Source organism: Methanomicrobium sp. (assembly GCF_055145805.1).
In genome coordinates this window covers 1-40,552 of the sequence record NZ_JBSREC010000101.1, presented here as the reverse complement: position 1 = coordinate 40,552, position 40,552 = coordinate 1, and the positions used below count along the sequence as shown (strand labels likewise).

39 protein-coding genes, 1 tRNA gene and 1 riboswitch are annotated in these 40,552 nt (G+C 41.0%); of the genes, 23 read left to right on the top strand and 17 right to left on the bottom strand.

The genetic code is table 11. The features are described from left to right. Positions 1-907: nitrogenase component 1 (locus ACTB1O_RS09485; RefSeq protein WP_462994894.1), on the top strand; the 907-nt coding region annotated here is incomplete at its 5' end. A 42-nt stretch (positions 908-949) separates the two neighbouring features. Here the strand turns inward: ACTB1O_RS09485 and ACTB1O_RS09480 are convergent. The 9 genes from ACTB1O_RS09480 to ACTB1O_RS09440 form a co-directional block, all read right to left on the bottom strand. After that, positions 950-1,474 carry a NifB/NifX family molybdenum-iron cluster-binding protein gene (locus ACTB1O_RS09480; RefSeq protein ID WP_462994893.1) on the bottom strand — a complete coding sequence of 175 codons (525 nt, stop codon included), beginning with the start codon at positions 1,472-1,474 and terminating at the stop codon, positions 950-952. 36 nt (positions 1,475-1,510) lie between these two features. Continuing rightward, entirely contained in the window at positions 1,511-2,110 is a 600-nt protein-coding gene (locus ACTB1O_RS09475) for a CDP-alcohol phosphatidyltransferase family protein (protein WP_462994892.1), read from the bottom strand. Continuing rightward, a complete protein-coding gene (locus ACTB1O_RS09470; protein ID WP_462994891.1) occupies positions 2,107-2,619 on the bottom strand; it encodes an adenylate kinase family protein in 513 nt (170 codons plus the stop codon). The genes ACTB1O_RS09475 and ACTB1O_RS09470 overlap by 4 nt, the downstream gene beginning before the upstream one ends. A gap of 4 nt (positions 2,620-2,623) precedes the next feature. Further along, positions 2,624-3,679 (bottom strand): pyridoxal phosphate-dependent aminotransferase, encoded by a 1,056-nt coding sequence (locus tag ACTB1O_RS09465; protein WP_462994890.1) that lies wholly within the window; start codon positions 3,677-3,679, stop codon positions 2,624-2,626. Next, positions 3,663-4,787 (bottom strand): aspartate aminotransferase family protein, encoded by a 1,125-nt coding sequence (locus ACTB1O_RS09460; RefSeq protein WP_462994889.1) that lies wholly within the window; start codon positions 4,785-4,787, stop codon positions 3,663-3,665. The genes ACTB1O_RS09465 and ACTB1O_RS09460 overlap by 17 nt, the downstream gene beginning before the upstream one ends. Positions 4,788-4,809: 22 nt before the next feature. Continuing rightward, the gene (locus ACTB1O_RS09455) at positions 4,810-5,958 is read right to left on the bottom strand and encodes an aspartate aminotransferase family protein (protein WP_462994888.1); all 1,149 of its coding nucleotides are present in this window, start codon (positions 5,956-5,958) and stop codon (positions 4,810-4,812) included. A 178-nt stretch (positions 5,959-6,136) separates the two neighbouring features. Next, positions 6,137-7,054 carry a glutamine-hydrolyzing GMP synthase gene (guaA, locus tag ACTB1O_RS09450; protein WP_462994887.1) on the bottom strand — a complete coding sequence of 306 codons (918 nt, stop codon included), beginning with the start codon at positions 7,052-7,054 and terminating at the stop codon, positions 6,137-6,139. A gap of 48 nt (positions 7,055-7,102) precedes the next feature. Continuing rightward, positions 7,103-8,686, bottom strand: coding sequence for a CTP synthase (locus ACTB1O_RS09445; protein WP_462994886.1), 1,584 nt, complete (start codon positions 8,684-8,686; stop codon positions 7,103-7,105). A gap of 95 nt (positions 8,687-8,781) precedes the next feature. Beyond that, complete coding sequence (locus ACTB1O_RS09440; RefSeq protein ID WP_462994885.1) at positions 8,782-9,189, bottom strand: PaaI family thioesterase; 408 nt, start codon at positions 9,187-9,189, stop codon at positions 8,782-8,784. Between the two features lie 195 nt (positions 9,190-9,384). Between ACTB1O_RS09440 and ACTB1O_RS09435 the strand changes: the two genes are divergently transcribed. The 7 genes from ACTB1O_RS09435 to ACTB1O_RS09405 all read left to right on the top strand — a co-directional run bounded on the left by ACTB1O_RS09435 (position 9,385) and on the right by ACTB1O_RS09405 (position 16,430). After that, the gene (locus ACTB1O_RS09435) at positions 9,385-9,900 is read left to right on the top strand and encodes a DJ-1/PfpI family protein (protein WP_462994884.1); all 516 of its coding nucleotides are present in this window, start codon (positions 9,385-9,387) and stop codon (positions 9,898-9,900) included. A 19-nt stretch (positions 9,901-9,919) separates the two neighbouring features. Further along, a complete protein-coding gene (locus ACTB1O_RS09430) occupies positions 9,920-10,618 on the top strand; it encodes a glycosyltransferase (protein ID WP_462994883.1) in 699 nt (232 codons plus the stop codon). Positions 10,619-10,630: 12 nt separating this feature from the next. Beyond that, positions 10,631-11,668 (top strand): HD domain-containing protein, encoded by a 1,038-nt coding sequence (locus ACTB1O_RS09425; protein ID WP_462994882.1) that lies wholly within the window; start codon positions 10,631-10,633, stop codon positions 11,666-11,668. 208 nt (positions 11,669-11,876) lie between these two features. After that, on the top strand, positions 11,877-13,871 hold the full coding sequence (locus tag ACTB1O_RS09420; protein ID WP_462994881.1) for a beta-propeller domain-containing protein: 1,995 nt from the start codon (positions 11,877-11,879) through the stop codon (positions 13,869-13,871). A 112-nt stretch (positions 13,872-13,983) separates the two neighbouring features. Continuing rightward, positions 13,984-14,106: riboswitch (TPP riboswitch) on the top strand. A gap of 40 nt (positions 14,107-14,146) precedes the next feature. Next, the gene (locus ACTB1O_RS09415; RefSeq protein ID WP_462994880.1) at positions 14,147-14,914 is read left to right on the top strand and encodes a sulfide-dependent adenosine diphosphate thiazole synthase; all 768 of its coding nucleotides are present in this window, start codon (positions 14,147-14,149) and stop codon (positions 14,912-14,914) included. After that, on the top strand, positions 14,911-15,549 hold the full coding sequence (gene thiE, locus ACTB1O_RS09410) for a thiamine phosphate synthase (RefSeq protein WP_462994879.1): 639 nt from the start codon (positions 14,911-14,913) through the stop codon (positions 15,547-15,549). Before ACTB1O_RS09415 ends, thiE begins: the two co-directional genes overlap by 4 nt. A gap of 104 nt (positions 15,550-15,653) precedes the next feature. Then, positions 15,654-16,430, top strand: a complete 777-nt coding sequence (locus ACTB1O_RS09405) for a hypothetical protein (protein WP_462994878.1) — start codon at positions 15,654-15,656, stop codon at positions 16,428-16,430. A 36-nt stretch (positions 16,431-16,466) separates the two neighbouring features. Here the strand turns inward: ACTB1O_RS09405 and hisD are convergent, their stop codons facing one another. Next, positions 16,467-17,714: a histidinol dehydrogenase gene (gene hisD, locus ACTB1O_RS09400; RefSeq protein ID WP_462994877.1), complete on the bottom strand. Its 1,248-nt coding sequence runs from the start codon at positions 17,712-17,714 to the stop codon at positions 16,467-16,469. Between the two features lie 178 nt (positions 17,715-17,892). After that, positions 17,893-18,432 (bottom strand): response regulator, encoded by a 540-nt coding sequence (locus tag ACTB1O_RS09395; RefSeq protein ID WP_462994876.1) that lies wholly within the window; start codon positions 18,430-18,432, stop codon positions 17,893-17,895. Between the two features lie 226 nt (positions 18,433-18,658). Between ACTB1O_RS09395 and modA the strand changes: the two genes are divergently transcribed. From modA to ACTB1O_RS09350, 9 genes are all read left to right on the top strand, one after another. Then, positions 18,659-19,474 carry a molybdate ABC transporter substrate-binding protein gene (gene modA / locus ACTB1O_RS09390; protein WP_462994875.1) on the top strand — a complete coding sequence of 272 codons (816 nt, stop codon included), beginning with the start codon at positions 18,659-18,661 and terminating at the stop codon, positions 19,472-19,474. Between the two features lie 142 nt (positions 19,475-19,616). Next, a complete protein-coding gene (tsaA, locus tag ACTB1O_RS09385) occupies positions 19,617-20,162 on the top strand; it encodes a tRNA (N6-threonylcarbamoyladenosine(37)-N6)-methyltransferase TrmO (RefSeq protein ID WP_462994874.1) in 546 nt (181 codons plus the stop codon). Beyond that, complete coding sequence (locus ACTB1O_RS09380; RefSeq protein WP_462994873.1) at positions 20,155-20,949, top strand: ABC transporter permease; 795 nt, start codon at positions 20,155-20,157, stop codon at positions 20,947-20,949. Before tsaA ends, ACTB1O_RS09380 begins: the two co-directional genes overlap by 8 nt. 13 nt (positions 20,950-20,962) lie before the next feature. Then, on the top strand, positions 20,963-22,012 hold the full coding sequence (gene wtpC / locus ACTB1O_RS09375) for a tungstate ABC transporter ATP-binding protein WtpC (protein WP_462994872.1): 1,050 nt from the start codon (positions 20,963-20,965) through the stop codon (positions 22,010-22,012). Positions 22,013-22,127: 115 nt separating this feature from the next. Next, entirely contained in the window at positions 22,128-22,304 is a 177-nt protein-coding gene (locus ACTB1O_RS09370) for a hypothetical protein (RefSeq protein ID WP_462994871.1), read from the top strand. A 21-nt stretch (positions 22,305-22,325) separates the two neighbouring features. Beyond that, positions 22,326-22,508: a hypothetical protein gene (locus ACTB1O_RS09365; protein ID WP_462994870.1), complete on the top strand. Its 183-nt coding sequence runs from the start codon at positions 22,326-22,328 to the stop codon at positions 22,506-22,508. Positions 22,509-22,697: 189 nt separating this feature from the next. Beyond that, entirely contained in the window at positions 22,698-23,474 is a 777-nt protein-coding gene (locus ACTB1O_RS09360) for an MBL fold metallo-hydrolase (protein ID WP_462994869.1), read from the top strand. A gap of 26 nt (positions 23,475-23,500) precedes the next feature. Further along, on the top strand, positions 23,501-25,141 hold the full coding sequence (locus ACTB1O_RS09355; RefSeq protein WP_462994868.1) for an ATP-dependent DNA ligase: 1,641 nt from the start codon (positions 23,501-23,503) through the stop codon (positions 25,139-25,141). 122 nt (positions 25,142-25,263) lie between these two features. Beyond that, positions 25,264-26,097 (top strand): hypothetical protein, encoded by an 834-nt coding sequence (locus ACTB1O_RS09350; protein WP_462994867.1) that lies wholly within the window; start codon positions 25,264-25,266, stop codon positions 26,095-26,097. 49 nt (positions 26,098-26,146) lie between these two features. On the opposite strand, the gene ACTB1O_RS09345 is transcribed toward ACTB1O_RS09350, so the two are convergent. The 5 genes from ACTB1O_RS09345 to ACTB1O_RS09325 all read right to left on the bottom strand — a co-directional run bounded on the left by ACTB1O_RS09345 (position 26,147) and on the right by ACTB1O_RS09325 (position 31,089). Continuing rightward, entirely contained in the window at positions 26,147-27,322 is a 1,176-nt protein-coding gene (locus tag ACTB1O_RS09345) for a hypothetical protein (RefSeq protein ID WP_462994866.1), read from the bottom strand. A gap of 57 nt (positions 27,323-27,379) precedes the next feature. Beyond that, complete coding sequence (locus ACTB1O_RS09340; RefSeq protein WP_462994865.1) at positions 27,380-28,150, bottom strand: hypothetical protein; 771 nt, start codon at positions 28,148-28,150, stop codon at positions 27,380-27,382. Positions 28,151-28,286: 136 nt separating this feature from the next. Beyond that, positions 28,287-29,381 carry a glycosyltransferase gene (locus ACTB1O_RS09335; protein ID WP_462994864.1) on the bottom strand — a complete coding sequence of 365 codons (1,095 nt, stop codon included), beginning with the start codon at positions 29,379-29,381 and terminating at the stop codon, positions 28,287-28,289. A gap of 312 nt (positions 29,382-29,693) precedes the next feature. Further along, positions 29,694-29,768, bottom strand: a tRNA-Val gene (locus ACTB1O_RS09330). Positions 29,769-29,889: 121 nt separating this feature from the next. Next, positions 29,890-31,089, bottom strand: a complete 1,200-nt coding sequence (locus ACTB1O_RS09325; RefSeq protein WP_462994863.1) for a TolB family protein — start codon at positions 31,087-31,089, stop codon at positions 29,890-29,892. A 168-nt stretch (positions 31,090-31,257) separates the two neighbouring features. Between ACTB1O_RS09325 and ACTB1O_RS09320 the strand changes: the two genes are divergently transcribed. Beyond that, a complete protein-coding gene (locus ACTB1O_RS09320) occupies positions 31,258-33,588 on the top strand; it encodes a response regulator (protein WP_462994862.1) in 2,331 nt (776 codons plus the stop codon). 133 nt (positions 33,589-33,721) lie between these two features. Here ACTB1O_RS09320 and ACTB1O_RS09315 read toward each other — a convergent pair whose 3' ends face one another. Further along, positions 33,722-34,564 (bottom strand): winged helix-turn-helix transcriptional regulator, encoded by an 843-nt coding sequence (locus ACTB1O_RS09315; protein WP_462994861.1) that lies wholly within the window; start codon positions 34,562-34,564, stop codon positions 33,722-33,724. Between the two features lie 1,001 nt (positions 34,565-35,565). Between ACTB1O_RS09315 and ACTB1O_RS09310 the strand changes: the two genes are divergently transcribed. From ACTB1O_RS09310 to ACTB1O_RS09290, 5 genes are all read left to right on the top strand, one after another. Next, positions 35,566-36,738, top strand: coding sequence for a hypothetical protein (locus ACTB1O_RS09310; protein WP_462994860.1), 1,173 nt, complete (start codon positions 35,566-35,568; stop codon positions 36,736-36,738). Next, positions 36,739-37,908: a hypothetical protein gene (locus tag ACTB1O_RS09305; protein WP_462994859.1), complete on the top strand. Its 1,170-nt coding sequence runs from the start codon at positions 36,739-36,741 to the stop codon at positions 37,906-37,908. Next, a complete protein-coding gene (locus tag ACTB1O_RS09300) occupies positions 37,909-39,285 on the top strand; it encodes a hypothetical protein (protein WP_462994858.1) in 1,377 nt (458 codons plus the stop codon). It begins immediately after the preceding gene. 39 nt (positions 39,286-39,324) lie between these two features. Further along, positions 39,325-40,173: a hypothetical protein gene (locus ACTB1O_RS09295; protein ID WP_462994857.1), complete on the top strand. Its 849-nt coding sequence runs from the start codon at positions 39,325-39,327 to the stop codon at positions 40,171-40,173. 138 nt (positions 40,174-40,311) lie between these two features. Next, positions 40,312-40,552 (top strand): pentapeptide repeat-containing protein (locus tag ACTB1O_RS09290; RefSeq protein ID WP_462994856.1); only part of this gene is annotated, 241 nt, incomplete at its 3' end.

Sequence of the window (40,552 nt, the reverse complement as noted above, 5' to 3'; positions counted from 1 at the left end):
GCAGCTTTACACAAAAATCGCTGTTATAAATACATGTGTCCCGTCTGTTATGGGGGAGGATATATCTGAGATTCTTTCGGATTACGATGTAATTGCAGTTGATGTCGCAGGGTTTCGCGGCGACTTTGACTGTGGGTGGAAATCCGCAATAAAAGCTCTTAACCCCGTATGCGATAATGCAAAAGAGACTGTAAATATAGAAGGCATCTGCTCTCTTGACCCTTTTTACAGGGGAAACTTAAACGAGGCAATGAGACTTCTAAACCTTGCAAAAATTTCTGTGGGAACCACATTTTTCCATGACAAATATGATGCCGCAACGAACCCTTCAAAATATTCCATATCCGTAAATCCTGACTACAACACTGACATTGCAGAAGAGACATTTGGAATTTTAGGTCTTTCTGCAACTGAATCCACATTTTCAGAACTTTTGAAAATATTTCCGGATGCGGATTTGGATGCGGTTTTGAGTCTTACAGAGGAGGCAGATGAGATTATCACAAAAGCGGGCGATAAATTCCTGCGAAAATATGATCCCCCGCGTGCCGCCGTATTCTCAACCGGAAGCTACACAGAATTTGCGTGCGATATGCTTGAAAAATACATGGACGCAGACATTGTCTGTGCAGGTGCAAGGAACAGGGATATAAAGACAGAAACAGGTCTGTCAGCAGAGATTACAAACAATATCAGACCGATTAAATCGGCAATTGATAACGAAAATCCGGACATTATCATAGGCTCGTCATTTGAATATGCAAAATTCCCAAAAATTCCTTTTGTCGGCCTCACATTCCCGATAAGGCACATAAAGATGCTCTCTCACATGCCGGTTGCAGGAGTTGAGGGGAGCCTTTATTTTATGGAATCTGTAATAAACAGCTTAAGGCCAAAAAAAGACTGAGATAATTTAAAATCTGTTTTTTCTTTTTGTTTTTTAAATTTATTATTCCATCATCGTTTTGCAGTTTGGACACATCATCTGCTTTGTGCCTTCCTTTCTGGGCATCGTGCATCCGCAGGTTTTACATTTATATGAATCATTTATTCCGGAATTTTTTGGTTTGGGAGCGAAATTTCTTCCCATACCAAATCTTTTGGATGATATGATGCTCTCACAGTCAACACACTCTCCCCCGCCTGATAACATCTTATCAACAGCCTGTTTTATTGTGGTGTCTTTAACAATGTACTGCTTAATCCCGGATTTATAGAATACCTGCGTAGAAGCAGTACCAAAGTCGCCTGCGACAACAGCATCGGCACCGAGATCCACAACCGAGTCAGCCGCAACAATCCCTGCACTTCCGGGAAGATCCACTGCCGAGTTTGATATGACTCTGCTTGACATTGCACCGTCCTCACCGAAATCCACCACACAAAATGCACTGCATCTGGCAAAGACCGGCGATACATAATCATCAGGACTTCCGTTTCCCCTTCCTGCTATAACAAGCCTCTTTAACGACACACAAATTCCCCCTAAAAAATATCTGGTTATTTGTTTTTAATTTTTGAGTTCTTTCCATACATGCACAAAGCGCTGGGCCGCTGTAAAATGACCCAGTATCCCGAATATTACAAGAATCCATCCGAGAATGCTCATGCCATATAGTCCCGCGGGCAGGATTACTGTGAAGATTCCGGCTGCAATCAGAAGAACAAGCCTGTCAGCACGCCCTAAAATCCCGCCGTAAAACCTCTTTGCACCCACTGCCTGTGCCTGTGTACCGAGGTATGAAGCCATTAATACTCCTGTAAGGGCAAAAACACCCACAGGCCACGGGGCAAGACTGCCTGCAAATATACCGCAGATTATGAAAATATCAGCATACCTGTCAATGACATGGTCCAAAAAGTCTCCATGCATACTTGCAATATTCATCTCTCTGGCAATTGAGCCGTCGATTGCATCAAAAAATGCATTTAAAAACACCAGAACAACAGCATAAAAAACCCAGGACTTATAAAATGCAAAACCTGCCGCAATTGCGGCGATAAATGACAGTATTGTGCAGGCGTTCGGTGTGAGACCTATCTTTATGCATGCCCGTGCAACAGGAGTTATTATTCCCTTAACATGCGGGCGGTAATTGTCAAGTGTCATATATCAGTCCCCAAAAATTCCGACCAGTCGGTGTTTCCATAAGAAGGCGGTATCTTTCCCAGCATAAAATCCTCAATCTCCTTTGCAGTCTCCTCTACATTAATATCGGTTGTGTCAGTCTCAAAAATTCTATCATCCGCATGACATTGAAGAGTTTCTATTAACACAGTATCAAGAGCCTCTGCCATTGCATTTTCAGATGCTTTCCCGGGCGAATATCCTCTCTTTAGAAGACGTTTTTTTAATACATCAGGTCTGCACCTTAGGATTACAACACGGTCGCACGGCAGAATATGAGTTATATGTCCTTCTATTATGCCGTCAACGGGCTTAAACTCCTCTGCCCACAAGTCCTCATCAATTACCGCAGTATCCCTTTTGGTATCCTCAGAGAGAATGTAGTCCTTTGCAGTATCATTCTGGCTGGCCACATTATACCCTTTCTCCCTTAAAATATCAGAAACAGCGGATTTTCCTGTGCCGGGAGTTCCGGTAATGCAGACCATCATGATTTCATATCTCTTTTATTGCCTTTAGGAAGAGTTCATTCTCCCATGATTCCCCTATACTCACTCTGATATAGTTATCACCGAGTATTGGAAAACTTGCACATGAACGGACAATCACTCCTCTCTCTGCAAGCTTTATTACAGCATCATCACTCTTCATTGGCGATACATCCATCATTACAAAGTTTGCACCTGTGGGATAAACAGGGTATTTAGATTCATTCTCAAAACGGCTGCGCCACATTTTTACATGTGATATATAACCGGACACATATTCCTCATCTGACAATGCACCTGTTGCCGCTGCGAGTGATACAGAATTCAGGGCAAACGGAGTCTGTGCACGAAGATAATACGGCTCATACCAATCAGGAACAAAACCATATCCCACTCTCATTCCGGCAAGTCCGAATGCCTTTGACATCGTCCTTCCGATTATTAGATTGTCATAATTTTCCATGAGAATCCTGTAGTCGGTATCGCAGAAATCTACATATGCATTGTCCAAAAAGAGCATGCAGTCTATATTCTCAAGGATATACTCAATATCTGATACAGGTGTCACTGTTCCGGTAGGATTGTTGGGTGTGCATAAAAATGCAAGTTTTGCATCTTTGCACCCTTTTACAAAACTCACGGGATCAACAGAGAAATCATCGTTTCGTCTTAGGTTTATGACCTTCCCCCCCTGGGCCGATACTGCAAGGTTATAGAATGAAAATGTCGGGGTGCTTATACATACCTTGTCGTTACAGCCTACAAATGTCCGGATGACGTTTTCAATAACGCCGTCCATACCGACGCCTGTCACAATATTAAAATCACCGTGATACTTTTTCAGCGCGATTTTCAGAGACCCTGCAGTCTCGTCAGGATAGCGGTTTAAATTCTCTGCTGCCACCTTTGCATTTTCTATTGCCTTCGGGGAAGGAGGGTTGGGATTTTCATTGCTTGCAAGACGGGCGGGATTTTTAAATCCTGCCTCTTTTGCAATATCAGCCGCCTTTGTTGCAAATACATAGCCCTCTTTCTCAAAGATCTCTCTAATCAGATGCTTCATTTATAACACCATTTAGAATCCTGCATGCAGTCTCTATCTCCTTTTTTTCTATTGTAAGCGGAGGAAGAAGACGGATGGTATGTTTTCCGGTGGCATTCACTAAAACACCCTTTTTCATGCACTCATCCCTTACATCAGTATTTGAGCCTTCGACATCAAGTCCAACCATAAGGCCGCAAATCCTTGGATCTTTATCAGAAAGGCACTTCTTAAAGAGTTCTGACTTTTCACTTACCTGCGGAATAAGATCTTCTAAGACCTCAACAGTCGCAAGACCTGCCGCACACACAAGGGGACTTCCGGAAAAAGTACTCCCGTGCTCGCTTTTTTTAAAGAATAATTTTTCACGTGCAACAATTGCACCCATTGGAAGACCACTTGCAATTGCCTTTGCCATAGAGACAATATCAGGCATAACACTCGTATTCTGATAGTAGAACCACTTACCGGTCCTCCCAAAACCGGTCTGAATCTCATCGCAGATAAGAAGAGCGCCTGTGTCATCACAGATCTCCCTGATACCTTCATAAAATCCTGAAGGTGCGGGAAGAATACCTGCTTCGCCCTGAACACCTTCAACAATAACGGCTGCCGTCTCATCTGTCACAGTCTTTCTAAGACCGTCAAGATCGCCGTAATCCACAAATGAACATTTCGGGCCGAAATCCGCAAACGGTTCCCTTATCTCAGGCTTGTATGTTGCCGAAAGAGGTGTACTGATTCTCCCGTGAAAAGCATTTTTAAAGGCTACAAACTCTGTTCTGTCGGTTTTTAACCTTGCAAGCTTAAGTGCCGCCTCATTGGCCTCCGCACCGGAGTTGCACATGAAAACATTGCCATTATTTATGCCCGAGATTTCAACAAGCTTTTGTGAAAACTCCTCCTGAAGGACAGGATAATAAAGATTAGAGGTATGAATCAGCTTTTTTGCCTGACTGCATACTGCATCGGTAACAACCGGATGACAGTGTCCTGTGTTGCATACCGCAATTCCCGCAACACAGTCGAGATACTTCTTTCCCGAGTCATCCCAGACATAATTTCCCTGTCCTTTGACAAGTCTCAGACTTCTCTCGGTAACAGGCATAAAACTTTTTTTTGCTTCCATAATAACCCCCGTTGTTCCCGGATTATGCAGTCTCTTCAAACGCTTTTTTAATGACTGCAACACCCTCTTTTATCTCATCCTTTGAGATGATCAGAGGCGGTACAATACGGATTGTTCCATGCGATGCACAGTTAACCAAAACCCCGTTCTTTCTGCAGATTGCGGCAATGTCCTGACAGCGCTCTTCACCAGCAGGAATTCCTATCATAAGACCCATACCTCTTGGGGATAATCCAGCCAGACCTTCCATAAACAGTCTGCTCTTCTCAGGAATATCTGCAATATTCTCCTCTATTATTTTTATTGTTGCAAGTGCCGCTGCACAGGCCAGAGGGCCGCCGGCAAACGTGCTTCCGTGCTCACCGGAAAAAAATGAAAGCCCGTCACGTGCAACTATTGCACCCATTGGAAATCCGCTTGCAATACCCTTTGCCATAGATACAATGTCGGGCAGGATCTTCGTATTCTGATAATAGAACCATTTTCCTGTCCTTCCCATACCGGTCTGGACCTCATCACAGATCATAAGAGCGCCTTTCTCATCGCAGATCTTCCTGATACCTTCATAGAAGCCTTCTGGTGCAGGCACAATACCTGCCTCGCCCTGGATTCCCTCAACGAAGACTGCCGCAGTGTTCTCATCAACTGCTTCTGAAAGTGCTTTTAGATCCCCGAATTCTACGAATTTGCATTTAGGTTCAAGAGGTTCAAATGGCTCTCTCAAAGAGGATTTGTGGGTAACAGCCACTGTTGCCATCGTCCTTCCGTGGAATGCATCCACAAATGCCACAAAATTTTTCCGGCCTGTCCTGACCCTTGCAAGTTTTATAGCGCCTTCATTTGCTTCTGCACCGGAATTTGAAAGAAAAGCACGTCCTCCCGGCAGACCTGACATTTCAACAAGCTTCTTTGCAAGCTCTCCCTGGTGCGGGACATGATAGAGATTTGATATGTGGATCAGCTCTCTTGCCTGACCACATATTGCGTCAACCACTTTGGGATGACAGTGACCTGTGCTGCATACCGCAATACCTGCAACCAAATCAAGGTATTTATTTCCGTCTTCGTCCCATACAGAGCAGCCGCTGCCCTTTACAATCTTTAGATCGCGCCCGAAGGCCTTCATGAAATACAGGTCTTCAAGCTCCTGTGAACTTAATTTCTCTTCCATTTTGATTTCACTTCTGAAAATTTCAGTTATTTTTTTTGTTTTTTCCGGCATTTGCCGGAGAAATATTCACTAATTTATCTTTTTTATTTATGCAGATGAATTTATGGTTTGATACTAAGAAAAATAATATTTTTTTGCCCGGATATGCCCGGATTTTTTATTTTATTATTTTCCGTAATCACTCATACTCGATTGTTGCCGGAGGTTTTGGAGTTATATCATATACAACCCTTGAAACACCGGGAATTTCTGCTGTAATTCTTGATGCAATCTTATGCATGGTCTCCCACGGAAGCTCAACAGGCTCTGCTGTCATTGCATCACGGGAAGATACTGCACGGACTGCAACTATCCAGCCGTGAAGGCGGACATCGCCCTTAACACCTGTGCCAAGACCGATTACAGCTGCAAGGCACTGCCAGGGCAGGAACTTTTCAACAATTTCCTCCTCTGCAATTGCATTTGCCTCACGCACAATCCCAACCTTCTCCTCTGTGACCTCACCTATACAGCGGACTGCAAGACCGGGACCCGGAAAAGGCATTCTGTGCTGAATCTCAAGAGGCATCTTGAGGGCTCCCGCAACATCGCGGACTTCATCCTTGTAGAGATCGACTAAAGGCTCAATCAATCCCTCAAATCCGATATCGTACGGTAAACCACCGACATTGTGATGACTTTTTATTCCGCCCTCACTCTCAATTATGTCAGGGTAGATTGTTCCCTGAAGAAGATAGAGAGCACCTGTCTTTTTGGCCTCACGCTCGAAAATTCTGATGAATTTTTCGCCGATTATCTTTCTCTTCTCTTCAGGATCAATAACACCCTTTAAAGCGTCTAAAAATTCGCTTCCCGCATCAACGGTCAGGAGATTTAAGTCTGAGAACATCTCCTTAATTCTCTCTGTCTCTCCCTTTCTCATAAGTCCGGTGTCGACATAGATAGGCATTAAGTTATCACCAATTGCACGCTTTGCAAGCTCGGCGCAGACAGATGAGTCAACACCACCTGAAAGTGCCATTACAACCTTTTTGCCATTAGATTTCTCTTTTATTTCCTCAATTGCCTTTGCGATGAATTTTTCTGTATTTACCATGTATAAACCTCTTTTTTATATATTATCAGGATTTTATAGAGATAATTTTCACTTACCCATTCTCTTATTTGCACACGCTTCCACAAACCCGAGATACGGGGGTGACGGATGTGTCGGGGTCGATTTAAACTCTGGGTGGAACTGTGTCGCCAAAAAGAAATTTTTGTCAGGCATCTCACAGGATTCCATTCTGTTTCCACATGAACCTGAAAATATGAGTCCTGCCTCTTCTATATTAGGTACATATTCAGGATTTACCTCATATCTGTGACGGTGGCGTTCGACAACCTGGGTTGTGCCATAAAGTTTCCCGATAATTGTGCCGGGTTTAATATCCAGGGTGCAGTTGCCAAGCCTCATTGTACCTCCAAGGTCTGAAACATCCTCCTGTTCGGGAAGGATTGCAATTACATGCCTGCCTTCGCCCATCTCTTCCGAGAGTGCATCTTCCCAGCCAAGCACATTACGACAGAACTCAACAACAGCGAGCTGGAATCCGAGACAAAGACCAAGGAGCGGGATGTTATTCTCACGTGCATATTTTATTGCACGAATCTTACCCTCAATTCCACGTTTTCCAAATCCACCGGGGATTAATATACCGTCAACTTCTGCAAGAACGCTGTCCTCATAATTCTCGGCATCCACCCATTTGATGTCAACCTCGGTAAAAAGACTCCTTCCGGCATGCTTTAACGATTCTTTTATTGATATATAGACATCCTCTACACCGTATTTGGATATGATTGCAACAGATGCCCTCTTTGTATATTCCCGGCTGACAATCCTGTACCAGTCGTTGTTTACCGGCCTTTCCTCAAGATGGAGGAGGTTTCTTACAGCATCTGCAAGACCTTCCTTTTCCATCTCCATTGGAACTTCATAAATGTCTTTTGCAGTTGCGGCGGATATTACAGCCTTCTGCTGAACGCCGCAGAAGTCAGAGATCTTTTTCTTTGTGGATGCATTCATCACAGTCTCGCTTCTTCCGACTATGACATCAGGATGCAGACCAAGTTCGCGCAGAACTTTTACAGAATGCTGCGTCGGCTTTGTCTTATGATCACCCATGTTGTCCTCGGGAACAAGTGTCACATGCACAAGAATAATGTCCTCCTTTGGCATTTCACCGACCATCTGACGAACAGCCTCCAAAAACGGCATGCTCTCAATATCGCCAACTGTTCCGCCGACTTCAACCAGGCAGATTTCAACATTTTTGCCGTCTTCTTTCTGGTAATTTTCAGCCGCGTTTCGAATGAATTCCTTAATCTGGTTTGTTATATGCGGAATTATCTGAACAGTTGCGCCGAGATAGTCACCGTGCCTCTCCTTTTCGATGACTGTCTGGTAAACCTTGCCTGTTGTGATATTGTGATCAGACGTCAGACATATATCCAGAAAACGCTCATAATTTCCAAGATCGAGGTCAACCTCTCCGCCGTCTTTTAAAACAAAGACCTCACCATGCTGGGCAGGATTCATTGTTCCCGCATCAATATTCAGGTACGGATCAATTTTTACAGCAGTAACCCCATATCCTCTGTTTTTCAGGATTCTGCCAATGGACGCAGTTGTGATGCCTTTCCCAAGACCGCTCATCACACCGCCTGTAACAACTATATACTTCAAGACACCCTCTCCAAAGATAAATATACTAAATACTATGTTTTTGAAAGGAAATAAAATGACGGATAGCTGATAAAAAAATGTGGATGACAGCAGGATTATAATACCGCAAACGATGCAGTCGTCCTTGCAAGGATATTTGATTCGCTGCCATCAGAATAACAGAATCCTTCAACAAAAATAATTTTCCTGCCGCGTCTTATGACTTCTGCCTTTGCAAATATCTTCCCGTCACGAATTCCCTTATAAAAATTTGTGTTCTCGGATATTGTTGCAATCCCCTCATCCGGATTTAGAAGAGTGCAGACAGAAAGTGCCATCGCCTCATCTATTAAGGAGACATAAACTCCTCCCTGAAGCCAGCCAACGCCGTTTAGCATATCAGGCCTCACCTGCATTGAAAGAACTGCTTTTCCGTCTCCAAAACTTTCTGCGTCAATCCCCATCAGGCAGAAGAACGGATTTGCCTCCCTTCCCCTCTTTTTAATCTCTTCGGGATATGTCATCTTAGTTATAAAATTTATTCTGACAGTAAAAATACACTCCTGAAATTATCATAATTCGCGGCACTTTTCAAAGATATCAGACAAAAGAGACCACCCCGGCAAAACTACATCAATAATATTATGGTAAATACAAATCCACTATTTAAAATCAAAGAGAGATAAAAGAATAATTAGATTTTTAAAATGGTGAATATTATGAAAGTTCTGATGGTTATTGCTCCTAAAAGATATCGTGAAGAAGAATTTGAAACCCTTGCAAAAATTTTTGAGGAAGCAGGCGTTGCATACGATGTGGCATCGACACAGACCGGCCCTTGTGAGGGAATGATAGGCGGAGATCAGGCTGCCTCACTTTTAATTTCCGATGCAAAGGAAGAGGATTACGACGGAATCGTAATCATCGGCGGTCTTGGTGCAAGCGACTTTTTGTACAAGGAAGACTCCCTCATGGAACTTATAAGGAATTTTAACGCTAAAAATAAAGTTGTCTCAGCAATATGCCTTGCACCGGCTGTTCTTGCAAGAGCAGGTGTATTAAAAGACCGGCAGGCAACAATATTTGCAAGCCGTGCAGGTCTTGAACTTTTCAAACAGGCCGGCGTCAGCTATGTTGACATCCCAATTGTCTCAGACTTAAATATTGTAACTGCAAACCACCCGACAGTAGCAAAAGGTTTTGCAGAGACAATTTTAGAAAAACTCGGCTGCTAAAAAATCCACCGACACTTAAATGGACTCAAATCAGGATTTTAAATGTACTCTAGTAGTACCGGCATACAACGAAGAGAGAAGGATAGATAAATTTCTCTCTGATATTTTATCATACAGAGGCCCTGTAATCTTTGTGTGCGATGGCAGTGACAAAACGGCTGAAATAGCTCTGGCTTTTGCACAAAATAATCCGGATCTAAATCTTAAAATTCTAAAATTTTCAGAAAGACTGGGTAAAGGCGGAGGTATAATTGAGGGAATTAAAGCCTGTGAGACTGAATATGTCGGTTTTACCGATGCCGACGGCTCAACCCCTCTCCCGGAATTAAGAAAACTCTTCTCATACCTCAGGGTTTTTGACTGCACAATAGGATCCAGATGGCTCAGAGATTCCAAAATCGGGAAGAAACAGAAATTTTTCAGACGCCTTGAGAGCAGACTTTTTAATCTCTCAGTAAGATTACTTTTCCGGATGCCCTTTTCAGATACACAGTGCGGCGCAAAAGTCTTCAGGAAAAAATCCGTCGATAGAATTTTACCGGATGTCAGATCAAAAGGATTTGAGTTTGATGTGGAGATTTTGTATCTGCTCTTAAGGGGCGGTTTTTCCATAAAAGAGATCCCGATATCCTGGAATGACATGGAAGAGTCCCACGTCGGAAGTTCTGACGGTGTGGGAATGCTCATAAACCTTTTAAAAATCAGGTTCAACAGATGACAGGTATTTAGCATGAACAAAAAAGTTTTTGTAACTTCCATAAAGCCGGATACAGCAGTCGATTCACTTTTTGTAATTGAAAATCCTTCGCTGAGAACAGGCAAAAAAGGAAAATATATTGCATGCAGCATATCGGATAATACAGGAAAGATTTCATGCAAAATATGGGGCGGATACAATTCAGGAGTCTCGGAAATAGAGAAAATTCACAAAAATATCCTTGAATATGAAGGTCTTGTATTCAGAATTTCCGGAAAGGCTGACAGATACAATAATGAACTCAATATTAATGTAAACGACGGGATTGAGCACCTTAAATCTCCGGCAGATATCAAAAATATGGATGAGGGTGATTACATCTACTCACCTGCCGATATCGGAGGCAATAAGAAAAAGATCACAGCTCTTGTCGAATCCATACAAAATCAGGGACTAAAAGACCTTGTATCAACAGTCCTGAAAAAATCAGACGGTTTTTTCCAAAAGCCTGCCGCAAAGACAAAGCACCACAACTATACCGGAGGCCTTGCCGAGCACTCACTTGAGGTAGCAAAGATTGCAGAGTCTTTGGGAGATAATCTTGCAGGTGTCAGGCTTAACCGGGATATTCTTCTGGCAGGTGCAATTCTTCACGATATAGGAAAGTGCGACTCATTTGAGAAGAAGGGTCTTTATTACGCTCCAAATCCTGCCTACTCACTTCTGGGACATATCACTCCTGCAATGCAGACTCTTTCAAGATACACATCGTTTGTTGATTCCGACACATACCAGGACCTTCTTCACATCATCCAGTCGCATCACGGAGAATATGGTGATACGAGGCCGCAGACGCCTGAGGCATGGGCGGTTCATTTTGCAGACAATATCAGCGCAACCATGCATGAGATATCAGAGGATTTAAAGTCCGCAGAGTCAGGGGAGCTTTTATGGGGAAAAAGAATGGACGGATTTGTATTCAGGTCCAAAAACAGCGAAGAAGACTCTCCTGATGATAACACTGACACAGAAAAACAAAAAAAGCAGAAGACTATCTCAGACTGCTTTTAATTTTTTAAAAATATTTATTACCATTAAAATTTATTTTTCGCCTGATAATGTCTTTACTTCTCCCGGGCATGAACCACGACTTTTTCTTAATTTATTATCACCTGAAAAAACGCATTAACTTCAAAAATATTCGCAGTCAAAGCCAGATTCTTAAACATTCAGGATAAAGATGAATTCTGATAAATAATAATCAGGGGATGTAAAAAAGATGGCTGAAAACAACAAAATGAAAATTCTTACAGTGCTTCTTGCGGCAGGAGTCGTGGCGGTTGCAGGGATATTTGCATACACCCTGCTGCCGGGCCTTATGGGGGATGTATCCGCTCCGGATGATATAATTAAAGTGACATCCGAAGAGGAATTAAAGGTATTTCTCTCTGAATATCAGAAGACATACGAGCAGTCTCCGGTGGATTACTTAATTGGCGGTTTTGTCGGCAATCAGAAAACTTCAGTTGACGGGGTTATATATGAAGAGTCTGCCATGAGAGATCAGGGGATTATGCCTCCGGTACCTGCTCCTATATCATCAGGCTCAGAAACAAACTCCGCCTCTGACTACTCAGAGACAAATGTTCAGGTAAAAGGTGTTGACGAACCGGATTTTGTTAAAAACGACGGGAAATACATATACATTTTAAGCGGCGGAAAACTTGTAATTGCGGACTCCTATCCTCCAAAAACCGCATCAGTCGTTTATGAGGGAGAGACCGAAGGATACCAGGCTGATTCGCTGTTCCTAAACGGAGACAATCTGGTCATATTTACACAGGATAACGTTGAAAACTGGATTACACCTAAGGGCAGTTCAGCGCCGGTTCCCGTTTCAAAGCAGGTAACAAAAGCAACAATCTATGATATCTCTGATCGGAAAAACCCGGAGATCATCAGAACCATCGAACTTCCCGGAACATATGAAAACGCAAGGATGACCGGCGACTACATCTATGCAGTAAGCAGGGGTCAGATTTCCGGATATGATAATATTGAAATGCCGGTTGTCCGCCAAAACGGCGTTGTTGTATCAGAGCCTGCAATCTGGTGTCCGCCTGTCTATGACTATAACTTCATAACGCACACAGTAACCTCGTTTAACATAAAAAATAATGATGATCCAAAATCCGAGGCATTTCTGACAGGATATGACAATACACTGTATGTCTCACCTGACAACATCTACATGGCATACTCAAGGTACCTGCCACAAACCCGCGGCACTTTTGTTATGGAGGAGGAGGACTCTTTCTCAGCAGGTGATGAAAAGCAGAATACCGTAATTCATCGCTTCTCAATTGACAAAGGAGATGTAAAATACAGGGCAACAGGTGTTGTTCCCGGGACACTTCTTAATCAGTGGTCACTTGATGAATATAACAAAAATCTCAGGGTTGCAACAACTGTAAGCGGATACGGGAAGGGACAGTCCTATATGTATAACAATGTCTATGTTTTAGACAGCAGTCTTGATATTACAGGCAGACTTGAGCATATTGCGCCGGATGAGAGAATATATTCGGCACGCTTCATGGGAGACCTTCTCTACCTTGTCACATTCAAACAGATTGACCCGTTCTTTGTAATTGATCTCTCTGACCCAAAACAGCCGGGAATTTTAGGTGAGTTAAAGATTCCGGGATACTCCGACTACCTTCACCCGTATGATGAAAATCACATAATTGGAATCGGAAAATCAACCGATGAGAACGAATGGGGGGGCGTCACTGCAGGAGGGCTTAAAATTGCACTCTTTGATGTAACAGACTTAAACAACCCGAAACTTGTGGATGATGTAATAATCGGAGCATCAGGAACAGATTCTGAGATTCTTCGTGATCACAGGGCGTTTTTGTTCGACAGAGAGAAGAACATACTTGTAATACCTGTCTTTGAGATTACAAAAATACCTGTTGAGGACAGCCGTTATGAGAATTCATACTCAAGAGGCAGCTGGAACGGTGTTTATGTATTCGGAATAAGCCCTGATTCAGGTTTTAGTCTGAAAGGTAAGGTTGAACAGAGCGAAACTGATAACGACAGATACTGGTACGGTGGCGATTCTGTTAAACGCTCAATATTCATGGACGATTATCTCTACACAATATCGGATGACAAAATTGCGATGTCTGATTTAAACCACCTCGGGGAAAAGATAAATGAGATAGAGCTTCCTTTTGAGGATTATTACTATCCATATTATGGATGAAATACATTGAATCAAACCCTTTTTTTGAATGATTTTATCTAATCTCCAGCAAATAAAGAAAATTTTAGCATACAATTTTATATTTTCATAAACTGCTTATGCCATAAAAACAGAGAATCTAACGGGGTGCTGTTGCAGGCATACTTGTAAATTCTTTGAGACTGCAGCGGCTGAGATTATACCCGTATAACCTGATCCGGATAATGCCGGCGTAGGAAGTCAATTTTAGCTCTCAGCCTGCGCATTATCCGCCTTTATTCAGGGAGGATAATAACATGGACTTAGAAGTTACAAAAGCAATAACAGACAGCTGGTTTTTAAGACTTAAAGAAAATCTTGACGTTGATGTGGCCATTACAGGAACAGGCCCGTCAGGACTCATTGCCGCATTAAGACTTGCAGAAGCGGGGTATAAGGTCTCAATGTTTGAGAGTAAACTCTCCCCCGGCGGAGGCATGTGGGGCGGGGCCATGCTTTTTACATCGGTTGCAATCCAAAATGAGGCCGTATATCTTCTTGATGAGCTTGATATCCCGCATAAGAAATACAATGAAAATCTAGTCATATGCGACAGTATCCTTGCAACATCTGCACTGATATATCAGACATCAAAAGCAGGAGTTGTAATTCACAACGGCATGAGTGTCGAGGATGTTGTGTTTAATGAGAACAGAATATCAGGAGTTGTTGTCAACTGGGGCCCGGTTTTAAGAGAAGGACTTCATGTCGACCCCCTTTCGTTCAGGGCAAAAATTGTCGTTGATGCAACAGGCCACCCGTGCGAGATCTCGGAGACAGTTGCAAAAAAGAATGATATCAGACTTAACACTCCGACAGGAAAGGTCTCGGGCGAGCGTTCTATGAATGTCTGCGAAGGTGAGGCAGAGACTGTTCTAAATACAAAAGAGATATATCCCGGACTTTATGTCTGCGGCATGGCAGCAAACGGGGTATTTGGATCACCCCGGATGGGACCTATATTTGGCGGGATGCTGCTTTCCGGAGAGAAGGTCGCAAAACTTATAATTGAGGATTTAAAGTGAAAAAATCTGATTTTGGACTTTACCTGACAATCACAAACCCTTCCCTTACCTATACAGAAATTGCGGAGATTGCTGTCAGATATAAAGTAAAATATCTCCAGTTAAGGGAAAAAGAGCTCAGTGACAGGGATATTCTTCTTGCAGCAGAAGAGATTATGAATGTTACAGACGGCACAGAAACACGGTTTGTGATAAATGACAGGGCAGACCTTGCATATTTATGTGGTGCAGACTGCCTCCATCTCGGTCAGGATGACATCAGTCTTTTGGATGCCAAACAGATCTGTGTGGATAAGGTCAGGGAATTCGGACTCTCAACCCATAATCTGTCACAGGTAAAGGAGGCAGTCCTGCAAAAACCGGACTATATCGGATTCGGGCCGGTTTTTAAGACCACGACAAAGAAAAAACCGGACCCTGTTACAGGAACAGAACTGATAAAAGAGGCAACAGAGATTGCAGGCGGTATTCCGGTTGTTGCAATCGGAGGTATAAATTCAGAAAATTTATACGATGTTCTCAGTGCCGGTGCAAAAAATGTGTGCATGGTCAGACATATGATGGAAAGCAACTTTCTGGAAAAAAGAACGGCTGAAATTGTTGAAATTATAAACAGGAGAGGATTTTTAAATTAATCAAAAATTTCCGGTTATTTCCACTATTTTTTTTGTAGTACCCTTCTTTCACAATACTGTTTAGAACAATTTATACTTCCGGCGGACAGAGAGATTTCTTAACAATGCCATCTGTTTCGGATTATATCAAACTGGCCGCTGAAGAGAGTATTATAAAGGAATATAAGGATTTTGAGATGAAAAAACCGCAGAAAGCGGTTTTAAACATCGCGGTTACATCAAAACGCCTGATACTTTACGGTATGACAAAAGCGGCTATGAAAATGAACAGACCTTCCCTTACTCAGGAGATGAGAATAGAAGATGTAAGAGGTCTTGAGATATGCGAAAAAAAGCCGCAGAATATTCTGGTAGCGATATTGGGAGGATTAATATTTTTAACAGGACTATATGGATTATACAGCCCGACGACATCTTTCTTCTTCCCGCTCAATGCCGCATTAAAAAACCAGGTTGACGGGGGAATTCTTGTCGCGGTACTTGGAATTATTGTCTTTTTAATATCGTTTGTCGCAGGCTCAAAGGAGACTGTAATTATTCTTAAGGGTAAGAATGATAACTTAAACTCCGGAATTTTTAATGAGAAGACAAAAATTAAATGGGGAAGCGAATCCCAGAAAATTCTCTGCGAACTGGGTTCCGTAATTCTCGGGGTCCAGCAGAAAACAGATGATGAGACCGAAGGGACATATGAGGCTGACTCATCAAATTACGGAGATTATGATGATGTTTTTGAGGGGTCCGAAGATTTCCGCGATGATGACACAACTGAGGATTCAATAAAAGAAGAAAAAAAACAGGAATACACAGACACATCTGATTTTCCCGAATATTACGGCGAAGAGGAAAAAGAAGAGAAAAGAGACGATTATCTCTTTTGATATTATCACTTTTTTTAAGCTTACAAAAATATTATTTTATTTTCGTCTGATTCTTACAGAATCCGCGTGCGCAACAAGCCCTTCCGCATCGGCAAGAGTCTCCACGACATCGCCAATCTCCTCAAGTCCTTCCCTTTCAATTATCTGAACTGTTGATGTCTTGCAGAAGTGGCTCACATTAAGCCCGGAATAAACTTTAGAGTATCCTGCGGTTGGTAAAACATGGTTTGTGCCGGATGCATAGTCCCCGCATGCAACCGCTGCATACGGCCCTACAAATATAGAGCCTGCATTTCTGACTTTGTTAAGTACTGAAAGTGAGTCTGTTACCTGAATTGAAAGGTGCTCGGGTGCAATCTCATCCATTAATTTAATGGCGTCGTTTATTGAATCCGCAATTACATATCCTGAATTTTTAAGAGCGGATTCCATTATCTCCCTTCGGGGTGCGGCGTAAATCTGCCTTAAAACCTCTTTTGAGACACTCTTTGCGATTTTCACATCAGTTGTCACAAGAACGCATGCCGCATTTGGATCATGTTCTGCCTGTGCAAGGATATCTGCCGCAATAAACGACGGATTTGCAGAGGAGTCTGCTATTATTCCAATCTCTGAAGGGCCTGCCGGAAAATCAATCTCGGCATGGTCGCGAAGCTGCATTTTTGCCGCCGTCACATAAACATTCCCGGGGCCGACAATCTTGTCAACAGGCCTGATTGTATCTGTCCCGAGTGCCATCGCCGCAACTGCCTGTGCTCCTCCGGTGCGGTATATCTCGGATACTCCCGCAATATCAAATGCAACAAGTGTAAGCGGATTTACAGGCGGAGGTGTGCATGCACAGATCTCCTTTACACCGGCAACCCTCGCAGGGACTGCGGTCATAAGGGCAGTTGAGGGATATGAAGCGCGGCCGCCGGGGACATAGCATCCGACCCTCTCAAGAGGAGTTGTCTTAACCCCGAGTGTTACTCCCGGACATATCTCACGAAGCCAGAGGTCATCTTTTTTCTGATACTCATGAAACTCGGAGATTCTCGCTTCTGCCTCGATTAAACTCTCAACCAGTCGTGTTTCAACCTCATCATATGCAGCTTCTATTTCCTCTTCTGTAACACGAAGTGAATCAAGTTCAATATTGTCAAACTTTTTTGCATACTCAAAAAGCGCCTCATCCCCTCTTTCTTTAACATTGCCGATTATTTCAGAGACACTGTCCTGTACACCTAAAAGATCCTTTCTTCTGCCACCAACCCAAGTCCTGACATCCAGCTCATTAAACATATAAACCTGTACAGGTTTTTGAGCCATACCGGAATTAAAGTTTGCAAAACCGGATTGAAAAAAATAATTTTATTACAAAAAAAGTTCAGGATTTTTCAGCCTTTCGAAAAAAATTACAGGAATTCTCAGCTCAATTCAGCATCCCCGATGATCTGACGATATATATTTATCCCCGGAGTTAATGCAAATCCCCTTCTTTTAACGCAATATAAATTGCCTCTCTGAGTTCCTTAACTTTAAAAGGCTTTTTTAGATAAGCTGACGCGTTTATGTTCATACATTTTTCAAGAGTCTCATCATTGCTATATGCAGATATAAAAATAACAGATGAACTACATTTATCCTTTATTTCCCGGGCAGTCTCTATACCATCCTTATTTCCATTTATTTTAATATCGGCAAGAATTATATCAGGAAAACTTTTTTCTGCAATCTTTATTGAATCAGAAAAATTAGAGGTTATTCCTGCAACTTCATAACCAAACGATAAAACAAGCATTTTAAGAGACATCGCCACGATGGCTTCATCTTCAATGATTAGGATTTTTGCTCTTTTTGAGGACATGAATAATCTTTTTTCCTGAGAATTAATACAATAACACAATTTCTCTTTTTTATTTTCCTGTCGATATTTTTTTCTTTTCAAATTCTTATTTTTAAAAGAATATATACTATTTGAATAGAGGGGGGGGGAGAGGGAAGTTTCATTCTGTGGCATTATCTTTTAGAAATGAGATTTTTAAAATTTTTATTTAAAAATAAAAAAATATATTACTTTTTTGTTTTTTTATTTGAATAATTTTTATTTGAATAAGTATCAAACATTTTATCGCGCAAAATATGAGATCTTTTTAATTTTGTAAACCTAATATGATTTACAAATAGTACGAAACAAATGAATAAATCAAAATGGTTTAATTGCAATAATTTGTTAATATAAATATATGATAAAGAAATCTTTCTTTGCAATTCTAATCTCACTTGTTATATTTGCAGTGCTTTTCTCGGGGTGCACTGCACAGAGCAGTCCGGCCGGGTCGGATGCATCGCAAACCACACAGGCGGTTTCTGAAAAAGAAGCTCTTCTGGTTTACTGCGGTGCAGGTATGAGAGTCCCGATGGAGGAAATAGGAACAGCATTTGAGCTAAAAACAGACATTCCTGTGACATACAATTTTGCAGGCTCAGGCCAGCTTCTTGCACAGATGGAACTTACACAAAAAGGCGATATCTACATGCCCGGTGCAACATTTGACTTTGAAAATGCAAAAAATAAGGGATTTATTCAGGATGAAGCCCTTATCGCATACCACATACCTGTAATTGCAACACCTAAGGGAAATCCTTCAGACATACAGTCTCTTGATGACTTTACAAAAACGGGAGTCAGGGTTGCACTCGGCGAAATGAATACCATGGCTCTCGGTAAAATTGCAAAAAGCATACTCAATAAAAGTGGTCTGGAAGAGGGCGTAATGCCCAATATTGTTGTGGAGAGAGCAACAGTGAATGAACTTGTAACTGATGTTACACTGGGAAATGCTGATGTGACAATTATCTGGGAAGATCTCTACAAACCTGAAAACATGGAAATTATCTACATACCTGAAGATAAAAACGTAATCAAAATAGTACCTGTAGGCTCCCTTACATTCTCAAAGCAGCCGGAATCTGCAAAAGAATTTGTTGATTTTGTGGCATCAGAAACCGGGGGAAAAGCCATATTTGAAAAACACGGATTTACAGCCTATACCGATTGAAAATATGACAACTAACATCCATTTTTTTGTCAGAAGTTTCAAAACTACAAATAGTGCTGTAGATATTGAGGCAGAAATCAGACCATGAAAACTCTTCCGGCACAAAAATCAAATTTATTCAGATTTTTCAGGTGAAATAAAAATGGCATCAGATAATAAACTCAATGAATGGAAAGGAAAAGAGATTGTATACCGCCCTATAGGGATTATACACTCCAAACATACAGAACAGGAGAACACACCAATACAGGGAATATTCAATCCTTCCGAAGGAGAAATAGAAGTTTACCCGGAATTTAAGGACGGACTTAGGGATATTGAGAAGTTTTCACATCTTATTCTTCTGTACCACTTTGACAGAGCTGACGGCCTTAAACTAATAAGGGAACCTTTCCTGGACGGTGAAAACCCAAAAGGTATATTTGCAATACGCCACTTCAACCGCCCGAATCCTATCGGCTTTTCAATTGTAAGTCTTCTCGGCGTTGAGGAAAACCGCCTCAGAATAGGTGCTGTGGATATTCTTGACGGCACACCACTTCTTGACATCAAGCCTTATGTATTCAGATTTGATAACAGAGAGGAAGTTAAAAGCGGATGGGTTGATGAAAAGCACATCGATGATATTGAAGAGTGGAATGCAACCCCCAAAGAGTTAAGGGAGAGGGAGAGAACAAAAATTGAGTGATACAGGACATTCATGGTTAAAGCGGCTCTCAATAGGAACAGGGGCCTTTCTGACCGCATTTATCCTGATAGTCCTTATTCTTATTGTTACATATCCCGGCCCGCAAAATCTTTTTGCATCCGTTTTATCAGAAGAGATCCTTTTTGCAGTACATCTGTCTCTTCTTACATCTGTAATCTCAACAATTTTCTGCATATTATTCGCAGTGCCTGCGGCATATGCACTTGCAAGATATAAATTCCACGGAAAAAACCTGATGAATACGGCAATTGACATGCCGCTTGCACTTCCCCCACTTGTTGCAGGTGTCGGCCTTTTATTATTCTTCGGAAAAACTCCGGTGGGAGAGGGACTTGCAGCCGCAGGAATCGAGTTTATATTTACTCCGCTCGGAATTATCGTTGCACAGTTCTTTGTAAATCTGCCCTTTATGGTGAGAATTTTAAGATCTTCTTTCATGTCAATAAACCCGAGATATGAATATGTTGCAAGAACTCTCGGATGCAGCGAATTCCAGGCATTCAGAAGAGTTGCTCTCCCCATGGCAAGAAACGGCTTTATTGCAGGCACTGTTATCACATGGTCAAGGGCGATAGGAGAATTTGGTGCGGCACTGATGATTGCAGGTGCCACAAGGATGAAGACTGAATCACTGCCTGTTGCAGTTTATCTCAATATGTCAACAGGAAACCTTGATATGGCAACATCCGCCGCTGCAATCCTCATTGTAATTGCACTGATATCCCTTTACGTATTTGAGAAATTCGGAGAGAACACACAGATTTAACAGGAGTTGCCAGATGCTTGAGATAAAAAATATGTCAATAGAACTCGGAGAATTTTTCCTAAAAGACATAAACCTGCAGATAGAAGACGGCGAGTACATGGTCATACTCGGGCCCACCGGTGCAGGAAAAACAATACTTTTGGAGGCAATTGCAGGAATTATTCGTCCGGATTTTGGCAGTATCATACTAAACGAAAAGGACATAACATCAGAAGATCCAAAGGACAGAAAAATTGCGATGGTCTATCAGGATTTTGTCCTTTTCCCCCACCTCTCTGTTTATGACAATATCGCATTCGGACTTAAATCACAGAGAATGAAATCCGAAGATATTGAAAAGAAAGTTTTTGAGGCATCAGAACTTCTCGGGATCACACATCTCCTAAAAAGAGACCCTGTGAACCTTAGTGGCGGTGAGAAACAGAGAACATCACTTGCAAGAGCACTTGTAATGGAGCCTGACGTTCTTCTGCTGGACGAACCCTTAAGTGCACTTGACGGGAATACAAGGGAGATGATGCGAAAGGAGCTTAAAAAACTCCACAAAACTTACAATACGACAATAGTTCATGTAACACATAATTTTGAGGAGGTATTCTCGCTTGCAGAACGTGTTGCAGTCATCAACAACGGGGAAATAGTCCAGACAGGCATTCCTGACGAAGTCTTCTCAAAACCCAACTGCCGCTTTATTGCGGGATTTGTGGGTGTTGAAAATATATTTAAGGGAAGTATATCCTCAGGAAAGGGGAGTTCAATAATATCTGTTGACGGACTTAAAATATCCTCATATGTTACAAACCTTACAGGTGAGGTCTATGCATCAGTACGGCCTGAGGACATCATGATATCAAAGGCACCTCTGAAAACTCCGGCCAGAAACTCGTTTGAAGGAAAAGTCGTAAACATTACAAACCACGGAACAATGGTGCAGGTAAAAGTGGATGTGGGCATTCCTTTTGTAACTGTTCTTACAAGGAGAGGCTTTTTTGATGTTGAAATTAAGGAAAATGACACAGTGTTTTTAACATTTAAATCAGCGGCAGTCCATGTATTCAGCTGAATTTAAGAGTGTTTTTACCGGCTGCACTTAAATTTGCACCCTATTTACAATTTTTTTTGCTGAACGTATCACAAAAAGCTATTTATGAATATATGCCATATTTTCAGTCAGGAATATGATAGATATACTTCTTGGAATCGGGATTGTAATTGTCTTTTTTATTCTGGGAATTGTCTCAGGATACTTCATAATGAATGTTTATTTTAAAAAGAGATTTAGGGTCGCAGCTGAAAAATGCCTGGATGAGGATTCTTTTGAGCCGTTTATAGTGGAGATGGAGGAAGTCTCCTAAATTAAAAAGGTGATTTAAAAAATGTTTGATATTACAGGACTTATATTGCTTGCCATTGTTACAATCTGTTTTGGATTTTTGACAGGGTTTCAGATGGCGCATATAAATTACACAAAGAGACTTGCAAAATATGTAAGAAGGTGCATACACTCAGGAACTATTGCACCGATTCTTGTAGAGCTTGAAAAGATGAAAAAAGAATGAAAAAAAGATTTTCCCTTTTTTTTCCGGGCATCCCGCCCGATAAAACCATAGTTATAATGTATTATTTAAAAAATGGATTCAAATCACTTTCAAATACTGATTCCGTCGGGACAAATAAAACATTTTCAGCGGGAATCTGCAGACTCTTATACTAAACAAATTTAGAGATTAAAACCAAACATAAATGCAATGAAAGTCACCGTCCTTGCAAGCGGGAGCAAGGGAAACTGCACATACGTCGAGGGCGATTCCGGGGCAATACTGATAGATGCAGGTTTAAGTGCAAAAGAAACCTTAAAAAGACTTGAACTTGCCGGAGGAAAAAGTGATCTCATCAAAGGTATTTTTATAACCCATGAACACTCCGATCACATAAAAGGGCTTGATGTTCTTGCAAGAAAACTGGATGTTCCTGTAATTGCAACACAGGGGACACTCTGGGAATTTGAAGACAAAAGGAAGTCTGATAAAAATATTGAAATGCAGGCCATTAAAACAGAAGAAAAAATTGAGATTGACGGATTTTTTGCAGAGGCTTTTTCCACCTACCATGATGCATGCGACCCGTGTGGATTCGTAATATCTGAAAATGGCTCAAAATTTGGTTTCTGCACAGATACCGGACATCTGACTGACAGAATTACAAATTATCTGAAAAAATGTGATGCTGTTGTACTTGAAAGCAACCACTGTCCTGTTATGCTTGAAAACGGCCCTTACCCGGTATTCCTAAAGAAACGAATAGGAGATGAAAAGAGAGGCCATCTTTCCAACACTGCCGCATCAGAATGCATTCAAAAGATGGGAGGGGATGTCGGAACAATTGTTCTTGCACATTTAAGCCAGGAGAATAATACACCTGAAAAAGCACTTCTGACCGCAAAATCCGGCGCAGGGCTTTTTGAATCGGAAATAGAGATACAGGTTTCGCTGCAGGATCAGATCTGCAGTTCATTTGAGATATAACTAACAAAAACGGGGATTTTAATCAGATGCTGTTTAGTGAATTTTCAGAGATATGCGAAAAAATAGAGGAGACATCAGGAAGACTTGACTCAATTGATATTGTGGCAGGAGTTCTGCCAGAACTTACTGATGAGGAACTGCCTGTATTTGTCAGATTTTTAATGGGCAGAATATTTCCGGACTGGAGCCCTGAAAAGACAGGTGTCGGCCCGAATCTCATCTATGAGTCTGTCGCATATGTGGCAGGAAGAAACAAAAACTCAGTTATAGGTGAGATTAATAAAGGGGGCGATGCAGGACGTGCAATAGAACTACTGCTTGCAAACAAAGAGCAGACCTCATTTTTTTCAGACTCCCTTGACTTTCTGGAAGTTCACAGGGATTTCTATTACATATCAGGTGTCGGCGGAAACAGATCACAGAAGGAAAAATTAAAAGTATTAAGACGTCTTTTTGGAAATGCAAACCCTAAAGAGGCAAGATACATATCAAGGCTGATTTTGGGTGAGCTTAGAATCGGTGTCGGCGAGGGCAACATAAGGGACGCTATAGCAAAGGGATTTTCAGTTTCCCCCGCATCTGTCGAGCACGCCTATCAGGCCTCAAATGATCTCGGAGAGGTTGCACTTTTGGCGAAATCAGGCGAGGGTGCGTTAAACGAAGTCCGGGTTGAACTCTTCCGGCCTGTTAAGATGATGCTTGCAAAACAGGGGACAATTGCAGCGATGACAGAAGAGCAGGGCAAAATTGCGGCAGAATACAAATATGACGGAACAAGATTTCAGTTTCATAAAAAAGGGGATAAATGCAGGATTTACTCAAGAAAGCTTGAGGAGGTTACAGACGCAATACCCGATGTTGCTGAAATGCTCCTCTCGTCAACAGAGCACGATATAATCCTTGACGGAGAGGTGATAGCAGTTGATGACGGCAAACCTCTTCCTTTCCAGTATGTATTGAGGCGATTCAGAAGAAAGCACGATATCGCCGATCACATGGAGAGCATTAAGCTCGTCCCGAATATTTTTGATATAATATACCTTGACGGAAAGACACTGATTGACAGACCGTTCTCAGAGAGAAGGGAAATTCTTGATGCATCTGTCAAAAATTATGTCGCACCACAGGTTGTATCAGATGATATTGAATACCTCGAATCCTTCTACAGATCAGCTCTGGATGACGGTCACGAAGGAATTATGATAAAATCACTATCTGCCCATTACACTCCAGGTGTTCGCGGAAAGGAATGGATTAAGATAAAACCTGCTGTTGATACGATAGATCTTGCAGTAATCGGTGCGGAATGGGGCGAGGGGAAACGTGCACACTTTTTCGGATCATTCCTTCTTGCATGCCAGGATGAAACAGGCAGTCTGATTCCGGTTTCAAAAGTCGCAACAGGCATTTCAGACGAGATGCTTTCAGAGATTTATGATCTCCTGAAAGACTCGGTCATCTCGGAGTCCAAAAACAGCGTGAAATTTGAACCTGAAGTTGTATTTGAAGTAGGATATGCAGAGATTCAGAAAAGTGCCAACTACAATGCAGGTTATGCACTTCGTTTCCCGAGATTTATACGGCTCAGGGATGATAAGGGAACAGACGAGATAGAGACCATATCCTCAATAGAAGAGAGATTTAAAAACCAGTCAGGCAGCAGGTAAAGAATTATTAACAGTTCTCCCGGAGCCTGTATCTTTTTTTAAGCCACAGTGTTTTTCAGGGAATATTCATTTTTGGAGAATTATATATACTACTTTCTCCTTTTTTAATCTGGAGAATTATTATGAATTTTAAAGGAGAAATTCTGGTTTTCGCCGCCATCATAACTGTGGCAGCCCTGTTTTTCATACCGGCATCAGCAGTGATTGCAGAGGTAAACGGCATGGGAACCATAACATCGGTTGATATGGATCAGAAGACGATAACAATTACAACAGATTATCAGTTTTCAACATCCTATTCAGAATCAGAACCGATCAGCGAGTGGACAGCATCTGATGCAGGAATGAGTGTTACAGGCACAGTGCCTGACGACTCGGCATTTGAGACATTTAATGTGGGAGAACCTGCCAGATACATTATTCTCGGTGGAGACGGAGGAACATATCTTGGAATTGCAAAGATGACAGAAGTGTCAGCAACAGCACTTGTAACAGACATCATAGGAGATCCTGACCGGCTGATATTCAAACCGCTTCAGGGAGAATACATCCTTACAACAGAGACTGTACCAAACTGTGCGGAATGTTCGGGAACAACATGCACTGCAAGTTCGGCAGACATAAAGGTCGTTAAATCCAAGGAGACCCTTACTGAAAAGAGTCTTCTTCCGGGCGCTGTATATTCCTATTCTACAGAAGATCCACTGGAATATGATATCTCCGTTAAATTTGTGAACGGTGAGGCCCCATCAGATCTCTGCCAGTCTTCATCATTTGGCATGATGACAGGCCCGCAGGCAGTATCAGTATATGAGATTCATATAACAGAGGGTGTTCTTCCACTGGGGCCGGGACCCGAGATACCCCCCACATCAACACCCGCATCTCCGGGATTTGAATTTATTACAGGTATTATCGCAGTCTTTTGTGTCTTACTTCTGGTAAGAAGACGATAAACCAAAAACCTTTTTTTTAGATTAAATTAATGAATTTAATATCACAAAATTAAAAATCAAAGAGACTCTTCTGAAACTTTAAATCTTTAAGAAGACTGCTTTGTGAGAGCCATTTATCGCTTCCGGCAATTTTTGAGACATATGCAGAACCCTCATTTATATCAGCACATATCATGGATGGATTTTTCATTGCACGACGTGTCGCCTCTCTTATCACCCATGTGCCTAAAGGTGCCCAGTAATCTCCTGTGATTCTTCTTACAGCAATAACCCCTGCACACCTGCGGATATCAGATAAATATTCCAGAATTCCAAGTCTTGCGGAATAATATGCACCGGATATCTGCGAATATTCATTCTTGTTCTTTTTTGTTTCACCATCTGATACAATAACCTCACTTTCACCTGCCCAGAGACTGTTCTTCTCCCAGATTTCGACCATCTCATACTTCCAGTCGCCGGGGACAAGCAGGCATATGATATGATTTGCATGCAAAATTCCGGAAAATACCATCACATCCGATATCGGCGGATACTTTGAAACCTCACTTTTAAGCCGTTTAGAGATTGTATCATCAATTGCCGTAATTCCCCATCTGGTAGGGACAGGTCTGCGGTATCTGCCTGTTCCGATCAAACCTGCCGCCAGAATGCTCTGGATGTGATGAACGTCAATTCCGCCCTTATATAATTCAAACATGCCGTCGGTTGCACGAAGGTCAGTATCTGACGTGATTTTGTCAACCACTCTGGGAACGTAAGGATTATCCAGGACATCCATCTTTTTTATGTCAGCGGAAAGCCCCACAGGTGCGAGTGTTCCGTCAAAACGGAGATTGAAAGAGACAGGCTTTTGAAATGAGACTTCAAGATCAATTGGCTTTTGGGAGAGTGCCACCTCCTGCATGCAGTCCGCAGTTCTTTTTATTATCTTTCTGCCTCTTATTGTTCCGGAACGAAGAGAGACAATTTCATCTATAGAATAGTCCTTTTTGACCCACAATTCGGGGTTGTCACTCTCGCCTGTCATAAGGGGTCCGCCGGTCATATTCGGGTAGTTGTAGCTGCCTACAAAAACGGACGGGCTCTCACCCATATAGCTGTCAACCGGTTTTGTATCAGCGCCGGCGTAAAAACGACTTATAACCGGGCATTTGGGCAGACCACAAAATCCCCTGCCTTTGCACCGGACACACAGATTGACCCTGCTCATATTATTATCCATAAAAAAAATTAAACCGGAAATAATACCGGTTTTTTATAACCCGCAGTTGAATTAAGCTCAGATGACTATTGTATAATCGCCCATACCTGACTTAAGGGTTGCATCAGCAGTCTGCCATCCCGACTGCGGGCCTTTAAGTTTCAGGGTTATTTCGTTTGAATAATAATTCATTTTCGGCATAAAAAACTGCCATGAATTCTGACCTCTTACAGTTATTCTAATATCAACATTACAGTCAGGGGAAGTGTCATACTTTGTATATACATATGTCTCATATTGTGCTGAATCATCCCCCTCAGAGAGTTTCATCACAGGCGAGAGCAGGCATGAGTTTTCAAGAGGATTCTGTGTGTCAATAAGTGAATTTTCAGATGATTCTCCTCCAAATCTGATTACTTTAAGAGTGTCCCCGAGTACTACAGGAATCCCCGAGTCCTCTGCACCATATAATTCAAAAAGTTCTGCCTCTGTTTTTTTTCCACGTTTTGTCTCTATAAGATTCTCAGAAGTCACCTTTAGCATCATGGCATCCTTCGCACCGAAGAGTTTGGCATCTACGCCTTCATCAAATCCATAGCCTTCTCCATCAATGATACTGACTCCGACAGGAGAATTCTCTTTATATGATGGGAGGGGAAAGAAAAATGTTGCATCTGTTATATCGTATCCCGCCGCTATTTCAACATCATAACTATAAGTGCTGTCCGGAACAATTCCAAGGACTGAAAAACCGCCGGGGTAGAAAAAACCCGCGATTACCATCATAATCATCACGCATATGATGAGTCCCCCTGTTATAATTGCAAGAAGTCTGGCTGTACTTTCCATATTAATACCTGTTATATCTCATATTCACATGCAATAGACAAATAGTCTTTCTTTAAACGTTCCTGAAACGAATGTTTCAGGCATTTCCTATGGGAAAAATATTTTTATTTGAATGATGGGAAAATATCCCTTCTGCCTATTTCCAACCCATCTCTTCTATCAGTTTTAAGGTGCTGATTCTTCCATCCTCAATGCTGAAGAGATTTTCCATTTTCGGCGGTTTTAGGGCAAGTGCCTCATCTATTGCATCGCTGAGACTCTCTTTGGTCACCTTGTCACAGGCAATCATGACACCGGCGCCCATCTCTTCTATTCTGCGGCCGTTGTTCCACTGCTCCGGATGATATGGATCTATTATCATCACGCAGGGTTTGTTGAAGAGAAGTGACTCATGAAGGGATGTCAGACCTCCGTGCATAATTGTAAGCCTGGATTTTGACATGTGCTTAAGGAGATCAGGGACATATCCATAGGGTTTGAAGTTTCTGCTTTCCTGAGGAAGTCCGGGAGTAGTTGAGAATACCTCAAAGTCATGATAAGGCCTCTCCTCTGCGATCTCGGATAACATCTCATACATAGGAAGTTTGAAAGGTTCGCCTCCGAAACTTGCAAAAATAGTATCAGTCCCGATCTCGTAATCAGACGGATCTATGCCCATAATCGGGCCGATAAACCTGTACCTTTCCCGATCTTCCGCTTTTATATCAAGATTGTATCCGCTCACAGTGTTGGGGGGGGAGAAATCAGGTATTAAGACACTGTCAGGAAGTGAGAGATATTTATCAACGACATTGCTTAAAAAATTCCAGTGCGCCGAGTCCTGGTCTGTTGCAGATGCAAATTTGTTCTGGTTTGTCAAAAAAAGCGAGGGCACTTTCTGTATTTTTGCAGCTGTTACCGCGGCATACATTGTATCCGAGATAAGAACATCTATTGAGTTTTCAATAATCAGACCCCTTATATGCCTAAAAGAACGGGCAAGAGAGAGCATTACCCCCTTTGAGGACCACACCGTTTTGGAAAGACTAAAACATCCTCCCTCACCTTCCAGTATTACCTCACGATATGTCTCAAATACCTGAAAATCACCCTGGTTTTTGATGAAATCGTATGCCTTCCCATATGACGCAAAGTAGCAGGTATGTCCAAACCGTTCAAAATATCGTGCCAGTTTAGTTGAACGGGAAGCATGGCCCAGCCCTTCTCCGCATACAACAAAAAGTATTCTCATGAGGTTCCTCATATACAAAAACAGGAGAAATATTGAGATTTTTAACCCCAACTCCTATTCTTTTTCTGTATTATATCTTTTGAATTATTCAGACATTAGTCTTTTTAATGTACATCTTCTACATGAGCAATAAAAAATGCGATGAAAAATAAAATGAAAAACCAGACCATATTGTCCTGAATGCGAATTCTGGAATTTCTGTCTGCTTTTTTTAAGAATGATTCACTTATATTTTTGATATGAAAAGCATTTACGCTAAATAGAGATTTAATCGTCAAATAAATCTTTAAAATTAAAAAACGTTAAGAATAGTGGGCTCGTTGAGATTCGAACTCAAGACCTCCGCCGTGTCAAGGCGACGTCATAAACCAGCTAGACCACAAGCCCCTTTGTGTCACCGTAGTGCTCTATTAACTATGTAATCTGAGTTATAAAAACGATTCTCTTTTGACCTGTGATGTTCTGAAAAATGCCGGGAGGAAAATTATGAAATATCAGATCCTAAAAATTATCCTGATTTCTGATCTCTCCTGAAGAAAAGAGCCAGATTTATCGCAATAAGGCCAATCAGTGTATCAATAAACCAGAAACCCGGCGTTTTTTTATCCTTAACAGGACTGGCAGATGAATTTTCGGATGAATTCACAACAGAAGGAATGTCTTCAGATTTATTATAATAACGAAGATATATGCCAATGTTTTCAGGTGAATTATCCTCCCACACTATTTTGCCGTCTGATACAGAAGGACTGCACTGATCACCTGTTCTTTCTGAGAGCAGCTCTGCCTTTCTGGTCTCATAATCATAGTAATAAATCAAACTCCCTTTTTTATCACCTGACGCTCCCCTGCCGCCATATTCATAGACTGCCAGATAATCATCAGTTTTAAGCCTGCTTACAGGAACCGATCCTGTATTGAGGTCATCTATATGACCGGATGATATGTTGTAAAAGATTATTTTATAATCTGTGTTTTGTCCTCTGACATAATTATGATCAAGCCATGCCGCCCTGTCACCTGATATTGAAATATACGAGGAGTAACCTGTATTTTCATAAATTCTAATTTTTTCATGCGATATCATATCATAGAGATATATTCTGTATGATGTATCATTGCATGTCTGGAAGAGTATCTTTTTACCGTCAGTATCCGCAGCTTTTGATATTCTGGATTGAAAAGAAAAATCAGATATGCTGCCATCAGTGATATCGTAGATACTTATCTTAGAATGTTGCCCACCTAAACCTGATTTTTCTGTCCAGATGATAGTATTTCCTGCTATAACCGGATTTTTCTGGTCGCCGTAGTCTGTCGTTGCTGTCTTTGTGACTTTGGTTTCTATATCATAGTAATATATGTCGGAATAGGTATCGCTTCCAGGGACTGAATCAGACCAGACAATATAACGGCCTGAGATATCAGGAGCTCCCGGTCTTTGACTATTTACAGGAATCTGGACTTCATCTCCGGATGTGATATTGTGAAGAATTATCCTGTATTTTGCATCAGCGAATACAGGGTGCTCTTCATACGATTCATACTTTGAGAGCCAGACGATGTTATCGCCATCTGTTGCAGTCTCGTAATTTCCATACACATTTTTACTGATCAGGATATCCTCACCGGGCAATTCGGCATTTACAACCCCTGTTAGAGATAAAAACGCAGCAAAACATAAAATAAAAACTGTATTGTATTTCATCCCCTTTATGTCCCCTAAAATAATATTACCGGATAAAGCCATTATTATTTGCATTAAAAAAACTAAAAAAACGGATATTATTGAGGCTGAAATAAAATCTGCCTTACAATTAAAATCGCCTTATTATAAATGGGCAGGTTTATGATATAAAATACAATATAATACAATATGGCATCTGACGAGTCACAGTTGCAGGAAATATCACTCCTGTATGTTGACGATGAACCTGCTCTTCTTGATATCGGGAAAATTTTTCTTGAAAGGGCAGGCAATTTTTTCGTAACTACAGCTCAGAGTGCAGAAGAAGCAATAAGACTCCTCTCAGAAGAATCATATGATGTAATTATCTCCGATTACCAGATGCCGGAGATGGACGGGATTGAATTCCTCAAACACTTAAGGGCAGAGGGCAACACACTGCCTTTCATAATATTTACCGGAAAGGGCAGGGAAGAAGTTGTTATTGAGGCATTAAACGAGGGAGCGGATTTTTACCTTCAGAAAGGCGGCGACCCGAAATCACAGTTTGCCGAACTGACACACAAGATAATAAAGGCAGTCACGGGGAAACAGGCAGAGGAGGCACTTTTAAAAAATACAGAGGCACTACATGCTGCCTATGAGAACATTACCGCTTCAGAAGAGGAACTCAGACAGAATCTTGATGAAATGGTGCAACAGGAGAACGCACTCCGGGAATCAAAGCGCAAGCTTTCAGACATCATCGAGTTTCTTCCCGATGCAACGGTTGTCATCGACCGGAAAGGGATAGTGATTGCATGGAACCGGGCTATGGAGGAGATGACAGGAATAAAAAAGGATGCGATGATCGGGCAGGGAGACCATGCCTACACAATTCCCTTCTATGGTAAACGACGAAAGCAGCTGATGGACTTAATCGATGAGGAAGATGATGAGATCAGCTCAGAATACCAGTCTCTTACTAAAAAAGACAACACCCTTTATGCAGAAGCCTTTGCCCCGGCATTATATGACGGGAAAGGCGGATATATCTGGATGACAGGAAGACCTTTGCTTAATACTGAAGGTAAAAGGATAGGTGCCATTGAATCCATCCGCGATATAACCGAACGCAGACAGGCAGAGCAGGCGCTTAAAGAGTCAGAGAACCTGTACCGGACTATTTTTGAAACGACCGGAGCAGCCACAATAATTATAGAAAATGATACAACAATCAAAATGGCTAACTCGGGATTTGCAGCACTTTCCGGTTTTTCAATAGATGAACTGGAAGGAAAAAAGAGCTGGACAGTATTTGTTGTGCCCGAAGATCTCGAAGTTATGAAAAATTATCATCATGACCGCCGCAACGATTCCTTAAGTGAAAAACGGCTTTATGAGTTTAGATTTCTCAACAGAGACGGTAAAATCAGGCACTGCATCAATAATGTAAGAGTAATACCCGGAACAACCCTGAGCGTTGCATCTGTTGTCGATATCACTGACCGCAAGAAGGCAGAAGAGACACTTGCAGAGAGCGAGATGCGATATCGCTGTGTTGTTGAAGACCAGACAGAATTTGTCTGCCGGTTTTTGCCTGACGGGACACATGTATTTGTCAATGAAGCCTACTGCAGGTACTTTGGCAGTACACGCGATGAGATTCTCGGGAAAAAATTCCAGCCGGATATCCCGCCTGAAGACAAAAAACGTTTATCAAAATTCTTTAAATCCTTAACACCTAAACACCCGGTTGACAGTATTGAGCATCAGATAATTATGCCGGATCAGACAATCCGCTGGCAGCTCTGGAGTGACAGGGCAATATTTGACAGTAAAGGTTCAGTTATAGAATACCAGTCTGTTGGCCGTGATATCACTGACAGAAAACTTGCAGAAGATGCTCTTCGCCTCGCAAAAAGAAAACTCCGGATCCTCTCAGGCATTACAAGGCATGATATTTTAAACCAGATAACAGTGCTACAGGGTTTTCTTGATTTTGCGGAGGACATGAGCACTGATCCCAAACAGAAAGATTATCTGGAAAAAGTGGATGAGAAAACTGTAGCCATCCGGCGAAGCATTGAATTCACACGTGAATATGAAAAGCTTGGTGTGGATAAACCTGTCTGGCTTAATACCTCTGAAATTGTAAAAAATCTGGACGATAATGACCTTCTGGCACGCAATAACTGTGGTGATCTTTTAGTATATGCCGATCCAATGCTCGAGAAGGTTTTTGCAAACTTAATGGACAACACAATCCGGCATGGTGAAAAGGCAACTGAAGTTGGTCTTAACTGCATTATATCTGATGAGAATCTGACTATTATCTGGGAAGATAACGGGAAAGGAATTCCCGATTCCAAAAAAGAAATGATTTTTGACAGAGGTTTCGGGGAGAATACAGGTTTCGGACTCTTTTTAGCAAGGGAGATCCTCTCGATTACAGGTCTGACTATCAAAGAAACAGGAGAAGAGGGTAAAGGGGCACGGTTTGAGGTAAAAGTTCCAAAGGGAGCCTGGAAAAGTGTCTGAATATCTGAGTTCCATCAGGTGCACCAGTATCTTCCCGGACAAAATTAATTTTTCAGATATCGTCTGATATGAAATTTTGTGGATTTATCTTTTACTTCTGAATCAATTTAGACAGTTTCACTCTATAAAATTTTTAATCAGAGTTGTCGCCCATTCCCTTCTTTTCATATTGAGAACCTAAATAATGACAGGAAAATAATTGATCACTTAATGAAGAGAAACAGTTCACAGTTACTTTATCCATCACTTCGGCAGCAGACGGCGACATTCGATACCTGACAACACGGCCGCATTTTGTGGAGAGAATTATTCCGGCGTCACTAAGTCTTCTCATATACCACGAAACTGTGGAAGAGGATGCCATTACTTTTTCTGCTATATCGCTTCTTGAAGCATCAGGTGAATCCAGAAGATATTTACATATTGAATAATTTGTTTCATTTCGAAGACTTACAAAAATCTGCATCTCCAGGTCCTGATAACGGCCGGAATTTTCAAAATAAAAATTTCTTTTGTTTTTTGAAAAAGCAGTGATTATATGCTTCTGCTTAAGAATCCTCAGATGATAATCGAGTGTACCTCTGTTTACCAAAAGGCAGTTTTCAACCTCGGTAAAGGATGTTCCGGGATTTTTAACAATGAACTGATATATTTCGTTGCGGGAATTGTTATCAAGTATTGTTTTTTTATCAATCCTCCTGAAATTAAGTGCAATCATACCGGAAACTGCAAGAATTATCTCGGCAGGCAACAGAAAAACAGGAGAGATTAATACAAATGTGACGGCAAGAATTGCCAGCGGGGGAACTTCCCATAATTCAAGCGGAACAGGCATTTTTGCCTCACTAACCGGAGTTCCTGACTCATCCCATCCCTGAACAGAGTAAGAAAGAGGTTGTGCATACGCAGGAAGGAATGAAAACATTGCTGCCAGAGAAATTATAAATATAATTATTATATTCCTGCAAATTGCCATTTATATCACGCCCCGATTATTTTAATTTTTTTATTTTCACTATATATGATTTGTGTGACAAGACCTTACATATTAGATCATACTGCCTGGAAGAAGAGTTTGAGTTAACAATTAAAACGCCTTACGCCACAATTCTTTACATATCAACTAAGAAAAAAAGATTTGTATAAAAATATTTTTTGTGGATTTTTAGTGGATCTGGTCAATTCCTACTACATACACATATTATTTGCGAATTTTATCACGAAATAGATGATTTTATGTAATTTATATTTTTTTCTGGTTAAATGTCTCATTTGGATCTGATTTTATATTTTTAGGAATGCCCGGACTGTCAATATAAGAATTTATACTCTTTATTAAACAGCAGTATTTCCGGGAATTATTCTGCTAAATATTTATCCCCCTTACTTTCGTTTGCACCTCCTTTTTTTACAATTTATATCTTTCATTGATATATGATTTCTATGAGAAAACTCGTATGGAAATTTAAATATTGTCGAAATAGCTGAAACAATATGGGACTGATTAACAATAATCCTAAGAAAAAATTCATTCTTCTAAAATATCCTGCAAAAAACATATCTGTTCAAAATCAGAATTGGTTTATATAAAAATAAATAATGCTTTATTTAAGATACTGAATATGATCTGTCGGGCGGAATTTTTCCATAAATATAACCTTCCTGACGAATCTCCTCACAGAAATCACTTACATAGATGATTCAAAAGAATGCTTTACAATTAAAAAGGAGAGTGATAAAACGAACAGAATAAAAATATGGATAACAAGCATTCTTTTGATATCAGCATGCCTGCTGATTTGCAGTTTTCCGGCATCTGCAGATGATAAAATAACCTTAGTACGTCCTATACCTGATGAATTGTCACAAACAGATACCTTTGACATCTTTTTAAAATCTTCCTACCCGGAAGGGTCATATATAAATCATAATTTTACTCTGGATACTCCATATCCCCACAGAGATAAACTCAAAGGAATGGCAGGCTCAGGGGGCGGCACCATAATTAGCGGCAATCGTACATTTGTGTATCATGAAAAAGAATCCCTTATAAATTATATTCCGGGAGACTGGAATCTGACAATATGGGAGACAAGCAATCCTGACAAGGCATATTCTAAAATTATTCATATTTATCCGGCAGGAATGGAGCCTGAAGATGAACCGGTTCTGCCTGATTTCTGCAATCCTAAATACGAAAATCCCCGCCAGAATTTTAAACTGACTCCGGAACCGGATGCAACAGCAGGTATTTTTGCCAAAGGCCAGCCGCTGCATCTTACGGGAAAAGGACTTTCAGGCACAAAGACAGGAGTCTGGACATACCAGGCAACTGAAGGCATTAAAGACGGTTATTCACATTTTGAAGTGATTTCTACAGACTGCAATGGAGAAATTATGGGCAACGGGGAGATATTGCCGGTCTTTAACTCATACAACATGCCGCAAGGCAGATACTATGTATATGCAGTCTCCGGAGATTTTGAATATATAGAGAAAAAGATAATTCCTTCAACTTATACTGAGCTTGAAAATGTAATCCTAAAAGATAAAAATCTGAAGTATCAGAAATTTACTTTCCTTGCAAACGAACCTGAAATATCAATAAACGAAAAAATATCAAAAGAAATTGAAATCGGGGCACAACTGGAGATTGAAGGAACAACTAATCTCAAATCAGGGGCAATTCTGGAAATTGTTGTAAGCTCATCAGTTGTTGATTATGATTCATATCAGGGAATAATTGTGCAGGAGACAGAAGTATTTCCATACGATGACAAAAACAGGTGGGAATCTGTAATTGACACTTCCGTTCTCGGACCAGGAGAATATACAATTGCAGTGGAAAGCCCAAAAGGTCTTGGTAAAGACAGCACAACGCTGAACACATATTATGAGGTCTACAGTGTTTTGGAATCATCAGAAGATGTACTGTCAAAGATAACCTATGATGTTGACCAGAATACTAAAAGTATCATAGATAAAACAGAAATTCAAAACTTCAGGGATTATTCAGGCAGTTATCTGGATGATTTCACACAGGATTGTATATCTGCGGTGACAGGCAGGGAAATGCCAAAAACAACTGTCTCAAAAGCCGGGGGAAGCATATTGCCAGGTATTTCACTGCTTTTGAGAGGAGGATTTTAAATGATACCTCCGGCTGTCAGGCAAAAAAAGTTCCACAGTAAAATTTATCGGGGAATCACAAACAAAATCAAAAAATACTGTGTGAATAAAGATAACAAAAATTCTGTATTAAATAAAAGCCGTTTAATTCAGGTCTTCGTTCTCTCAGCAGTGTTATTCTGCATTTTTGTTGCACCGCCTGCTTTAGCAGGAGATATTTCAGAAAAATCAGATTACTTTGCAAAAGAACGGTACGTATCTCCCGGTTTTGATATGAATCTAAAATTAAATCCGGTCTCAATATACGGTGGAACTCTGGCAAAGGATCAGCCGCTGTATCTTTCAGGAACAGGTACACCTGATTCTGAGATAGGTGTCTGGTTCTATAAGGAAAGTATGGGAGTTGTAGATAAAAACAGTTTTGTGAAATTTCAGACAGATGAAAACGGATATATTTTAGGAGACGGTGTTATCCTTGACGAAACAAAATCGCACAAACTCTTTTCAGGCAAGTATTATGTATATATTGTCGGGGGCGATTCTGAATTTATAAACAGCGGGTATTTTCCTGAAACAAATACGGAATTTGAGATTGAACTTAAAAAAAGAGAGCAAAAAAACCCATATATGAAAATAATGATGCTTGCAGAAGTCCCGTGGATACGGTTTGACACCAAAAAATTACCTGATATTACCACAGGCACACCACTGAAACTTTCAGGAACAACGAACCTTGCAGAAAATACACGCCTTATTATTTCAGTTGAGCCCACAGCACCGGATGAATCATTCTTTAAGGATCAGATTATTGAAGATACCCTGGTTGAAAGCGGCGGTGAATATTATACATGGGAAAAGGAGATTATTACAGACGAACTTGCCCCCGGAGAATATCTAATAACTGTTGAGGCCACTGAGGCAGATGCAGATGCTGTAAATACATTCTCAGTTTACGCTGAGGCATATTCTGCAGATACCACTGATAATCTTCTTCTGGTAAAATCATACACAGTCGATTCCGAAACAAAAGACCTCGCAGGAAACCCAAAACCTGAAGAAGAATACACAATAAAACCAGGAGAATTTGGGCCTGCAAACCAAAGCCCGCTAAGCCCCGGGCTTTTAATATTTGAAACGGCACTGATTGCAGGGACACTTGCTTTTGCTATTAAAAGACGGGAGAACAGATAGATGAAATTACATTTATTATCCCTGATTCTGGCAGTTTTCTTTATTGTTACACCATGTTTTGCGCAGGAAATATCGGATGCCGAATTTATTGCGAAGGGTGATGCGGCAAGATATGACGCAATCGCCTTTAAAGACAATGTTGTTGCCTGGATAGAATATAAACAGGATGAAAACAACATGCTTGCAAGTTCGATTCACAAGTACAATATCTCAACAGGCATGCAGGAAGTTGTAATTGCTGATCCTTCCGGAAAGTTCAGTCTTGATTTCTCGGGCGACCGGTATGTATGGTCTGATAATCGTGCAATTTATCTTTATGATGAATCTGACGGAAAAATAACATTTTTATATACCAAAAACCCCCAGCACTCACCGGTGATTGACGGAGATATAATTGTCTGGGTAGAGAATATCGATGAGAAGAGATCAACTCTAAGGATGTACGATCTCTCAACAGGCGAATACACAAGTATTCATAGAAACACATTTTACGACTCATACTCCCATCCGGCAATATCAGACGGGAAAGTCGTGTATATCTGGGAAGACATCATTGAAAATAAACGGGAATTACGCCTTTATGAGAATACCCGTAAAAATACCCTGGAATTTTATACAGATGTTCCTGACGTTCATTACTCACCTGCAATAGATAAGGACATTATTGTCTGGACCGGAATGCACAAAGGGCATTATACAACATTTATGTATGATATCAATACCAAAGAATCCGGACCGGTCGATTATACAGAGTCCGCCCAGTTATGCCCGGACGTTTCCGGGGATCATATTGTCTGGCTTGATTTTGGGCCATATCCTTCAAATCTGCCATGGGGGGGAAATGTATATTTGCACAACTTAAACACAAATGTGACAGAAAAGATATCAAAAGACCGTAAGCAGGATTATCCAAAAATTTCAGGAGATTATGTGGTATGGCTTGACAGCTGGGGCACCGGCCATGACATATATCTTTACAGTTTTTTAGATTTGGGGAGAGATTTTTTGAGTGGTGATGAGGGAGGCATTTATGATGCAACCCCTACTCCTCTCCCGACTCCGGAAACAAAGGTTCGTTTTTACAGCACGATTTTTAAGGGCGATACAGACTGGTATTCACTGACTCCCTCAGGAAACACTCAATTGTCTTTTGAACTCAGGTGGTCTGATCCTGGTACTGAACTTTCATTATCGGTTGTGAGTCCTTCAGGTTCCATCTGGCATTTCATCGACACTGATGATGACAATGATGATAATGCAGTCAGGATGACTATTTCAAATATTAACAGTTATTTCCAGGATAACGGAAAATGGACGGTTGCGGTTTCAGGCGGGATAATGTCATCAGAAACGGATTATGATCTGTGCTGGTACTAAACAAATAACACATATAAAATACCTGACAATCTAGAAGCAATGGCAGATATTCTGAATATTGTGAAGAAAATAATCATCGCAGTAGTTATTCTTATTGGAATTATGATAATCTCTTTTGCATCAATTATAGGATATTTAACCCTTACAGCACATGAAAATTCAATGTCGGATTACTCATATGAACTTATTCTTTCAACATCAGGGCCTGTTGATAATGGAACCTTACTGATTCCTGTTCCCTCCCTATACGATCCGGATTTTAGAAATAATGAGACAATTATTAGTGTATCGGACATCACTTTCAAAAATTACGACAGGAATAATATCTCTGTAAAGATTGAGAATAAAAACGGATATCCTGTGCTCAATATCTCAGCCGACAGGATAAGTCCGGTTTACAAAAACCACATCAGACCCATAATGATTCTGCCCGGAGAGAACACATCAAAACTTCAACAACCCACCCATATTTACTCGGGCAGTTATTCAGAAGAAACACCAGTTCTCATTCAAATGGAAATTCATACTTATCTTAAAACTAACGGAGATGAAATTAATACAAAAACACCAATAGGAAACGAGCCTCTTATCATGCCGTATCACATCCTGGAAGATTTCAACACTAAAACCGGCAACATATATGAAGACTACTATTTAAGCGAAGGAACTTCAGGTTATGCACTTGAGGTGCCGGTTTTCCTCTCATATGATTCCGATAATGACAATATCCTCACCATATCTTCTGAATTGCGTGGATCAAACCAGTGGCATGTACTGGGCTGGCAGTGGAATTCATATACACAGAGAATCAAAAATGAGTTTAGTGGTGCATGCAATGGCACATATCAGCTAAAAGGTGTTTTGATTGCCGGAGAGGGCATTTACTGAGTGTTCTGACTTTTGCGTAGTCAGGATGGGCGAAGTTTAACCATCCAAAAAAATAATTTTTTAGAAATTTTAGAAGCTTTTTTACCGGATGAAATTTGAAGTTTTTCTGTAATACTCATAACAATAAAAGGAGATTTTATGGACGAAAATTCATATTATGACGAAACTTTTGAAAAACTGGATTATTCTGACAAAGAATTGTGCAGAACAGAATTTGAGTCATGTAATTTTAATGACTGTAACTTTTCAGATAGTAATTTATCAGGCAGTGTTTTCATGGATTGTCAGTTTAATAACTGCAACATCAGCACGCCGAATTTCAATAACACCGGTTTAAAAAGTGTGGAATTTATAAACTGCAAACTTACAGGTGCTGATT

Coding starts and splice junctions, on each gene's coding strand:
- ACTB1O_RS09475 (WP_462994892.1), bottom strand. CDS start 2,110: ATGACACTTGACAATTACCGCCCGCATGTTAAGGGAATAATAACTCCT.
- ACTB1O_RS09470 (WP_462994891.1), bottom strand. CDS start 2,619: ATGATGGTCTGCATTACCGGAACTCCCGGCACAGGAAAATCCGCTGTT.
- ACTB1O_RS09465 (WP_462994890.1), bottom strand. CDS start 3,679: ATGAAGCATCTGATTAGAGAGATCTTTGAGAAAGAGGGCTATGTATTT.
- ACTB1O_RS09460 (WP_462994889.1), bottom strand. CDS start 4,787: ATGGAAGCAAAAAAAAGTTTTATGCCTGTTACCGAGAGAAGTCTGAGA.
- ACTB1O_RS09455 (WP_462994888.1), bottom strand. CDS start 5,958: ATGGAAGAGAAATTAAGTTCACAGGAGCTTGAAGACCTGTATTTCATG.
- guaA (WP_462994887.1), bottom strand. CDS start 7,054: ATGGTAAATACAGAAAAATTCATCGCAAAGGCAATTGAGGAAATAAAA.
- ACTB1O_RS09440 (WP_462994885.1), bottom strand. CDS start 9,189: ATGACATATCCCGAAGAGATTAAAAAGAGGGGAAGGGAGGCAAATCCG.
- ACTB1O_RS09435 (WP_462994884.1), top strand. CDS start 9,385: ATGAAAGTTCTGATGGTTATTGCTCCTAAAAGATATCGTGAAGAAGAA.
- ACTB1O_RS09430 (WP_462994883.1), top strand. CDS start 9,920: ATGGACTCAAATCAGGATTTTAAATGTACTCTAGTAGTACCGGCATAC.
- ACTB1O_RS09425 (WP_462994882.1), top strand. CDS start 10,631: ATGAACAAAAAAGTTTTTGTAACTTCCATAAAGCCGGATACAGCAGTC.
- ACTB1O_RS09420 (WP_462994881.1), top strand. CDS start 11,877: ATGGCTGAAAACAACAAAATGAAAATTCTTACAGTGCTTCTTGCGGCA.
- ACTB1O_RS09415 (WP_462994880.1), top strand. CDS start 14,147: ATGGACTTAGAAGTTACAAAAGCAATAACAGACAGCTGGTTTTTAAGA.
- ACTB1O_RS09405 (WP_462994878.1), top strand. CDS start 15,654: ATGCCATCTGTTTCGGATTATATCAAACTGGCCGCTGAAGAGAGTATT.
- hisD (WP_462994877.1), bottom strand. CDS start 17,714: ATGTTTAATGAGCTGGATGTCAGGACTTGGGTTGGTGGCAGAAGAAAG.
- ACTB1O_RS09395 (WP_462994876.1), bottom strand. CDS start 18,432: ATGCCACAGAATGAAACTTCCCTCTCCCCCCCCCTCTATTCAAATAGT.
- modA (WP_462994875.1), top strand. CDS start 18,659: ATGATAAAGAAATCTTTCTTTGCAATTCTAATCTCACTTGTTATATTT.
- tsaA (WP_462994874.1), top strand. CDS start 19,617: ATGGCATCAGATAATAAACTCAATGAATGGAAAGGAAAAGAGATTGTA.
- wtpC (WP_462994872.1), top strand. CDS start 20,963: ATGCTTGAGATAAAAAATATGTCAATAGAACTCGGAGAATTTTTCCTA.
- ACTB1O_RS09370 (WP_462994871.1), top strand. CDS start 22,128: ATGATAGATATACTTCTTGGAATCGGGATTGTAATTGTCTTTTTTATT.
- ACTB1O_RS09365 (WP_462994870.1), top strand. CDS start 22,326: ATGTTTGATATTACAGGACTTATATTGCTTGCCATTGTTACAATCTGT.
- ACTB1O_RS09360 (WP_462994869.1), top strand. CDS start 22,698: ATGAAAGTCACCGTCCTTGCAAGCGGGAGCAAGGGAAACTGCACATAC.
- ACTB1O_RS09355 (WP_462994868.1), top strand. CDS start 23,501: ATGCTGTTTAGTGAATTTTCAGAGATATGCGAAAAAATAGAGGAGACA.
- ACTB1O_RS09350 (WP_462994867.1), top strand. CDS start 25,264: ATGAATTTTAAAGGAGAAATTCTGGTTTTCGCCGCCATCATAACTGTG.
- ACTB1O_RS09345 (WP_462994866.1), bottom strand. CDS start 27,322: ATGGATAATAATATGAGCAGGGTCAATCTGTGTGTCCGGTGCAAAGGC.
- ACTB1O_RS09340 (WP_462994865.1), bottom strand. CDS start 28,150: ATGGAAAGTACAGCCAGACTTCTTGCAATTATAACAGGGGGACTCATC.
- ACTB1O_RS09335 (WP_462994864.1), bottom strand. CDS start 29,381: ATGAGAATACTTTTTGTTGTATGCGGAGAAGGGCTGGGCCATGCTTCC.
- ACTB1O_RS09325 (WP_462994863.1), bottom strand. CDS start 31,089: ATGAAATACAATACAGTTTTTATTTTATGTTTTGCTGCGTTTTTATCT.
- ACTB1O_RS09320 (WP_462994862.1), top strand. CDS start 31,258: ATGGCATCTGACGAGTCACAGTTGCAGGAAATATCACTCCTGTATGTT.
- ACTB1O_RS09315 (WP_462994861.1), bottom strand. CDS start 34,564: ATGGCAATTTGCAGGAATATAATAATTATATTTATAATTTCTCTGGCA.
- ACTB1O_RS09310 (WP_462994860.1), top strand. CDS start 35,566: ATGGCAGGCTCAGGGGGCGGCACCATAATTAGCGGCAATCGTACATTT.
- ACTB1O_RS09305 (WP_462994859.1), top strand. CDS start 36,739: ATGATACCTCCGGCTGTCAGGCAAAAAAAGTTCCACAGTAAAATTTAT.
- ACTB1O_RS09300 (WP_462994858.1), top strand. CDS start 37,909: ATGAAATTACATTTATTATCCCTGATTCTGGCAGTTTTCTTTATTGTT.
- ACTB1O_RS09295 (WP_462994857.1), top strand. CDS start 39,325: ATGGCAGATATTCTGAATATTGTGAAGAAAATAATCATCGCAGTAGTT.